A 57671-nucleotide genomic window follows, 5' to 3' on the forward strand; every position below is an offset into this window, starting at 1 on the left:
TTTTTTAAAATTTTTGATCTCGCTTTCTAACTCACCGCCTGCTTGTCGCTGACTGCGTGTCAGTGGATGCGCATTATAGGGACTTAAAAAAATCATGCAAGGGGTTATTGTATAATTTATTCCTGTTTGCTTTTTTTTTACGCAATACACACTAAAAATAGACTAAAACCATACATTTTGATTAAAATTAATCCATAAATATTTAGCGAACTCATTATATTGTTTATAAGATTGAGCCAATAATTAAGATATTTCTTTTATTTTTTTAGGTAAATCTGCCAAACTATCAATTAGCCAATCAGCCTGAGCCAATGCTTCTTCAGTTATTGTATCGCCTGTTTTTACTAACACAGTCTTTTTAACGCCTGCTTTTTTACCCGATAATAAGTCCGATACTCTATCTCCCACCATATAAGAGTTAGCAATATCAATTTTTAGTTCTTTGGCTGCGGTCTGAATCATACCTGGGTTTGGCTTACGACATTCACAAGTATTAACTAACGGATCATGGGGACAATAATATATGCCATCTAAATCAACGCCTCTATCTTGTAATGACCAATCCATCCATTCAGTTAATGTATGAAATTGTTCTTCTGTAAATATATTTCTGGCAATACCTGATTGGTTGGTAGTGATAACTAATAAAAAACCCATTTTTTTGAGTTCTTGCATCGCATCAATGACACCATCAATAAAATGGAATTTATCAATTGTATGTACATAATTATAATCTATATTAATGGTACCATCTCGATCTAAAAAAATAGCCGGTTTCATTTTTTAATTTTTCCTTTTAATTTAGATATTACTCTAATCTTACATAGAATATTATTGATTGACTTAGATGTCTAGACGTCTTAATATTCATTTATTCATCTTTTTCTTTATACATTATGATACAACTACAACACATTTCGAAAACATTTGAGCATAATAAAACTCCCATTTATGCTTTAAAAGACATTAATATCCATGTTCCTAAAGGGCAGGTTTATGGTGTTATTGGCAAATCAGGTGCAGGGAAAAGTACGCTAATTCGTTGTATTAATCTACTTGAAAAGCCAACTAGTGGAGAAATACTTTTTGATAATCAAGACATTACAAAGCTATCAAATAGAAAATTAATTGAAATACGTCGAAAAATAAGTATGATTTTTCAACACTTCAATCTGCTTTCTTCCCGCACCGTATTTGATAATATCGCTTTTCCTCTTGAGCTGAATAAAACACCTAAAGCAACCATTAAGAAGAAAGTCAATGAGCTTATCAAACTCGTTGGATTAACAGAGAAAGCAAATGTTTACCCAGCTAATTTATCGGGCGGTCAAAAACAACGTGTTGCTATTGCCCGAGCTTTAGCAAGTGATCCCAAAGTACTATTGTGTGATGAGGCAACTAGTGCACTTGATCCTGAAACAACTCGTTCAATTTTGGCATTATTAAAAGATATCAACCAAAAATTGGGACTAACCATTTTATTAATTACGCACGAAATGGATGTAGTAAAACAGATTTGTGACCAAGTTGCGGTTATCAGTGATGGGAAACTAGTTGAACAATCATCAGTAGGTGAAATGTTTTCTAATGCGAAAACAGATATTGCGAGACAATTTATTCAATCAACCTTGCATCTTAATATTCCTGATGATTATTTAATAAGGCTGTCACCTGAGCATAAAGAAGGACTCAATCCTTTATTACGTTTAGATTTTACTGGAGTCTCTGTTGATTTGCCTTTATTATCACAAATCGCTAAAGAATTCGAGATTGAAAGTAACATTATTAGTGCGCAAATGGATTATGCCGGTGGAGTTAAGTTTGGCCTAATGCTCGCTGAAATGAAAGGGAAACAAAAAAGCATGGCATCAGTAATTCAGTTTCTAGAAAAAAATAATACTAAAGTAGAGGTGCTAGGCTATGTTTGATTTTATTCCCTCTTTTAAACCTTTTGAATCACTATTTCGATACTTAACTCAATACAATTTCTGGGCTGATTTTGTTGCTTTTTGTTCATCCTTTAATGGTTTTAATGAAGCAATGCTATTCAAAATGGCGCAAGCAACAGATGAAACCCTTTTTATGGTCATCTTATCAGGTTTTTGGGGAACGATAATTGGATTACCCATTGGCATATTACTCTACACAACTCGTAAAGGACAAATATTAGATTGTTATGTTGCTAATAGCGTTATCTCATTTATTACTAATGTATTTCGTTCAATCCCTTTTATCATATTAATTGTATGGATTATTCCTTTCACCACTATTTTAATGGGCACCTTTATTGGTAAACAAGCTGCAGTCGTTCCATTAAGTATTGGCGTATCACCATTAATTGCACGTATGATTGAAAATGCATTATTAGATGTGCCCAAAGGATTAATTGAAGCGGCTCGCTCAATGGGGGCAACACCACTCCAAATTATATATAAGGTTTTATTACCTGAGTCATTACCTGTAATTGTCAATAGTATGACAATTACCTTAATTACCTTGACAGGATACATTGCAATGGCCGGAGCCGTTGGTGCTGGAGGTCTTGGTCAACTTGCGATTCAATATGGCTACAATGGCTACAAGCCTGCTATAATGAACACAGTTTTAGTTATATTAATTATTATTGTCTTTATTATTCAATTTATTGGCAATAGGATTGTTAAACGCGTTACACATCATTAATTTTGGAGAAATATATGTCTATTAAAAAGCTAGCACTGATTACCACATTAGTAAGTGCATTTTTTTTAACTGGCTGTGATAATAATAAACAACCGGCCACAGCAGATAATAAACCAGCGGAGCCAGCTAAAGTGAGCACGCTTAAAGTGGGAGTGATTTCAGGTCCTGAACAAGAAGTTGCTGAAGTAGTTAAACAACAAGCGAAAGATCTTTATAATCTAGATGTTGAACTTGTTATTTTTAACGATTACGTAACCCCAAACCAAGCATTAAATGATGGCTTAATTGAGGTAAATGCTTTCCAGCATAAGCCTTATTTAGATGAACAAATGAAAGAACGTGGTTATCAATTAGCTGTAGTAGGTAATTCATTTGTTTATCCTATTGCAAGCTATTCTCATAAATTAAAACCCATTGATGAATCTGTGGAAACTGGTGAAGGTGTAAAAGTCACATCACCACGTGGTGAAACCTTCTTCATTCCGGCTAATTCAACTATTGCTATTCCTAATGACCCAACAAACTTAGGTCGATCTTTACTTTTATTACAACATGAAGGAATGATTACAGTTGATAAATCTAAAGGTTTACTGCCAACTGTACTTGATATTACAAGTAATCCTTATAACTATAAGATTTTAGAACTTGAAGCGCCAATGTTACCTCGCTCATTAGATGATGCACAAGTTGATCTAGCAATCATTAATAACGCCTTTGCAGGACAAGCAAACTTAACGCCAAGCAAAGATGGGATTTTTGTTGAAGATAAGGAATCGCCATATGTCAACATTATCGTTTCGCGTGAAGCGGATAAAGATAACGAAAACGTGAAAAACTTTGTTAAAGCATACCAAACAGAAGCTGTTGCACAAAAAGCAGACCAAATCTTTAATGGTGGTGCAATTCGTGGTTGGTAATAATCTACCAATAACGATTGATTAATCTCAATTCCGCCGATGTTTATATCGGCGGAAAATGAATATAGAGATAATAAATTAAGTAACTAAAAAATTCGCTACCCGCTACCCATTAATAAAATCATCAACGAATAATGACATATCAAATTGAACCAATCGGCATTATCCGTTCACCTTATAGTGAAAAATTTGCCGTTCCAAGACAACCCAATTTAGTTAGTGCTGGGCAAGGTGAACTATATTTATTAACCCCTTATAATGATCCTATTAGTGTTAAAGGATTAGAACAGTTTTCACATTTATGGCTATTATTTCTATTTCACCACATCGCTCCTGAAAAATGGGGATTAACAGTTCGGCCGCCTCGTTTAGGTGGTAATAAAACGATGGGTGTATTTGCTAGCCGATCACCATTTAGACCGAATCACATTGGATTGTCAGCCGTTGAATTAAAAGATATTGTCGTTGAAAATAAACAGGTTATTTTAAAATTAGGCAGCCTTGATTTAGTTGATGGTACCCCCATTATTGATATCAAACCTTATCTTCCTTATTGTGATAGCCATTCAGAAGCACATGCAGGATACGCACAATCCATTCCAGAAAAAAAACTAGCCGTAGCATTTTCACAAAAGGCACAATTAGTTTTAGAGCTACAAAAACAAAATTATCCTCAACTCACTGAATTAATTACACAAGTCATTTCTCAAGATCCAAGGCCGGCCTATAAACAAAAGAACCCTAATGAACAAACATATGGACTTACACTCTACCATTTTAATATTAGATGGAGAATCATCACTCAATATGCACTTGTTGAAGATATCTATGTAGGTAGTAAGTAAAAAATCTTCATTAGTCTAAAAATTTTAAACTGAACAAATTTCTTAACTATTTTCAATGGCAAATAGGTTTACCAATATTTTTAACAAGATTGTTATACAAAACCGTCAAAAATAGCTTGGCATCTTTTTGGTCTTCTGTTAAATTGAATATAAGTTTAATTCCCTATATTCCACTTTACCATTAAGGTTATTAATAACCTTAATGGTATTTTTCTAAGAAAAATTAATGATAATGTATGTTACTTTTGCTTCTCATTTCAGCAATATCGATTGTATCAAATAGATAATGTTTACCACAATAATCGCAATGAATATCAATCTTACCATTATCCTCCCTTAGGATTTCATCAATTTCATTATCAGGTAAAGTCATTAAACTATCTTCACAACGTTGACGTGAACACCCACACTTAAATGTAATATCATGTGTTTCAAAAAGACGCACTTCCTCTTGGTTATATAACCGATATAAAATCTCATCAGTAGAAAGTTGAAATAACTCATCGCTCGTAATTGTCTCGGTTAATGCGCTAAGATGCTCAAATGACTCGGCAGTATTCTCATTGGCAGGCAAAACTTGCAATAAAATACCAGCAGCCATTGGCTTATTATTATGTACTCCCGTTTTAACAAATAAGCGTGTAGGAAGTTGCTCTGATTGCATAAAATAGTTTTCGATACAACCAATAAGCGTCTCTTTTTCTAGTCCAACGATACCTTGATAACGTTCACCATGCTTTGGTGTAATAGTAATAACAATATAACCATTGCCAACCATATCTTTAAGCGCAGCATCATCAGCAATATCACCATTAACCCGAGCAACACCACGTAGCTGCTGTTGATCATTGCCATTAACAACCGCTAAAGATAACGCGCCATCACCTTGCAATTGAACAGCAATATCCCCTTCAAATTTTAGTGTTGCCGTTAATAGACTAGTTACAACCAATAATTCACCAAGTAATTTTTGTACCGCTATTGGGTATGCATGATTATCTAAAATCGCTTGATATGTTTGTTCAAGACGAGTAATTTCACCCCGAATAGGATGATTATCAAATAAAAACCGATTTAGCGTATCCATCTTAATTGTTGTCACCTTGTTGCCTATCATATTTAAATTTAATCAAATTACGCCGCTCCTTTTTATCCGGTCTTCTATCAGGATGCGGCATTGTCAATGCGTTAAGCTTACGTGCTTGTGCTATTGCTTCTCGTTTAGCAATACTATCGGGTGTTTCTTGATAAAGTTGTTGAGCTTCAATGGCTGTTCTTCGTTGTTCATTAATAGCTAAAATTTGAATTGTTTTTTGATCCGAACCTTGGCGAAGTGTTAAAATTGCACCGACTTCAACAATTTTACTTGGTTTAGTACGTTGACCATTGTAATGCACTTTACCACCCTCAACCATTTCGCGAGCTAATGATCGAGTCTTATAAAATCTTGCAGCCCAAAGCCATTTATCTAATCTAACAAGAACCATTACACCCTCATATTACACTTAATTATTGAGTTAATTTATACTCAAATGCACATAATACCTTAAACATCTTAACAAGTTATATAAGGATGCTTTTGTAAAAATCAATGATCATGATTGATGATATAATCATTCTCGTTTGTAGATAATGTCCCCGAAAAACTAAATGGTAGTAACTTACCGTGTAATTTAGTGGAATAATTTAAAGCTTTTGGTGGTTGTTTTACCAGTTTCCAGTTTTCTAGCAATGCACTTGTGATACCATAAGCATTAAACTGTAAAGATAATGGTTCATTTTGCGATAGATCGATATTTGCTTTTGATTCAATCATTCCACCACTCACTAAAGAGCTAAAAGTCAGCAAAGCATGGTTTTGAGCATCAAATTTAACAACCAGATCGGGATAACGAATATTAATTCGATTAAACGATCCTTTTTCAGATTTTAAAAAGGCCGTTCCTGAAAAAATGCCTAATTGTTGATCTTTCGCTAAGGTCACATTTGTACCTGAAACTTGAAAGTTATATAGATTAAAAGGGAAATCACTGTGCTTTCCAATTATTAAACTTTGCAAAATAGCCAACTTACCAACTTGGATATTCCTAAAAATATTAGGTAACGCAGCTAATTCTATTTTTTCAGGCATTTCATAAATAATATCCGCTAAGGTTAATTGTTCTAAATGCAAAGTATTATCTTTCCATTTTCCAACAAAATTGATACTACCTTTATTCCATTTTGCTAGTGCTTTTTGAATTGCCACTTCTTGGTCATTGGATGATAATTGCACTAATACTGACGAAAATAATTCATCATGCCAAACAATATGATCAGCAGTAAAAATAAAAGCACTTTGATCAAAGTTCCACTGTTTATCATAACAAAGATTAGTCGCTACAATATTGCCTTTTTCAATTAAAAAGCTAGGTAACTGTATGCTGCTTTCAAATATTAGTAATTGTTTGATCATCAACTTTGGCAGCACATGAGAATATTTATTAAGTACATCATCTTTCGCTGATTGCCAGTTTATATTGTACAACTTTAATTGATCAATATTTAAACTATTGTCCGTAAGGATTTTTAATTTACTGACAAAAAAACCATCATTAACATTTCCACCTAAATTAGTTATGGTTGTTACACCATCTCGATGGAATCCTTGAATGAGCAGTGATTTTATTGGGATTTGCTTTACTAAAACCTCTTGCGACGTAAAATCAAATTGGTATTTATCCGCGCCTGATGAAGCAAAGGGTTTAATGCCTCCATTGATTTGGGTGAACGAAAGAGTTTCCTTTCCATTATTAACCAGAATATTCGCATTTGAATTGACAAATTTTAACGTATTGGTTGAAAAGTCATAATGACTAAATTGCGTATCATTAATATTAATATTGCCATTAATGACGATAACATAGTTAAAATGAGATAATTGCCAAAGATTACCTTTATCTAATCCTACAACTAATTTAGGAATATTAACAAGCTCTTGTCTATTGGAGCTGACAACAACATCATCAAAAACTAATTCATAGGAATTTGAAAATGAGTGATGAACTCTGCCGATTGAAATTTTATAAGAACTTAATTTGGATAATTGCTGACTGACTATCTTGGCACCTAAAGAGGTTTGCACAACAAAATAAGACAATAATACCAAAAACCAGACAATAGATAGGGAGATGATTATGTAAAACCGTAATCGTCGCATAAATAAATTTAATTGTTATAATGAACTACTAATAATTACCTTACGATAACCGATTTTAATAAAAATAGCATCCCATCTTCGGTTAAATGATTTGTTATTAAGCAAACTTGACAGTTAAGATATAAACATTCACCATAATGTTATTTTAAATAACTAACAGAACAATTCACTTTTCCTTTCTTTTAATCAAGATAAGGAAGAGTGGTTTTTTATCTAATATAAGTAAAAACGGGAGATACCTAGATGAAACAAATCCCAATGACAGTTAAGGGAGCTGAATTATTACGAGCTGAGCTTGAAGATCTAAAAAATGTCAAAAGACCACAAATCACTGCAGCAATAGCCGAAGCAAGAGCGCACGGCGATTTAAAAGAAAATGCTGAATACCATGCAGCAAGAGAGCAGCAAGGTTTTTGTGAAGGTCGTATTCAAGAAATTGAGGGCAAATTATCACAAGCACAAATTATAGATATCACCAAAGTAAAAAATACTGGACGTATTATTTTTGGTGCAACAGTCACCGTCATAAATATTGAAACGGACGAAGAAACAACCTATCGCATTGTTGGTGATGATGAAGCTGACTACAGAAAAAATCTTATTTCTGTCAACTCACCTATTGCTAGGGGGTTAATTGGCAAAGAAGACGGTGATACCGTACAAATTAAAACGCCGGGCGGTGATGTAGAATTTGATATTGTTAAGGTTGAATATATCTAATATTGAATATATATCATCAACAAAAGCAGATAAACAAACAGGGCAACTAGCCCTGTTGTTTTATTTAGGTAAAGCGATTTTCTTATCCTCACTTGGTCTAAAAATCGTGAAAATTGATCCCACTTGCTGCACAGGTAATGCTTTAGTTTCACGAATAATGGCATCACAAATGAGTTTTTTAGTTTCGCGATCCTCAGCAGATACTTTAATCTTAATTAGCTCATGGAAATTTAAGGCATTTTCAATTTCGGCAAGCACGCCTTCGGTAAATCCATTAGCACCAATCATCACAATAGGTTTTAAATGATGAGCTTCACTTTTTAAATACTGTTTTTGTTTATTCGATAAATTCATTAAATTTTTATCACATTAAGTTGCAATTTTGTTATTCTACCCTTATATATATTTGTAATCAATGAAGTGACCTCTTTACATTAAGGATTTATTCGCTGTGAGTAATAAAAAACGCTCAGCAAGCTCAACACGTTGGCTCAATGAACATTTTAATGATCGCTTTGTACAACAAGCACAAAAAAAAGGCTTACGCTCTAGAGCATGGTTCAAACTAGAAGAAATTCAAAAAAGTGACAAATTATTCAAACCAGGCATTACCGTTGTTGATTTAGGTGCAGCCCCTGGTGGTTGGTCACAATATGTTGCATCGCTTATTGGCAATAAAGGGCGCATTATTGCCTGTGATCTATTGCCAATGGACCCCATTGTTGGGGTTGACTTTCTTCAAGGCGATTTTCGCGATGAAGCAGTTTTAAAAGCTTTACTCGAACGGGTTGGTGAAGAAAAAGTCCAAGTGGTTATGTCAGATATGGCGCCAAATATGAGTGGACAACCGGCTGTTGACATACCTAGAGCAATGTATTTAGTTGAACTGGCGTTAGATATGTGTAAAGACGTGCTTGCGCCTAATGGCAATTTTATTGTAAAAGTGTTTCAAGGTGAAGGATTTGAAGAATATCTAAAACAGGTGCGCTCAATGTTTAAAACCGTCAAAATTCGCAAGCCTGAGGCTTCACGCGCAAGGTCTCGAGAAGTTTATATTGTTGCAATGGGTATGAAGTAGCCAGTTGTATAATTTTGTAGTACCATACTTTATTAAATTTGGTCGTAACTGTTAATTTTTATGAGAGGTTTTTCTTTTGAACGACATGGTAAAGAATTTACTGATCTGGGGAGTTATCGCTGTAGTATTGATTGCTGTATTTAACCAATTCAGCTCAATATCCAATAGTGGTCCCCAAGTCAATTATACCCAATTTAATTCCGATATCACGACTGGTAAAATCCAAGAAGTGCATATTAACGGACGCGAAATTGTTGCCACAACCAAAAATAATGGCAATTATGTTACTTATATCCCTTATCTTGATGAAAAATTAATGGATGATTTATTAGCTAATAAAGTGGCTGTCTATGGTAGTCCTGATGACAAACCAAGCCTAATAGGTAGTATTCTCATCTCTTGGTTTCCTATCATTTTACTCATTGGTTTTTGGCTATTTATGATGCGCCAAATGCAAGGTGGTGGTAAAGGAGGACCCATGTCAGTTGGTAAAAGTAAAGCGAAAATGCTAACGCCAGACCAAGTCAAAACAAAATTTACCGATGTTGCTGGCAGCGAAGAAGCAAAACAAGAAGTCACAGAAGTTGTTGACTTTTTACGCGATCCAGGCAAATATCAAAAATTAGGCGGGCGCATACCAAAAGGGATTTTAATGGTAGGCCCTCCTGGAACAGGTAAAACCTTACTAGCAAGAGCTATTGCGGGTGAAGCCAATGTGCCTTTTTTTAGCATTTCAGGTTCTGACTTTGTTGAAATGTTTGTAGGTGTGGGTGCATCGCGAGTGCGCGATCTCTTTGAACAAGCCCGTAAACACGCACCTTGTATTATATTTATTGACGAAATTGATGCCGTCGGTCGTAAGCGTGGCGCTGGCTCAATGGGCGGTCATGATGAGCGCGAACAAACACTTAACCAAATGCTCGTTGAAATGGATGGTTTTGAAGCTAATAGTGGCATAATTATCATTGCAGCGACTAACCGTGTTGATATTTTAGATTCGGCATTACTCCGTCCTGGTCGTTTTGACCGTCAGGTGCAGATTGGCTTACCAGACATGAAAGGCCGCGAACAAATTCTTGCTGTTCATGTACGCAAAGTTCCATTGGGTTCTGATGTCAATTTATCGGTATTAGCTCGTGGCACACCAAATTACTCTGGTGCAGAACTCGCTAATTTAGTTAACGAAGCTGCGCTATTTGCTGCACGTCGTAATAAACGAGTGGTTACCATGGAAGAATTTGAGGAAGCCAAAGACAAAATCAATATGGGAACTCAACGCCGTTCATTATCTATGACGAAAGAACAATTAACGAATACTGCTTATCACGAAGCTGGACATGCGATTGTTGGTTATCTTGTGCCAGAACATGATCCACTTCATAAAGTGACTATCATTCCACGTGGACGAGCATTAGGTGTAGCATTCTTTTTACCTGAAGGTGACCAAATTAGCCAGAGCCGAACTCAATTAGAATCAAAAATTTCTACTGCTTATGCTGGCCGAATTGCTGAAGGATTAATCTTTGGTGAAGATAAAATTACGTCGGGTGCATCAAGTGATATTCAATATGCATCTAATGTTGCTCGAGCAATGGTTACTCAATGGGGATTCTCAGAACGTTTACCGCCTGTATTATTTGAATACGAAGAGTCATCTTATGGACCATTGAAAAAAATCTCAGATAGTACTGCTCAAATTATTGATGAAGAGGTTGATGCTATTATTCAACGTAACTATCAACGTGCAAAAACTATCTTAACTGAAAATATTGATATTCTTCATGCTATGAAAGATGCACTATTAAAATATGAAACAATCAATAAACAACAAATTGATGAACTGATGAATCGTCAACCTGTCACACCACCAGATGGTTGGACAGAAAGCGATGAAAAAGCAGCGAATGATGGAAGTAACACATCGCCACAATCAGAAAGTTAATTTGCTTTAATAAAACATAACGCGCTACGGCGCGTTTTTTATCGGTAAAATAAAAATAGCTTATCAATAAATTTGCAAGAGTAAAACCACAATTATATTGAAAATTTCAATTTAATTGTGCTTAATAACTTTAAAGATCATTTAAACGACTGCATCATTAATTTTAATCAAATAAGGTTTTTAATCATGGAAATACATTTTCAAAATCAAGTGATGGATCTCTCATTTCCACAAGTCATGGGCATTGTTAATATGACACCTGATTCGTTTTCTGACGGTGGCAACTATAACAACCTTGATGATGCTATGCGTCGCGTTGACAGCATGATTCAAGCTGGTGCAACATTTATTGATGTCGGTGGTGAATCAACACGCCCTGGCGCAGCCGAAGTTTCGGTTGATGAAGAACTTAACCGCGTTGTGCCATTAGTTGAAAAAATCGCTCGTTATTTTGATGTTTGGATTTCCGTTGATACCTCAAAGCCACAAGTCATGACTGAATCAGCAAAAGTTGGAGCACACCTAATTAATGATGTTCGCGCCTTAACAGAACCTGGCGCACTTGAAGCAGCAACACAAACAGGACTACCAGTTTGTATTATGCATATGCAAGGCGCGCCTAAAACCATGCAAAATGCACCACACTACCAGCAAGATATTTATCAAGAAGTTGACCAGTTTTTTGACAAACACATTGATCGTTGCATAAATGCCGGTATTAACCGTAAAAAAATTATACTGGACCCCGGTTTTGGATTTGGCAAAACACTGGTACACAATTACCGTCTATTGGCAACACTCGAAAAGTTCCATCATTTTAACTTACCTTTATTAGTAGGCATGTCCCGAAAATCTATGATAGGACAAGTATTAAATGTGCCACCGCAAGAACGTATGCTAGGTAGCGTATCGTGTGCTGTGATTGCAGCAATGAAAGGTGCACACATTATTCGCGTACACGATGTTAAAGAAACCTTTGACGCACTGAGAATTGTGCAAGCGACATTAGCTGAACAAGGATAAATATAAAATCAGAATGAAAAAGAAAATAGATAATATTATTTATTGGTATTGCTTTTCTTATTTTCTATAAGTTTTAATGAATTAAAATTATTATCTATATATCATAATAGTTTTGATTATCAACACTGAAATCTAGCCCTTGGAGTAATAAAGAAATACTTGAACACGCATATAATAAATATTTACAGATATATAACTGACATAGAAAATTATGCTACTTTTTTTGTGTTTTAAATTCAATGGGCGTCATATTATTTAATACCTCATGCGGTCTTTCAGTATTATAGATCGTTAGCCATTCTTCGGTCATTCTCCTTGCTTGCCCTAGGTTGTTAAAAAGATATAAATCTAACACTTCAGTGCGATAAATCCGGTTAAATCGTTCAATGTAACCATTTGGGCTACCGTGCTCAATATGAAATAGTGATACCATGTGATTTTGCCTAGTTGGCAAACGTTTTTCCAGTAAATTCTGAACCATTATCGACCCGTATTTTTAACGGATAACCGTGATATTCAGCTAGCTGGTCCAGATAAAGAGTGATTTTAACCACAGGTGAACTGAACGTAATATCAATACCTAATACTTCTCGGTTAAAGTCATCAATAACGTTGAATGTTCTAAAATGGCGTTGATTTCCACTACTGCTTCTTTTAATATCGATATGATTTGGTGCTCTGTCATCTTTTTCATGTTTCAATTCTTTTTTACTTTTATCATAGACAATTTTCTACTTTTTTGCTGTACCATTTTAGGGGGTAGTTACAGGTAGCGCATTGATTTTATTGACACACAGGCCTATTAATTTTCAAACTCGAAACCGCTTTATTCATTTGTTTAATCATATCGTTCGGACTTTGGGCAATGTAAACTTTTCCACCTGTAGCGTTAGCAATACAGTCTATTTTATGTTCACCAGCAATATCAACAATATTAATTTTTAATCGTGGTTTTTGTGCAGCTATATAGTTAGCTAACGTACAAATATTCTTTTTTGTACAATTATCTTCACCATCACTAATAATAAGAATATAGTCGTCACGTTTTACCCCATCTAGCATTTTACTGGCTTTTTCTAGACCATTATATAAAGGCGTTCCCCCCCCGCCGGCTGCAGTGGGTGTTAATTGTTTAATTTTATGCTTTAATGATGCCCTATTAGAGTAATTATAAAATGGCGATACATTTGCTGCGGGGCAATTCGTCAGCGTTACCAGTGAAATACCAATGTTTGGTTGTATCTTATCAATACTTGAAGTAGCCACACTTTTACTACTTGATAAACGAGTTGGTAAACGGGTCATACGCTTTTCGTATTTGATTCTTTCTTGCTCTGACATATTACGACCATAACCATACGTCAAATATTGAAAGTATTGCTCAACCGCTGATGGTGATTCATTTAATGTTACTGTCATCGATAATGAATTATCAAACACTATTGCCATTTTAGATGGGTTGGGATCTTTATTCATCTCTTCTTTGGTGATACAGTTAGGAGGATTTTTTACCTTTGGCGTTAGCGGTGGTTCAGGTACCGGTTCTGGTTTAGGCTCAGATGTTGCAATTGGCATAGGTTCCTCTGGCACGGGATCTTTTGGTTCAATAACAGGCTCAGGTGTCGGTTTGGGTTCAGGTTTCTTTTCTATAACAGCCGGTGCAATGATAGCCATAGGATCGGGGACAACTGTTTTTTGTTTACCAAATGGGCAAAATAAATACCACAGAATACCAAGTAAACCAACAAGCAATAAAGCTAAGATTAAAAAATGCCACCAACGCCAAAATGGCTTTGGTGGAATAACAGGGGCTGCTGCAGGTAAAACCGGTTCTTCAAAGGTATTGACAATAACCGGTTCATCATTAATCACATAAATTTGATTGCCTAAACTTTTAATTCTTGGAAGCCATGCTGAAACTAAACTTCGCTCTTCATCGCTTAATGGCATTAGTTTAATAGCATTTTCAATATCATTAATACGTGTTTGTAACGTTTTGGTTATCTTAATTTTATGCGATTTGAGGGCAATACTATCAAGTGAAAGCGGTTGTCCTTCAAGACTAGTATACCAGCCTAGATATTGATTGTTATCAATTAGCTTTGGTGATGCTAAAAGCGAAAAAGTACGATCGGTTAAATGTGATTTTAATAATAATAGTAAAGAATGATATTGTTCTAATAGAGAAATCTTCTCTGGGTTATTATAATCAAAGGCTATCCGTGTTATTCGTTGCATTATTGATTTAATTCCTTACAGTTGACCATTATTCTTATACTAAAATTGCAATAAACTTGAAATATTACTTACCTATAGATATACCAAAAATGAGATATTCGACTATCTAGTATTATTTAAAAATAATTATTCGCATATCGGTTTACTAATATTCATATTCGAAACAGCATTATTCATTTGTTCAATTATCTGTGTTGGACTTTGAGCGATATAAACTTTACCCCCAGTTTTATCTGCTACACAGTCAATTTTATGTTGTCCAGCAATATCAACAATATTGATTTTGAGTCGAGGTTGCTCAGTGGCGATTTTACTGGCTAAAGCACAAATATTCGCTTTGGTACAATTATCTTCACCATCACTAATCACTAAGATGTAATCATCATGGTTTACACCATCAAGCATTTTACTCGCTTGCTTTATACCACTGTATAAAGGCGTTGCACTGTTATTTTCTAATGGATTTAATCGACTAATTTTAGTTTTTAACTTACCTCTATTTTCATAATGATAAAACGAGGTAGTTTGTGCAGCAGGGCAAGCAGAAAGGGTGACTAACGCAATATTAACATCAGGCTGTATTTTATCAATAGTCGACAATGCAACCTTTTTACTACTTGATAAACGATTAGGTAAACGTGTCATGCGTTGTTCGTATGCATCAGCTTCTTGTTCGGTCATTGAATACCAATCAGCACGCAAGTATTGATTAATGGACGCTTGAGATTCCATCAAAGTCAATGTCATCGAGGCTGAATTGTCAAATATCATAACCATTTTAGGCTTGTCAGTATTATTGGCAATCTCTTCACGAGTAACACAATTTTTAGGTGCTGGCTCAGGTATCGCTTCAGGCTCCGATTTTACAACGGGTTGTTCCTCTTTAGGTAGCTCAACAACTGGATCTGGTTTCTTTTCTTCAACAGGCTGAGTAATGGCGGGCTCAACCTCAGCAATTGCAGGCTTTTCTTTTGCATATGGGCAAAAGAAATACCAAAGAATGCCGAGTAAACCAAGGAGTAATAAGGCTAAAAGCAAAAAATGCCACCAACGCCAAAATGTTTTTGGCGGAATAACTGGGCCAGGTGCTGGTAGAATAGGATCTTCAAAGGTATTAACAATAACTGGTTCATCATTAATCACATAAATATGATTACCTAAACTTTTAATTCTAGGTAACCATGATGAAATAAATGCCTGCTGCTCAGCCGTTAATGACATTAACTTAACCACAGCTTCGATATCGTTAATACGATTTTGTAACGTGTTTTCTATCTTAGCTTTATGTGATTGATCACTAATTTCACTCAATAAGATAGGCTGACCTTCTAAAGAGGTGTACCAACCAATATATTGATTATCATCAATCAATCTTGCTATTGCTAAAATGGAAAAAGTGCGCTCAGTCAAATACGGTTTTAGCAATGCTAGCCAAGAATTATATTGATCAAATAAAGACATCTTTTCGGGATGATTATCACAGATAATTCTTGTTATGCGCTGCATTGCTAATTTATTTCCTTTTATTTAACGCCTGCTTTTATTATTTATAAGATTGATTAAGCAAGAAATATATTTATATGTTTAATGCTTTTTGCAATTGTTGAAGTTTTTTATTTAACTTATCTAACTCAACTTGTTTTTCAAGTTCAGAACTATTTGAATTGTTCACTTTATTTAGCTGCTGTTCAATATCTTTCACTTGAGCCTGTAGGTCGTCACGTCCTTTGGCTTTTTGTTTTACTTCATTGGTTAGTTTAGTTAAATCCGTTTTCAACTTTTGTTGCTGTGCCTTTTTTTGTTTAATGCTTAACGAGGTAGCTTTTTTTTGCTTCTCGATAGTGGCATAAATCTCTTTAAACTGCTGATTAGCTCTTACTTCATCTTCTAGAATTTGTTTTTTGTTATCAATTCGAGCCTGATAATTCCCTGAATAATTACAGCTGATTTTATCCATAATTCCAATGTTGGTATTAGTCGGATCGCACTGTTCAGGCGTAGTTGAACAACCGGCTAAAAAAATAAACGGACTGAGTAATAAAAGATATTTTTTTTTCATAATTAGCTAACCTTAACTGCTGAACGTTGTTTAGTAACAAGATTAATTTGATTTTCAAGTACTGCAATTTGTTTATGTAATTGGCTGATTTGTTGATCCAGTTTCGATACTCTAACACCCGATTGTCGTTCTTGAGATGAGATTGAAACCCAATCGTTTTCAACTTTTTTCATGCGTTTTAATTTGTCTCTTAAATAAGCAATATTTGCATCAATTTGTGTCAAATCATTTTGTGCTTGTTTTTTATTGAGCGTGTCATTTTTTATCTGATTATTTAATACTTTAAGTGTTGCTAAATTCTTATCCAATACCGCTTTAGCTGTTTCGGTCACCGCTTGTACTTCGTAGGTGTTCTTTTGCACGTCTTGGATATAAACATCTAGACGCATCTCATCATTCGCATATTCAGCTCGCTTACTGTCAAGATAATAGTTAGCCCCCATCAGCACACCACAACCAACCGCCGCAGACGCAAGACATACCCCTGTTTTTCCACCAGCTAACATACAGCCAATACCGCCTAAACCAGCACCGACAGCACAAGATTGCCATGCTGATTTGCTAAAAAATTTAGCAGTATTACTTTTTGTTAATGCAGGATCAACATTTCTAGAACTTACGCCTCCAGAACCTTGACACCCTGTTAAAATAAGCGATATACATAAAGTCAGCGTTACTATAATTTTATTCATCATTTTTTTCCTTTTATCTCATTACACGTTTGTAGCCAAGCTGTTCGCTCGATCTTCCCCGATTCAATATATTGATTAATATGTTTGAAATAGAGTTTTAAATAATCACTCATATTCGCTTTGCCACTATTTTCGAGAATAAATTGCGTTGATTTAGCTTGATCATTAATCGTATTTTTTTCGTAATTTGACGCCGTATTAACAATCGTATCCGAATAATATTTCAATATAAAATCACGCGCACTTTTAGACTCATCAACAACCTGTTTTAAATTATCTAGCTTCACTTTTGAGCACATATTCTCATCGGTCACAGTATCTGCTTCTTTTGGATCACAAACTTCATTGATCATTGTTTTGTATAAATGATCATTATACTCAAACTTGCCGTTCAAATCTGAAACATTAGCACACAAAAATGCACCTAATTGTAATGCTGATTGAATAGAGCGATCTCGTTGTTCATCGCGCGCTTGATTAGCACTACGTAAAAGTGCATTAAGTTGATTTAACTCTTTTTTTGTTTTTTCATCTTCAACTTGTTTGGTAATTTTTTCAAGCTCACTGACAACATTGCCATTGTTTGTGCTGTCTGTTTCTCGACCTAATTGACTCCATTCTTCGTCTAGTTTTTTGATTTTATCGTTCGAATTTATCACTTCTGTGGTATAAACTAAACGAAATCCAACATCTTTACTTTTATAAGCACCTTTATCATCATAGAAAGGCTTTTCAATACGAAAAGCACTAGTAGTTGAAGATTCGGGCGTTAAATAGCTGCCCCCACGCACAATCATTCCGCCTTGTTGACCATGGTAGCGATCAAGTTTATTCATTCTAAACGAATCAAACATCATTTCGCTCGCATTGCCTAAAATATCATACAGATCTAGGGGATTAGGATCTAACCTACCAATAAGTTGCAATTTACCATTAGCTGACTTAGCGCCGGAAAACCATGCATAGTTTTCAAGATTTTTAGTCATAGGAAACCGTGATTCACGAAATTCTGATTCTGTCACTTTTGAACCACCCCGAGCGGCATATTCCCATTCCGTATTATTGGGTAAACGGACATAGCCATTAGGTAAATTAATTGATTTTATTTTGGACTGGTTTTCAATTAACCAACGATTATATTTATCTGTAAAGGCAATAGCATCAAACCAGCTAATATCCGTGATAGGAAAGACAAGATTAACTTTAGGAGTTGGGCAAGTATCATTCATGACGGATTGATATTGCAATGCGGTGATCTCATATTTACCTATCAAATAATAGCGCTCTTTACCTGCATCAGAAAAGCTACCAGCAATATAATTAGGCGTGGCATACTCGGCAAAACCAAGCTCTTTTTGATTGCTCCCTAAAATGACTTTGACATCATCTAGCGGTTTATTGGTAGGGGTAAATACCTTTTTCATCACTAAACTACCGTCACATGGCATCGGTAAAATCACATCATCTTTTGCAGGCTTGGGATTATAAAATTTACTGTCCCAAGGTTCAGCAAAGCTTAATGCCGGCAGTAAGCTAATTGTAGCCAATCCCCAACACGCTAATCGGATATAATTATGCTTCACGTAAGCTTTCTGCTGGTTGAATTTGAATAGCACCTCGCCCTCCTATAACCACAATGCCCGCTGAAATAAATAAAGTCAGTAAAAATGCAATAATAAGATGATAAAATTGTAATTGACTCACAACCGATTGTGAAAGCAAATTTTTACCTAACACTAAATTAAAAGCACAATTTCCTACTGCAAACAGCCCACAAGAGATTATAAAAGCAAAACAGCTCAAAATCATTGCTTGGTTAATTAAATAAAGCATAATGCTCTTCGAGCGAAATCCAAGCAATCGCATAAAAGCAATATCTTTGCGTTTACGTTCAATATTCGATAAAAATGACCCAGTAAATGATAAAACACATCCCAATACAGCCGTAATTGCAATAACGCTAAAAATAAAATTAAGCACTCGATCAATTGCTTGCATGTTTTCAATTGCATTAGCCTCGGTACGCGTTTCGATATGCTTTTCTCGTAATTTAAATGCTAATGGAGCCACATTATCCAGTGAGTCTGCATAAATACGGGCTCGCGCAAACGACGTATGATGAGGTGGATTTAATTGCCCAGTAGAAGTCACAAAAACATCACTTTGATAACCATCATAATAATTTTCCATATCAATCAGTAAATCTAAAGAGACAAAAGCTGCTGCACGGCTATAACGATTTTCGGGAATAATACCAACCACTTCTAATTGTGTCATTCCTTTTTCAAGTTTTCCATCAAGCTGCCTTGTGATCACCATTTTCACACAGCTTCCCATCGTGACTTGCATTTTTTCGGCCGATAATGAACTTAATAAAATTTGCTTTTTATTATTAGGTAATGGCAAATTTTTTGTTAGTGGATCATCTTTAGCCGTGGGAATAATTTCGGCATTATTAACAAAATGGCTAGCATCTTTCATTAAATCAGCTTGCGTATTTAATGAACGTGTGAGTGGAATAACAAAAGCTGTTTCAGGTTGCTGTTTTATCCACTCAAACATTTCATCTTTAAGTTGCAAATTCCCCACAATTTTTATTTCTAAATTTTGCGGATCACTGAGTAATTGCTCTCGAAGCTGCGAAACAACACCGTATTTTAAACTAAATAACAATAATAATGGCGTAATTACTGATATTACTGAGGCAATAATACAAAATGATACTTTTTTGTCATACCATAAGTCCGCTAACGATAAACGAGTAACAAGTAACCATTTTGATATTGCTTTAGTCATTTTTTACGCCTTATCTTGTAACGGTGAAAATTCTGATGATTGTGCGGAAGTTAACTTAGCTGATAACGTCAATAACCCTTTGTTAGCTATACATTGCAAGTCATGTGTGACAATCATGGCAGTAATATTATCTTGCTGAGCTTGCTCAATAATTAAATCAAACAGTAAACTCGCATTATAGGGGTCCAATGCCGAAGTCGGCTCGTCGGCAAGTAATAACGCGGGTTTATGAATAATCGAACGAATAAAAGAAGCTCGTTGCCTTTCACCAATGGATAACTGTTTAGGGTGTTTATTGAGCAAATGTGCGATATTGAGTTTTTTTACTAGATAATCAAACCGGCTATTATCCACTTTTTTTTGTAATAACTTTAATGATAATAAAATGTTGTCACGAATCGTCAAAAATGGCAGTAATCCACCTGTTTGCAGCATAAAGCCTAAATATTGAGCGCGAATATCAGCAAGCGCTTCGATTTTATCTTGCTTGATTAGCGTTGCAATATCAATATCATAATTATCAACAACTAAGTTATAACCATCAATGTGGTCTGGTTTTAATATCATTCCCACCATTTCAAGTAGCGTGCTTTTACCTGCACCACTATCACCTTGAATAACAACAACTTCACCTGCTTTGACAGTAAGCTTTGGCAGGCAAACGCTAAAAAAGGATTTGCCTGTTGAGCGTGAAATCGATAATTGCTTAATATTTAACATATTATGGCAACATTTCTAATGGTATAGGATACACATTTTCACGCGGATCACTGCCGTCAGCTAATGAAATCCAACGATCGACATCCGCATTACATTTTTGATAATAGCGAATCTTACCGTTTAAATTACGGATAAATTTTTCTTGCTCAAGCCCACTCATACTTTTCCATGTATCTTGATCAAGTCCAGTGACATCGCTTTTATAAGGGATATTATCTAAATATTCACCCAGCAAACCTAAGTCAGCAATTTTTGTGACAGAATCGGATTTTAATTTACTCGGATCTTGCCCCATTGCCGCTGCAACAGAACGAAGCTGAGAGAACATATCATCGGCAGAAATCAATCCATCATTAGCCGCATTAGCGATTTTGCTAACCACGTCGCTCAAATCACTCAGTTGCGATTTTGTTAATAATATACGTGGCTCTGCTGTTGGAATAGTTGGTTTGACAAAATCTTTATCGGCAATCCATGCTTTAAAAACTGACGGTGCTTGAGTGCCGTTAACATCCCCCAAATAAGCCAGTTGCATTGCCTTGCTTAGTAACAATGCATCTTTTAACATGTCTGAGTTATCATCTTTTGCATTGATGGCATTACCAACAGAAGCTTCACCTTTATAAGCAAGTTTAACTTGCTCAGACAATGCTTTTGCTAGCAAATCAACTTTTTGACCAAACTCATTCACATCACCTGCATTCACTGGGTAATAAAGTGATTTATGAATAAAATCGTTATACGTTAAGTCCGAATATTGTTCTGCCGCAATTTGATGATCTTTTGCACCACTTGGCGTTTTTAAATGTAATGCATAAATTGCAACACCTTTATGCTGAGCTTCAAGTCTTAATTGCGCTGCATCCATGCCAGTACTAGAGAGCTTATCATCACCAGGAATCGCACTTGCATCAGTTATCAAAATCATATAACGCGCACCAAAACTATTCCAATTAATATCATTTAATGCTTGAGCAACACCCGCATAAGAATCTTCAGCAAAATACGAGGTAGAAACTGAAGCTTGTTTAAGCGAAGAGCTCAGTTGTTTAAAGTCATCTTTATCTTTAACTTTATTGGGATCGGCAAAAATTTTAGTGACAAATTCAAGCTTATCTGAGGCCTTTAAACTTGACCGAAATGAAACCAATCCAAACTTAACCTGATTTTGCAAATGTTCGTTTTCAATATGTTGATAAACTCGAGTTACGGCCTCTTTTGTTCTTGAAATATAAGGATCCATAGAGATAGTCGAATCAATAACAAACACTATGGCAGCTTTAAAAGGGGCTACTTGGTTAGCACTATCATCAGTCGTTTGGGTAGTTGTTGGTTTTGTGTTATTTTTTATCAATGGTGCTTGTTTACTGACTGAGGCAACTTCTAACACTCGCTCATAAAACCCTTGCCCATTCATCACTTCTTCACCTTGTAAAATAGGTAGTAAATAGAAGTTACTTTTAAAATCAACGAACTCTTTAGGTTCTTGAGCTACCACGTCTGAAGCGGGTTTATTGGCTTTTAATGCATCACGAATAGGTTTTAATAAAGCTTCAGGCTTGTCTGCATCAACAATCGCCGTTAATGAGGCCTTATCTTTAAAAAAGAGCAAAGGATCACGATCAACTGGATTTGTAAAAACCAGTGTCATTTGCATATTCCAAGCGATCGCACATGAATTATTAATCCAACCAATGGTTTTTCCATAAGAATCTGGACCAACACTAAGCCACTCTTGATTATTGTCATTTTTGCGTTCATAAACATAATAACGGGAAAATGCCGGCAAGGATTTGCCTGTAGCATCGGTAATATTGTTTTTTAATTCACACGTTGGGGTACTTAAGACTCGTTGGTATAGGGTTGTTTTTCCAGCCTGTTTAAGTGGCTCAGTTGCAAACCCTATCAAAGGTAGGCATGTTAGACCTAGTGTGCAAATGAGTTTCGAGATAGCTAGCTTATTCATTCTTGCACCTCACTATTTTTGTAATTCGGTTAAACGATCTTGAACGAACGTATTATTTGCATCGTTGGTCAAAGACGTTTCATACCAATAAATAGCCGTTTCTTTATCTGCTTTAAAGCAATTATTTGCTTCATAATATTTTTCGTCATACTCTTTTGCATATAACATCGCAATTTTAGAATTAGTTTGAGCCTGATTTGCATATAACCGCTGAGCAATATTACATTTTTCAGTTTTTTTAGCTTCAGTAATTACTTGAATAATTTCATCCGATTTAGGTTTAGTTTGTAAACATTGTTGAATAAAGGTTAAATCATCAGTAGAGGCGTTGTTCAAACTACATTGACCACTAATTTGCACTGCTGGAGTTGATTGTGATTGATTTTTAGAAAATAAAAAATACCAGGCAGCCATGCCAAGTCCAATTAGCACTATACAACCTATAATAGTAGTCATAATTAACCCTAGGCGACTTTTCGATTTAACTGGTTCCACTGGTTTTATTTCTAGTTCTGGTTCGATAGGTTCTGCTAACGTTTCACTTTCAGGGTCAAGACTAGATTCTTCAATTAATGGTGTTTGATTTTCAATAATAGAATCACTAACAGGATCTGGCTGCGCTATAGTTTGCTCGTCATTCGGTAATGTTGTTTGCAAGTTTAATGCTGTTGATGCAAGAACCGAATCAGCAATACTCACAACGCCCCTATCAACATAATGCTCATTTTGCTTATCACGAATTTGTATAAGAAATCGAACCCTGCTTTCTTGTGATAATAAAGAGTCAACCAACCATTCGCCAATTTGGCCAGTTAATTGTTGATTATCAACAGACATATTTTCAACGGCGTGCCAGTTTTTTTCAGGGCTCCATTGATTCAAACCAGATAAATAATAGCCGTCTTGATTTCGTTGTATAAGCATATCAATGTCAGAACTACCACTCCATTTTTGAGCTAAAAACTTCGCAATACCCGGTTTATAACCATCTAATTCTATTCTTAATGCCATGATATCCTCTATTTTTATACTCAAATATGTGAGTATTATTTATCTGAACTATTGAATAGGAAAGGGCTTTTCGCTCAAAAAGACTTTCCTACTATACTTTGTTATTTTTAATTAATCTGCGATTGCTTGAAAGAAGCAAGAATGGTGCCCAATTGACTATTTTGTTCTTGGCTAATTTCGCGTCCTGCATGATGCCCTACATTTTCTTGCGCAAGCATAGCAAAGGCAATAAACCAATCAAATATCGCATGCTGAGAATAATTTTTAGTATTATCATCTAGCTTTGGTAATAAATGCGATGATTGCACATTAAATTCGCTTAATGGTGAAGAAAATATTGGTTTACCCTGATTAACTTTGCTCATTGGTATATCACTTGCTTGCCCTTGAATAAAACCAAGCCAAGCAATAAAGTCGGCCAGTAACGTATGAATAGTACTGACTTGTCTAGACTCTAGATCATCACGTTTACTACCTATATTTTCATTATGTAAAATGCGTTCACTTAAACTTGCTTCAAGTTTCATTCGATTTGCAGCAGTAATCAGTTCTTCTACCATAAAAGAGAGTGATTTTTGACTGATACCAAAAAAATCTAAGATATGCTTATCTAGCACAATATTTCTTAAATGATCTAACCATGCCGAAAAAACTGTTTTTGCAAACTTTGATTCAGTAGGTAATTGGGTGCTTTGTTTGGTGGTTGATGATGAATTAACATCAGAAAATAGTTCAAAGTCAGCCGTTAAACCAAAATCATTAGATAAATTACCTAACAAATTATCATTGCCAGCTTGCTGCGTTTCATTTTCGACAGTATTGGAGTGATAAAGTGCTCTAATGGTTTGATCCGGCAGTTCAAACGCTTTAAGTAGTTCGCCTAATAATAGTGCTTTGCTCTGTAACTCTTTAACAACATCAGCAATGATTTGTTTTTTCTTAGCTAGCTCTTCAGCATTGTCTGCTTGATACCAAGTATCAAAACGCATATTAATAATATATGCAATTTTTTCATTAAGCTGTTCAACAATTCGTTGCTGTTTGACTTCAGTAATAGCCACTTGTTCTAAGTATTGGCTAATTCGCCCTATACCTCCATCATTGAGTTTTAACATGGCATCCCATGCTTCTTCTGGTTGGAACACATACTGTTTGATATCACTATTTTGCACAAATGTATTTCTTAATACATTCATTTTACCTTGATAATTTTCATTATAAGATTGCTCTTGGCAAGTGTTCGGCTCGACATTTAAAAACGGTACATCAAATCCCGGTTTGCGGACAAGAAAGACATTATTAAATTGATGTTCGTTAGACCAGTTGCTTAACCAATCGTAACTACCAAAGCGTTCTAAAATAGTTTGCTGAAGTAACCCACCTTTACCCCAGCTATTTTTAAGATTGTCTTCTGATAGCGTTAATGAGGTACCAATGCGCTTATCAAACATGGTGATTGCCCATAATAACCCCGCTTTTTTCGTTGCCCTTTTTTCAGCAGTTTCACCTTGGGTTTTATCGATCCAACGCTCAAGTACTGGACCAACATCATTAACATCAGATTGTTTATCTGACGGAGTGCAAACAACTAGCACGTTCATTTCTTGGCTATCAGTATATTTTTCAAAAAGATAAGCAACTTTACCCCGTAATAAAAGTTGAGCAATAGGGTTACCTTCTTTCACATCTGAAATCGATATCAAATTTAAACGCCCTCGATATCCAGGAAAATCAAGCAAATCCACATTTTCAAAAGTGGGCACTCTGGTTTTATTGACTAATGGGAAAATTAATTCGGCGGTTAAAAAAGCCAATTGCGCTAAAGATATTGATGTTGGTGCGCTATTTAATGGCGTTATGGTAATCGATGAATCTTTGTCGGTATTTAATCGCTCAAGAATATCGACATTCATAATACTGTCAATTTGCGACTTGGTGCCATTATTATCTTTCACTAATACAGAAAGCGGCGCATACACAGTTTCAGCATAGTCTAAACTTGATAATGTTGTCGCCAATTGAGTATAAATTATCGTCAATTCAGTAATTCCACCCCATAAGACAGAAAACAGCTTGCCACGCTCTGCTATTGATAAATAAGGAATAAGGTGCGTTACTTTTTCCCAATATCCTCCTTTCAATTCTTCAAGCGAGTTACCAAAATTTTCAGATAAATAATCGTAAAGATCAACAATATCATCCTCGCTAACACCACCAACATAATTGGTTTGTTTCTGATTTTCTAAGCGTTGAATGGTCTGATTTAACGGTGCAAACTCGATTTTATTAGATACTTTTTGTTGATCAAAATCTTTAAAATAAGCATTTATCAAGATTTTGACAATTTCGATCTCTTTAAATAATTTTAATTCTAACGGATAGTTAGGTATGCCCCCTTTGGCAATACGGCTAAAGCGAGTGACAAGCCCCGTCGCCTCTTTACCGCTACCCACGGGATTAACATGGTCAATAAAATCTAACACTTCATTATCGACAACCGTTTCAAGCTTACCATTTTCACCGGCTGCCAGTGCTGAAATAAGGTAGGATTTACCGGCCTGTGATAATCCAAAAAAACCAACTGCAACAGATTTAGTTGAGACATCTCCCAATCGTTTTGCGCTGTTACGTAACCGACGCAAATCCAAAATTAAGTTATCCGCTTCGCTATTTAAACGTTTAGATGAATGGCGTGTTTGATTCACCCACTCAATGGCCTTTGCAGATGCTTGATAGACCTGATCCCAAGATTTAGGCAGTTGTTCATTTAAGTTTTTCATCGTTTTATCATTCCACTATCAAGCCAATATTGCGTACTTATTAACCCCGAGTTAACCATGGTATTTAAACTTAGTTTAATATCCTGATTTTTATTACAGGCTCGCCCATCAGAGGCTTTTACGTCTTTAATATAAAAATTTTCGATCGCTTTTTGTTTATTTTTTATGCCTAAAGTCACTTCTAACACGACGCCTTCAGCGCTTAATCGCTTAGCCACTTCACTGCTTTCAATCGTTAAAATATAGATAGGCGATGCTGGCCAACGGTCAACATCAAGTTGCCTAAAACCAAGTCTTGTAGTGCCTCGAATTTCAAATGAGAGATTAGGAAAATCATAATCAGGATTATCCAGATCAATATCTTGGTAATAGACATTTTCTTTTTTAATCATATTAAGATTATCTAAAAGTCCAATGTACTTAACAGTTGAATATAAATCTATATTAGAGGATCTAAAATAGAAATTAGGTAATCGTAAATTCTTACTTAAAAAGCACAACATCGCCCCCACAGCGGCCGTTGTTTTAGGATCATCAATTCGTTCTTGTTTATGGAAAGGATACCAACCACCAGTATAATAACCATGCAAAGGCAAAATTCGACCAGCAGGCATGGATAAGCGTGATCGAAAATAACTTTGGATACCGGGTAAACGCGAAGGTCGACCAGTTAACAAAAGAACATCACACTGATAACAACTAATAATCTCTGATAACGCATCAAACGTTTTACAAATATTGTAATAATCACCCCGAATAAATAAATAATGAATACGTTTAAGATTAATTTCGATACTTAAGTCAAGTACTGAAAAATCAGGATTATTTAATGCGCGCTTAATCGGTTCATTAATAAAATTAAACACGTTATCGGTCATCATATTGTGTTGTAATAATTCACCGAAAGTAGAACAATAGACATGTTGCTCTGCGTGTAATGGATCATAAAGTTCGTATGCTTTTAATATTTGTAACCCAACTGGAATAAATAGCTGTAAGGTAAGTTGTTGGCGTAATACCGCATCTTGAATTGATAGCTGCTGAGAGCCAATAATGGTGGACAAAATTGGGTTAGGGTCTGCAATTCCAGCTTGTTTTAAACCATTTGTTAAAGCCGTTATAACGGTATCTTGGATAATGTCGAGTAAAATATCATCTCCAGCGACTTTGAATCCATCACGAAAACGCTGAGTTGGTACAATATAAGCATTACTACTGTTGGCTTGCCCGTTACCGCCGTAGTCTAATTGATAATCATTAATCACTAAATCGGTTGTGCCACCACCAATATCAACCGTTGCAATCGTTAGTTTTTGCTTATCGGCTTTATCCGGACGGATCATTGAGGCAATAAACTCTTCACATCGCCCATTATAATTATTTTGTGTTTCGTTAAAAAGATACACAACTTGGCCACAAGTTGCTTCATCCCATTGGATATAAACTTCAGGAATATTTGGCCAAACACTTTTTAATTGCTCAGGGTTATTGAAATCAATATTGTTATCTGAACTATCCCAACCAAGGCTTTTCCAAACCAAACCGATGGCTTGATATACGCAACTTTTAAATATTGCTTGTTCGGGTTTTGGCATGGCTGGTGGAATCGTTAAAATAATTGAACGTAAATTACGTGGTGTTTTCGCATGCTCTAATTTATTACGCTGAGCGACACTATTCATTTGCATTAATGCATGCATTAATACTTCACATAACATAAACGTCATCAAGGAGCTACGAGAGTATTTTGGGTGGAAAACCGGCATTTTGCGATCATACTCTTCTTGAATATCATTGCTAAGAATATGCAATGCTTCACCATATTCATTAATTAAACTCGAAAAAGGCTCTGCCGTTGCAAATGGTTCATGATCACTTTTTACATAATGAGAGTTAAAACGCCACCCTTGTTCATATTTATCTTGATCCCACAAATAACGTTTTGGGCTTGAAAGTCCCGTTGCGCCTTCATTGCCTTCACGCCGACTGGCAAGTCGGCTTGCTTCTTGACCAACACGGACAATACTTGGCCAACGAAACGTGTCACGTCGCCCACTTTGCAAAGAAAAATGTTCCTTGCCAAAAAAAGTTTGGGCAAATTCAACTCGACTTTCAAACGGTTCATTATAAATATGTTCAGGCTGAGTTAAATCGCGGATTTCAAGCTCATAACGATGATTTAAACTATCTTTATCTTGAGCATGATCTTCAATTAGAATCCCACAAGTACGTGAATTACCCACATCTAAAATCATATCGACAGGAATTGATTTCACCACATCATCTTTATTGTTTGACACAATTTTAATGGTCGGTAATTGCAATGAATCGGCAAGTAAATGGATGATATTTAGGTAGTGTCCATAATAAGATTTGCTTTTAATTTCTTGATTAAGATCATCTTTATGGATCTTTAACCGCTCAGATTGTGGCGCCAGCTCTTGAAAGAGATCAATTAACCAACTGGTTATCCATTTGAGCTCTAAATACCATGAAACCTGATCAGAACGATGTGCTAAACTAAAGACTGCACCAGTCATCACATCATTTTCGGTTGGAGCAAGGTAAGCCACATCTTGTAAGTTAGCAAATACTTTTGTATCAAAAGCAAACGTAATTCGATGTGTATTGCCATCAGGATCTTCACCTTCAGGAATGCTAACAATTCGAACTCGGCTCCAATTATGCGGTCCTTGATCAAAGCGCTCTGGCGGTATTGAACGCAAAACAGGCACAGGTAACCAAATACCATTGTATAATTTTAACGACTGATCAACACTAATTTCTTGTGTTGGTTTGACAGCAAATGTTGGATTATCAGGTGTAAAAAATTGACCACTTTCCACATCTTCAATCAACCTGATGAGTGCACCACTTTCTGATGGATCAATAAAGGATCCATTAACTTTACTGCGCCACTGATTATCTTTCCAATCGATTTTAAGTGCAAAATCAAGAAACTGAATACCACTATTCATAATCAGTGTCACTTCTTGACCATAATTGCGTAATTCTGGAAGCATATACAACCTTTATTGTTTTTTCATCGTTATTGGGAATGCAGTCCCATTATTATAAATTCCTTGGCAATTGGCTTTATTATCTTTGCCTGGTGTGCATTGAATTTTGGGTAATTGATATTTGGTATTATCACTACAAACAGCCTCAGTGTTACCCGCTATACCTAAATTAGCATTTTTAATATCGGTGCCAACATTACCTGTACATTTTACACCGTCACTACGTGTTATAGTGACTTCGCCATTGCCATCTTTAAAGTTATAACTTAATTGCAACGGTTTACCTGTGGCTTTGTCTTGAATACCACCATTGGCGGACCATTGACCATCTAAGAATTTTGTAGATCCTTGCTTGATTGCATCTGCTGGTAAGGCTAAATTATTGGTTTGATCAACCGCAGCATTAGAATCTGCTTTATTATCTTTATCTGATGGTGAAGAAGAAGTTTGGTCAGCGCTATCTTTGTCTTGTCCATTTTGAACATCTGTATTATCTTTTTTATCGGGATCGGTAGGCGTTGATTTTTCATCTTTATCATCTGTTTTACCCACATCAGGCGCAGTCACTTGATCATTTTTATTATCTTTATTATCTTGCGCATCTGGATTTGAAGTATTATTACCCTCATTTGCATTATCTGGTACTACAGAATGATCGACCGAATCACTTGCTACATCGGGGTTAGTCGGAGTATTGGTTGCATTGTCTAAAATCGTGCCATTTGGTATAGCACTACCTGTGACACCCAACCGATTATCAACAACCACATTTCTTGGCTCAGTTTTTAATTCTGGTTCTGTCTCTTTTTTATCCTGCTTGTCATCCTTTTCAGGTTGACTAATATTGCTATTATCTAAAGATACATTCGGATTAATCGATATCTCAGGTTTTAACCAACAACCGCGTAGCAAAAATAACGCTAATAAAAGCAACAATAATAATGGTAATAACCCTAGCAACCATATCCACCAACGTTTCCACCATGGTTTATTATCAATAGGCGTCGCAGAAGTAACGGCTGCTGCTTGTGCAACTTTTGCTACCGGTTCTAAACTATAGAATGGAGAATTACCCTGAGAGGTGTGCGGATATACAAATCCCCAGAAAGTAATCACCGGTTTACCGTTAACAATATAAACAAATTGATTACTGGGAAAACGTATTGCCATCAAATTAGGTTCAGCACTATCAACATTATTTTTTGGATCATAAATAAGTCGGCTAAAAAGCAGTTGATCACCTTCTAAATTAGGATTACTGGCTAGTTGTTTGCCAAAATTCATCACTTTATGTTCAAATTCTTTCAGTAAAGCCAGCGCCGACTGTTGCTCAGATTCGCTAGCTGAAGTCCAAGGAATAATATCATATTGCCCATCAGGCTGATTTGAATCAAAAGGAATATACCAATCAATAATATTGCCATGATCATTGCGTTGAGGAATAGCTAAATAATCGGCATATTGTTTGCCTAATTTAACTCTAAACATTTCACGGATTTGAGTAGCAACTAAGTAGGCAGCTTTACCATCATACCCCAACACTTTGAAATCTTTGATATCGCCACTTCGAAGTAATGTATTTGCCATATGTTCCTTTCTATTTTTCCTATTATTTTATTTGTTAGCATTTGTACACATCAAAAATAAGTTTAACAGAAAACACCATTATTGTAATTGATATCATTATGGATATTATTAATTTTTATTCATATTTTTGATAAGTTTCACTACAAATAAAACACTTTATATAAACCATATATAAAAATTTATAACCATTTGGTTTATAAAATTTTTCAAGTCAATTATGACTCTGCTAGCCTGTTACAAATTTATACTGAAACACATACTTTCCTGAAAGTTTTTCACAAAATTATTTTAAAAACTCTTCATCGGTTAACACGCGTAATGGCTGCATATCGCTTTCGCCTTTTATCACTAAAGTAGGATCTGAACGTAAACAAGTACCGCCATAATGGCCACCAACCGTAAAAGTACATAACTGCAAATACCTTTCATCAACTTTAGGTAAACACCATAACTCTTGATAAATATTTTCTTGTTTAGCAAATTTGCCAAGTGTTTTATCGAGTATTTGCTCTTTACTGTTGACCAGTTCAATATTACTGCCTCTTCGCCCCGCAATAGGTTTGATCGCATAACCTTTTTTTATTAAGTTATCGTTGAGTTCAAAAGTCGATTCTAATAAATAACGATGGTTAGGGAATAATGACCACAATACCGGCAAAATCGCCTTATTACTTGGAATAACGGTCCATAAAGGTTCAAAAACAGATACCTCAGGCCGTAAAAGCACATCAATTAATCTTACGGTATTATCAGGGTGCCAAGTACGAATCGGCAAACCGGCAACTTGTGCTTCACTTTCTTGTCGAAGCTGTTCTAAAACAGTTTCCCAAGCCCATGTTTTCCAAACACAAGTGACTTGGCGATCTTCATCGTCCACTAGCCGGCCTCGTTTATCCCATCTCAGTCCACTTAATCCGCGTAAAATTTTGCTATCTATTCCTGCCAAAGTCATGGCTTTTTGCATGAATAAAGCGTGATAATTTTCTTCACTATCATCATCGCGCATAATATGTACAAATGCTTGCGCATCACTATGCTTCCAGCAATTCGCTAAAGCATTAAGTAAACCCTCACTCGGGTTTGTTCCTTCACTAATTCTTGCTTGTGTCGCCCAGTTTGCTAATATTTTCCCAGCTTCTGTATGACAAGAGGCCGAATCGGCATTATATTCATAGACTTTAAAGCCACGTTCATCCATACAAAAATCTAATCGGCCGGTAATCATTTGATAACGACGCTGTTGCCACGAAAGCCTTAATCTTGGCCATAATATTTCAGGAATATTAAAATTAAGTAATAAATTGTCATCCTTTAATACCTTGTCGGTGGCATGTAAATACATTAAATGTAATTCATTGGTAGCCTTAATTAACTCTTGCTCAGCACTTTCTGAAATAGTGAAATAACGATAATGATCATCATGACTAATCGCATGACCTGTCGCTAATACATACGCATGTTCTAATGGATCTGATTCATCTAACCATTTTTTATCAAATTGCCCTTCGTTTTTAATATGAGCACTATGAATTTGAAGTAAAGGCTGAGGAATTTTAGGTTGAGGTAAACTATACTCAGTGTTATCAGTTTGAATCATCCAACCTAAAATTTTCGTGTCATCAAACGTATCATGTAAATGATAACCTTCACTAGACACCGTCATTTTAAGCTCACGCGTCCATTGCTGCCCAATAGGTAAACGTGTATGTATTACATTTTGTTCAGCAATTCGGACTTTGTCTTCAAATACTTCAGTGATAATAGCTACATGGCCTGTTCTGTCAAATACGCCACCATCATCCCATACCAACAAAGAACCTGCTTCTGGCATTTTTTTGCTACCATTAGCAAAGGCTTGCAAAGGTAAAATCGCCTCATTAACAACTTGCCTTAAAAAACGTAGTGAAAAAATTTCGTGCGCCATTCCTACATCAGTAAAAACGATACCGTAATTTAAGAATAAAAAACGCCTAGCAAATTCAACACATTGCCATTTATATCCCATATACTCATAGCCAGAATAGCTACGAAATGATCCATCATTCGGGTATTGATTTCGATCCAATGTTTCATAATCAGAAGAATAAATAGCAACCCCGCCCGGTGCATAACCTAATAATGTGCCAAAAGGTTCTTTATTTTTGGATTTAGATGACATATTGTTTTAGCCTTATTGGTAAATAGTAAAAAACGCTTATTTCACTATGTTAGAATTTTCTTATCATAGATCAAAATATATACTTTAAAAAGCAATGTTTATTATTCGTTACTTGAAGAGTGATAAACAGCCTATATATAGTAAACACTTTTGATACCAATACATTGAACCTATTAACTGAGAAAAATAAGATTATGCAACCAACAAAATTAAATGAATTATTAGAGTTCCCATGTTCTTTCACTTACAAAGTAATGGGCGAAGCTAAACCTGAACTTGTTGACAAAGTGGTATCTGTGATTCAACGTCATGCGCCAGGTGATTATACACCATCAATTAAACCGAGCAGTAAAGGCAATTATCATTCAGTATCAATTACCATTAATGCCACGCATATTGATCAAATCGAAAATCTTTATAAAGAGTTGGGTGAAATTGATATTGTAAGGATGGTTTTATAATACTTTACTTTTTTGCTAAAAGTAGAGCCTTACTGTTACCGATAAGGCTCTTCATAGAAAACAAATAGAATCAATACGCTACCTAAATATTTTTGCTGAAGAGTCTATCCTCTGCTAAAACAAGAATTACTTTAAAAAATCTAATAAAATCAGTACATTTTCTAAAGATTTTTAGGCGAGTTTATCGTGGTTCAGCTTTTAGTTTATCGCTGTATAAGTGGTGATATTAATCTATTTGAAATAAAAAAGCGCAAGATAGTTAATACTACCTTGCGCTTTTTATAGATAACCAATTATCCTAAAATTTTAGCTAATTCTTTTGTTACATCAGCAACAGGCTGGGTCCCATCTACACGGAAATAGTGTGTGCGCCCTTCTTTGGCTTCATGCTGGTAATAACTCATAAGTGGTTTAGTTAAATCGTGATATTCAACAAGGCGTTTACGTACAATATCTTCATTATCATCTTTGCGAATAGTCAGCGGTTCACCAGTGACATCATCAATATTTTCAACTTTAGGTGGATTATGACGAATATGATAAACACGACCTGAAGCCGCATGAATACGTCGTCCACTCATACGATCAATAATTACAGCATCAGGCACATCAAATTCAAGCACATAGTCTATATCAATACCTGCCGCTTTCATGGCATCTGCTTGAGGAACAGTACGAGGAAAACCATCTAACAAAAAACCATTTGCGCAATCGCTTTGTGCAATACGCTCTTTCACTAATGCAATAACAAGTTCATCGGTAACCAATTTACCCGCATCCATTAATTCTTTTGCTTGCAAACCAAGCGCTGTACCCGCTTTTACTGCTGCACGTAACATATCACCAGTTGAAATTTGGGGAATTCCATATTTTTGCATAATAAATTGTGCTTGGGTTCCCTTTCCTGCTCCTGGTGCGCCTAATAAAATAATTCGCATAAAATAACCTCATATGGCTTTAATATAGATAATATCTTCTATTCTGGTAAATAATGAAATACCACCTTACTGCTGGAGATTAAACCATCAGTTGGGCAAATATAGTTCACCGACCCGCAGCCCTTAACCATCTGCGCTTTTTGCAGACAAGTCGGGCAAATATATTGTTCTAAATAATCTTGCTTACAATGAAGACAATTAAAATGTTGAGGCGAAACAATACTCATTTTATGATGACACTTTGGGCAAATGCCTTCTTGCCCCTGCTCAACTGCCAGTGATTTTGACATAAACTATTTTCGGCCTCTAACATGTTTCATCAATCGGCGTCGTTTTCGTTGCTGTGATGCGGTTAAACTATTTTTCCGCCCTTCAAATGGATTAGCCCCTTCTTTAAACTGAATTCGAATTGGTGAGCCCATAATTTTTAGCGAGCGTCTAAAATAGTTCATCAAATAACGCTTATAGGAATCAGGCAAGTCTTCAACTTGATTACCATGAATAACGACAATAGGTGGATTATACCCCCCAGCATGCGCATATTTTAATTTAACACGACGCCCTCGCACCAAAGGAGGCTGATGATCATCTTGTGCCATTTGCATAATCTTAGTCAATAAGGCGGTGTTGACACGGCGCGTTGCACAATCATACGCTTCTTGAATGGAGTCAAATAAGTTACCAACACCACTACCATGCAAGGCAGAAATAAAATGTACACGAGCAAAATCAATAAAGTCTAGCCTATCATCTAGTGTTGTTTTCACTTGCTCTTTGATATCTTGTGATAAACCATCCCATTTATTAACAGCTATCACAAGTGAGCGCCCACTATTAATAATAAACCCTAGTAATGATAGGTCTTGATCGGATATACCTTCACGGGCATCTATAACTAAAATGACAACATTAGCATCTTCAATGGCTTGTAACGTTTTAATGACGGAAAATTTTTCAACGGTTTCGGTGACTTTTCCTCGCTTACGAACACCAGCGGTATCAATCAAGATATACTCTCGTTCATCACGTGTCATGGGGATATAGATACTGTCACGCGTTGTGCCAGGCATATCATATACAACAACGCGCTCTTCCCCTAAAATTCGATTAGTTAGTGTTGACTTACCTACATTTGGACGCCCCACGATAGCAACTTTTATAGGTTGGTTAATTAATGATTCTGTATCATCAAGATCGGAATCATCATAACATTGAGATAAGTCGTTAGATTGTTCATCGTCATCAAAATCGCTATTTTGTTCATCATCAAACTGAAAAATAGGATCTAATACCGTTTCAATTAACGAGCTTACACCTCGACCATGGCTAGCTGCAATGGGATGAATTTCGCCCAATCCTAAGCCGTAAAAATCAGAAATTGCAGTATCGGCATCAATACCATCAATTTTATTAGCCACTAAAAAAGTGGCTTTTTGACGAGAGCGTAAATGCTTAGCGATAGCATGATCGGCAGGCATCGCACCCGCTCTAGCATCAACCAAGAAAAGAACAATATCAGCTTCTTCTATTGCTTGCAGGGATTGTTCAGCCATAAAGCTTTCAACCCCATCTTCAGAGCCATCAATACCACCAGTATCAATCAAGATATATTCATGGCCCTTAATTTCTGCTCGTCCATATTTGCGATCACGTGTTAATCCAGGAAAGTCAGCCACTAAGGCATCTCGGGTTCGCGTTAACCGATTAAATAAAGTCGACTTTCCAACATTTGGACGACCAACAAGTGCTACTACAGGTACCATGTTTATTCTCTAAATTACTTTAATTTTGTGTATTAATTTTTTGTAAAAGCGTAAATATCACCATTTTTAGCTTGAACAATGACTTTATTGTCTACGACTAATGGTTTCGATATTAATCCACTACTGCTCACTTGAGTCTTAGCTGCAAGCTCCCCATTGTCAGCATTTAACCAATAGAGGTAGCCTTCAAAATCACCAAATACCACATAATTTTGATAGATAACAGGATCGGTTAACTGACGATGTGTAAGATTTGGTTGCGTCCAAAGCTCACCACCACCATTCTTGGCAATAGCTTGAACATTGTCATTTTGGTCGACAACAAATAATCGATTAGTATCAACCGCAAAGCTATGAGTAGAACCAAGTCCTTTACGCCAAACAGTTTGACCATTACTCAAATCAAGCGCAACTAAACTGCCATTATAACCAACGGAATAAACTAAATTACCTTCAACTACAGGGGTTGAATCAACATCGTTTAATTTTGCAATTTCAGTAGAGCCTGATGGCTGTGAAATACGTTGCTGCCAAATTAATTGCCCATCATTAATAAAGTAAGCATTTACTCGACCATTATCATCGCCAACAATAGCGGCACCATGAGCGATAGTCGGTGTAGAGTTGCCTCTTAGCGACAGTGCAGGAACGTCGAAAGAAACATCCCACAAATAATCACCAGTATCACGATTAAGACCTTGAAGAATGCCATTTGCAGTATGAATTATCAATTTGTCCTCAGCAGGCACTGGGCGAGCAAGCACTTCACCTTTTACTGTTTTTTCCCACACCACTTTACCACTGTTACGATCTAACGCATACACAACAGCGCGCTCACTACCTACGTAAACATATTTATCATCAGCACTTACACCACCTGAAAACAATGCTGTTTTGCTGCTAAAAAGCGTGCTTTGCGATAAGTTGACATCCCATATGGTTTTGCCACTTATTAAATCAATTGCTTTAACTTGTCCACTACGACTTGCAACATAAATAGCATTATCATAATTAATCGGACCTAATAATGAATAAATATGAGTATTGCCAGCAGTGCTATTTCGCCATACTTGTTGAATAGGAAATTGATTATTCACTGCTGGTGAAGGTGAAATTTGAACAATCTCTTCTTCCCCACCGAATAAAGAGCACCCAGCAAGTGAAAACATAAAAACACCAGTAAAAAGATATTTTGATAACTTCATTGTATAGCCCCTTATAGCAGGATAAATTAATTTTTACTTTCTTCCGTTGCAGTTTTTTTTGCCTGAGCTTCTTGTTCTGCCTGTTCTTTAACTGCTTGAGCTTCTTGTTCAGCTTGTTGTTTTGCTTTTAAATATTCAGCTTGATTCAACTTCATTTTAATGTTTTCTTCTAAATCTTTGGTTGGATTAGAAGTTAAAGCAACGTTATAAGCACTCACTGCATCAGCATAACGCGTCATTTTAACTAACACATCACCACGAAGATCATTAATTACAGCTCCCCAGCTTTCGCTAGTCACATGGCTTAGCGATGTTAAACTGTCTTGATATTGACCTTGTTGGTACTGTAAACGCGCTATACGAATATTGGTAATTGCTTTGACTGGCTCTGAATCGGTTTTCTTTAATGCATCGACTAATAATGTTTGCGCGCCAGAATAATCTTTTAATACTTCAACATAAAATTTTGCCGCGCGTAAATTAGCAAATACACTATAAATAGTATCGTTGTCTTTAGCAAAAGCGACTAACTCATTAACGGAATCTGGTTTATTATCATCTAATTGAGCTATTAACTGTTCATACTTATCTGACGATTCAATCGCCTTTTCAGCGTTATATGATTGCCAATAGCGCCAGCCAAAAAAGGCTAGTAATCCGATTACCAAAATCGCAACCATAATTTTCCATGTTTTAGCAAAAAAGCCTTTTATCTCTTCCAGTTGTTCTTCACTCGATAACTGATGACTCACATTTTTCTCCTATATCTTTTACTTAATCGACAAACAAGTTTGGACAACTTCTTTTTGTGCAACTTCAACTTGTTCGCCTGTTTGTAAATTTTTAATCATGACTGACTGATTAGCTAATTCATTTTCACCAATAATGACTGCTATTTTAGCACCTAACTTATCAGCTTTGGCAAATTGTTTCTTAAAATTACTACTACCATAATTTGTCATAATTCGCCAATCAGGTAGCCCATCGCGCAATTGCTCTGCTACACCTTGTGCTGCTGCAATTGTCTTTTCATCACCAGAAGATATCATATACACATCAATCAAATTATCACGGTTAAATGATGGATTAACGGCTTGAACTAATAACACTAAACGCTCAACGCCCATTGCAAAACCCACTGCTGGTGTTGGTTGTCCACCTAGTTGGCTTACAAGCCCATCATAACGACCACCACCACACACGGTACCTTGTGCACCTAAACTACTGGTTACCCATTCAAAAACAGTTCGATTATAGTAATCTAATCCACGAACTAATCTTTGATTAATATTGTATTTTATTCCAGCGTTATCCAATAAACGGCATAATCCTTCAAAATGTTGTTTAGAATCTTCATCTAAATAATCAAACAGTTTTGGAGCCTGATTAAGTAGTTCTTGGACAACTGGATTTTTTGAATCAAGAACACGCAATGGATTAGTATACATTCTACGTAAACAGTCTTCATCCAATTTATCTTTATGTTGTTCAAGAAAAGCAACTAGTGCATTTCGATAATTAGCTCTAGCTTCAATCGAACCTATTGAATTTAGCTCAAGAGAGGTATGCTGTTCGATACCCAAAGCTTTCCAGAAACGTGCCGTTAATAAAATAAGCTCAGCATCAATATTGGGTCCGTCAAGCCCAAAGACTTCAACACCAAATTGATGGAATTGGCGATAACGCCCTTTTTGCGGTTTTTCATAACGGAAAGCAGGACCTAAATACCAAAGGCGTTGTTCTTGATTGTAAAAAAGGCCATGTTCAATGCCTGCACGGACACAACCGGCGGTAATTTCTGGACGTAAAGTAATACTTTCATCATTACGATCATTGAACGTATACATCTCTTTTTCAACAATATCGGTAACTTCACCGACTGCTCTTTTAAATAGCGCAGTATCTTCAACAATAGGCGTTCTAATTTCGTTATAGCCATAACTGTTTAATACGCCTTTAACGATTTTTTCAATCTGTTGCCAACATGCACTATCTGTTGGGAGTAAATCATTCATTCCTCGTATAGATTGGATCTTTCTCTCTGTCATTTATTTATTCGCTATCTAATAAAATTATAATTCAGTTGCTGTAATTCTGTTTTTCAATATTAATGCTTTAGCTCGAATTTTAGCTTCTAACTCATCAATCATTTGTTCATTATCAATACGGCCAATACGCACACCATCTTCATAAAAACCACTTTTGTTATGACCGCCAGCAACTCCCATGGTTGAAGCTAACGCTTCGCCTGGACCGTTAACCACACAACCAATAATTGACACATCCATTGGTGTAATAATATCTTCTAATCGCTGCTCTAATGCATTGACGGTATTAATCACATCAAACTCTTGGCGCGAACAAGTTGGACAGGCAATAAAATTAATACCACGAGACCTTATACGCAGTGATTTTAAAATATCAAATCCAACTTTCACTTCTTCCGTAGGATCGGCCGCTAAAGATACTCGGAGTGTATCGCCAATCCCTTCTGATAGCAATAATCCCAACCCAATAGCCGATTTAATTGCACCACTCCGCACGCCACCAGCCTCAGTTATGCCCAAATGCAATGGCTGCTTAATTTGTTTAGCTAACAAACGATAAGCATCAACCGCAGTAAACACATCAGATGCTTTTACACTGACCTTAAATTGATCAAAACTAAGTCTATCAAGTATATCAACATGACGCATTGCTGACTCGACAATCGCTTTGGGAGTAGGTTCACCATATTTTTCTTGAATATCTTTTTCAAGTGAACCTGAATTAACCCCAATACGTATTGGAATATTTTTATCTTTTGCACAATCAACAACCGCACGGATCCTTGATTCATTGCCTATATTACCGGGATTAATTCTTAAACAATCAACGCCATATTCTGCCACTTTTAAAGCAATACGATAATCAAAATGAATATCAGCAATCAGTGGTACTTTGGCTTGTTGTTTAATCAATTTAAACGCTTCGGCCGCATCCATTGTTGGAATAGAAACGCGCACAATATCCACCCCAACACGTTCAAGCGCTTGAATTTGAGCTACCGTTTTTTCGACATCAGTAGTACGCGTATTTGTCATCGATTGAACAGCTATTGGGGCTCCGCCACCAATAGGAACATTGCCGACATAAATTCGGGTAGATTCTCGTCTAACAATTGGTGAATCCTGATGACTCATACACACTTAACCATATTACAAAATAACTAGCCAGCAATCTTAACAAGATTTAAGGCAAATGTCTGTATGAGAATAAGAAAATTTGCTAACTATTAACACGGGTAATAGGGGATGGAGAAATATAATGACTTACTTCAATAAGATTATCTTTATCGTCCTTATTAACATAATATAAAGTTATACCAAGCGCACAAAGAAGAATAAATATACTGATTAAGATAAATGGAGCCTTTCCTTGTTTCTTTGTTATAAACGTGTGCGGTTGAATTTTTTTTTGTTGTGACTTAGATTGTTTGGTTAATTCATCGATATGAGGTTGATACTGATCAGCTGATAAGCCGACAATTTCTGCATAAGAACGAATATAACCTTTGACAAAAACTAGAGGGGCATGAGGCAACTGATTTTTTTCGATATCGTCAATCACAGTTTTTCGCACATGAATTTTATTGGCAATATCATCTTGAGTTAATCCCATTTGTTCTCGTAAATCAGCGAGCATCACTCCTAATGAAATATAGTCCATTATCCCCTCATAAATTTAACACTAACCGTTAGCTAGTTCCATTTTTACATATTTTTATAATTAATCAATTTTTTTTGCATTAAACCATTGTGTTGGTTTTTCAATTTCACTTTGTGCTGCAACTAATTGTAATTCATATTCATCTTGTTTTAAGGTTTCAAGCATAACCGCATACACCGCCGAAGTAGTATGCTCTAAGGCTTCAACCAATGATTTTCCAAGTAAAATATTAGCTAAAAATAATCCACTTGTCATATCACCAACACCAACCGGCTGCCTTACACCAAAATCAACAAGTGGGCGATCAATATGCCATGCTTCATCTTGAGTCACAAGCAACATTTCAAACCGATCAATTTTATATCCAGCTCGGCTTAAATGTTTAACTAAGATCGCCTTAGGCCCTTTTTTACATAATTCTCGACAAGCTATAATTGCCTGTTCAACATTATTGACACGTTGTTTACCATTTAGCTCTTCAAGCTCCAAAATATTTGGTGCCATCATATCTGCCATAGGCAGCGCAGTATTGCATAAAAACTCTGATACACCTGGGGCAACAAAGCAACCTTTTTCAGGATGCCCCATTACAGGATCGCAAAAATAAATAGCATTAGGATTAACCGCTTTTACTTTTTTAACAATCTCAATAATAGCATTGCCTTGCTCAGGTGATCCCATATAGCCACTTAATACCGCATCACAACGTTTTAGTTCATCAATTTCATGAATGCCATCTGCAATCTCAGTTAAATGAGATGCTGACATTACCGTTCCAGTCCATTGGCGATATTGAGTATGATTAGAAAATTGTACGGTATTTAAAGGCCAAACATTTACCCCTAATCGACGCATAGGAAATTCAGCTGCGCTATTTCCTGCATGACCAAATACAACATGAGACTGAATCGATAAAATATTTTTCATGAAATTAGCTCCAAATTAACAAGCAATAATATTTTTTACCACGACGAAGCAAAGTATAACGATTAAAAAGCTTATCACTATCTGAAAAATGGTAATCTATTGTTGTATTACGTTCACCATTAATTGAAATGGCATTAGATTCAATCATCGTTCTTGCTTGACCTCTTGAGGGTGCAAACTGCGCATTAACGATTGCTTGCTGTAAATCAACTTCACTGTCAACAACTAACGTCGGCATACCATCTTGGGCTAACTGCTCAAAATCAGCTTCAGATAAATCCGTTAACTTACCAGAAAATAGGCTTTCTGTAATACGTTTTGCTGCAATGAGTCCATCCTCACCATGAACTAGACGCGTAACTTGTTCCGCAAGTACATATTGAGCCCTTGGTGCAACACCACTATTTTTATCTTCTTCTTCCAAAGCGTCAATTTCATTTAACGGCATAAATGTAAAGAATTTTAAGAATCGATAAACATCCGCATCTGCCGTATTAATCCAGAATTGATAAAATTTATACGGACTGGTCTTTTTAGGATCCAGCCATACTGCACCACTTTCAGTTTTACCAAATTTAGTTCCATCTGATTTAGTAATTAACGGCACAGTCAAACCATAAACCTGTTTTTGATGTAAACGACGAGTTAAATCAATACCGGCAGTAATGTTACCCCACTGATCAGAACCACCAATTTGTAAAACAACATCATGCGATTGATTCAAACAAGCAAAATCATACGACTGTAATAAACTATAAGAAAACTCAGTAAATGAGATCCCTACTTCGTCACGATCAATACGTTGCTTAACTGATTCTTTATTGATCATCGCATTAACCGAGAAATACTTACCAACATCACGTAAAAATGTCAGCACATTCATACCACTAAACCAATCGTAGTTATTGGCCACAATTGCCGCATTTTCACCACAATTAAAATCTAAAAATGGTGAAACTTGTTGTTTAATTTTTTCACTCCACTCAACAACTGTCTCTTCAGTATTGAGTTTTCGCTCAACGGCTTTAAAACTTGGATCACCAATTAATCCTGTTGCTCCACCGACTAAAGCTACAGGTTTATGTCCAGCTAATTGAAAGCGCTTTAAACAAAGCAACGGTACCAAATGTCCAAGATGCAAGCTATCGGCTGTTGGATCAAAACCACAATAAAGCGCAATAGGATTTTTTTCAATTTGTTCTACTAGTGCTTTTTCATCGGTAAGCTGCGCAATCAGTCCACGCTCTTGCAGTTGTTTGATCACATTTTTTGTCATATATTCTACCTATTAAATTTTATTACGTTTATATTCTACTTTAATGAAATTTATACTGTTTTATTATGATAACGTTTATACGCTTGTTTAAAATGATCTTCCACTATTTCATTAGGTTTTTTATCACATAAGCTAAACACAACAATCGCAATTGAAGCAAATAAAAACCCAGGAATGAGAGAGTATAGATTAAACCAATTAAAATTAATCCAAAGCAATACGGTTACTGCACCAATTATCATACCAGCTAATGCGCCATTACGAGTCATTCGTGACCAAAATACCGAAAAAACAATAATTGGGCCAAACGCTGCACCAAATCCAGCCCAAGCATGGCTGACTAAATCAAGTACGCTATTATTTGGATTAATGGCTAATAAAATCGCAATAACTGAAACTAATAACACCATTATACGCCCAACCCAAACAAGTTCTTTTTGTTTTGCTTTTGGTCTAAAAAAGGCGCGGTAAAAATCTTCCGTTATAGCACTAGAACAAACTAATAGCTGGCAACTTAATGTGCTCATTACCGCAGCTAAAATAGCTGCAAGCAATACACCTGCAATCCAAGGATTAAATAATAACTTTGAAAGCTCAATAAAAATGCGCTCATGTTTGCCGTTATTAATCAAATAGACAAATTCTGGATGATTAGAGAAAAAAGCAATACCAAAAAAGCCAACCGTAATAGCTCCAGCTAAACATAACACCATCCAAGTCATACTAATTCGGCGTGCATTTTTCATGACTTGGTGTGAATCAGCTGCCATAAATCTGGCTAAAATATGGGGTTGCCCAAAATAACCAAGCCCCCAGCCTAATAATGAAATAATAGCGATAAAATCCATGTGAGCAAATAAATTGGTGTAATTAGGATTAAGCGATTGAATATATGCCATTGCATCAGAAAAGCCCCCAGCATTCACCATAACCATAATAGGGGTTAAAATAAGTGCAAACATCATTAAACTTGCTTGAATAGTATCAGTCCAACTGACAGCTAAAAAACCACCAATAAAAGTATAAGCAATTGTTGCACCAGCGCCAGCAAGCATTGCCCAACCATAACTCATACCAAATGTACTTTCGAATAATTTTGCGCCAGCAACCACACCGGATGCACAATAAATAGTAAAAAAGATAAGAATAATCACCGCAGAAATAATGCGAAGTAAAGAACTTTTATCATCAAATCGACGAGCAAAATAATCGGGTAATGTTAAAGAGTTATGGTTGATTTCGGTAAAAACACGCAACCTTCCAGCAATCAGTAACCAATTGAGATACGCGCCAATTATCAAACCAATGGCAATCCAACTTTGTGATATACCAAACAAGAAAACCGCGCCAGGTAGCCCCATTAATAACCAACCACTCATGTCTGAAGCACCTGCTGAAAGTGCTGTCACAACACTACCAATACGGCGTCCACCTAGAATATAATCACCAAAGTTTTGCGTTGCACGAAACGCAAAAAAACCAATCGCAATCATCCCTAAAATGTACACAGCAAAGGTGACAATCATTGGTAACGACATTTTTATAACAAACCTTGTATTATGAAATTAAAAATAGTGGGCTAGCTTATCACAAAAAGCCCATGCTAAAAAGCAGACGATTTATGTATTTGAGTGAATAAAAATTAGATAAGATTGTTATTTGGTAAAATTACAATCTACATATATCGTTGATAGCCAAAACTAAAACGTCTATAAAAACTAAATTTAACTTACAGATAAACTGCAAATACAGTATATAATATCAAACAAACTATTTGGGGATATTAATTATTTAGTGAAACAATCAACTCGAATTCAAATTTTAGACAGACTAAAAGATCATATTAAAGATCCAACCACCGAGCTTGTATACCAAACGCCATTTGAATTACTTATTGCTGTTGTTCTATCGGCTCAAGCAACCGATGTAAGTGTCAACAAAGCAACAAAACCACTTTTTGCTGTAGCCAATACAGCACAGCAAATTTTAGCACTTGGCGTTGATCAATTAAAAAGTTATATTCGTACCATTGGGCTTTATAATAGTAAAGCTGAAAACATTATAAAAACATGTCAAATTTTAGTTGATAAATATCAAGGCGAAGTGCCAGAAAATTTCGATTCACTTATTGAGTTACCGGGTGTGGGTCGTAAAACAGCCAATGTTGTGTTAAATACGGCGTTTGGTTGGCCGACCATTGCCGTTGATACGCATATATTTAGAGTAAGTAACCGTACAGGTTTTGCACCTGGTAAAACTGTCGAAGCAGTTGAAGAAAAATTGCTGAAGGTGGTACCGAAAGAATATAAAATAAATTGCCACCATTGGCTAATATTACATGGTCGTTATACCTGCATTGCCAGAAAGCCTAGATGCGGTTCTTGTGTTATAGAAGATTTGTGTGAATTTAAACAAAAAGTTTACCCAGAGTGAAAATTAATGCCAAATAAATTTAATTTAGACCAAGATGACATAAACTTGTTTCAAAATAGTATTGGTAACACCAAAAAGCTAAAACAAGATACTGTTATTCATAAACCGGTGAAACGCTCCAAAAAAATAATGGAAACACAAAAACTACAGCATGAAAAAACACATGCTGAGTTTTATTTTTCCGATAATTATCAACCGCTATTGCAACAAGATCCTATCCGCTATAGTCGAGAAAATGCCGATCCTTATGAAGTAAAAAAATTACGCCGTGGATTTTATGAACCAGAATTTTTTTTGGATTTACATGGACTCACTCAGCAAGAGGCTAAAAAAGAGATTGCAGCGCTTATCGCCGCGTGTTTAAAAGAGAGAGCCCATTGCGCATGCATCATGTATGGGCATGGAAAAAATATATTAAAAACACAAACACCTATGTGGCTAGCTCAGCATCCTCATGTTATCTGCTTCCATCAAGCACCCAAAGAGTTTGGCGGCAGCGCAGCATTACTCATTTTATTTGACATCAACAATGAATTAGCAAATAGCTAGTACTTGAAAATAAAATAGTTATGAATCACCCAAAAATAAAAAAGCCAGCTTAGCGATGCTAGTCTGGCAAACATTGGAAGCAATGTGAGCAATGTCATACTTTTTCAGAAGCTGTTTAGGCTCTAACAAAGTACTCAATAATGATAATGATTCTCATTACTAAAAGCAAGCATTTTTTAGGCTTTCCTAAATTAAATGAAAATAAATACCTGACTCACTTATTTTATAAAACTGGTTTTATATTCAACTCGTTAAAAAATAAGCAGAACATTTCCTTTCTGCTTTTATTGCTTTGATAAAACGTTTTTATACAATAGCTAAATCCAGATAAAAGACCGTAATACTGATTATTTTTGATAAATAAACTCTACGCCCTCTTCATCACTTTCATCCCAATCATCGAAATCATCGTCATCATCAAAAGCTTCATCCATTGCTTGTTGATGATAATCATCCCACATAAATTCAACTTTTTCGGGTGATGATTCTTCTGGTTCAGCTTCGCGTGGATGGGCATTGATATATTCCATTAAATCCCAGCATAACGCTTTTACGCCTTCTTGATTAATGGAGGAAATAACATAATATTTATCCTGCCAGTCAAGCGCCTTAGCAATTTCAGCCGCACGTTTAGCACTCTCCTCGGGCCCTAATACATCCATTTTATTAAATACTAACCAACGTGGTTTATTCGCTAATTTTTCACTATATTGTTGAACTTCTTGAATGATTACTTTAGCGTTTTCTATCGGATCTGATTCATCTACTGGCGCCATATCAATTAAATGAACTAAAACACGACAGCGTTCAAGGTGTTTTAAAAACCGAATACCAAGCCCTGCACCATCTGATGCACCTTCAATCAAACCGGGAATATCAGCAACAACAAAACTTTGCTCATTATCCATTCGAACCACACCCAAACTAGGTACTAAAGTGGTAAATGGATAATCGGCAACTTTCGGTTTAGCCGCTGAAACAGCGCGAATGAAGGTTGATTTACCAGCATTAGGCAAGCCTAACATCCCCACATCAGCAAGCAATAATAATTCTAATAGCACATCACGCTTTTCACCCGGAGTACCATCAGTTTTTTGTCTTGGCGCACGATTAACCGATGATTTAAAACGCGCATTTCCAAGTCCATGAAAGCCACCTTTGGCAACTAACACTTTTTGTTGATGATGCGTTAAATCACCGATAATTTCGCCAGTATATTTGTCCGTAATACGTGTTCCCACCGGCACTTTAACAGTAATATCTCGACCACGTTTACCCGTACAATCAGAACCTTGTCCATTTTGACCTCGTTCTGCGCGATAATTTTTTTCAAACTGGAAATCAACAAGTGTGTTTAAATTTTCATCAGCAACAAAAAAGACATCACCACCATCACCACCGTCGCCACCATCAGGGCCACCTTTTGGTATATACTTTTCTCTGCGAAAACCGACACAACCGTTTCCACCATCTCCTGCTTCAACTCGAATTGATGCTTCATCAACAAATTTCATTATTCTTCCCCTTTATTGCGGTTAATTAGCCAGCCTTTTCTTGGATGCCAAAGGTAATGCCCAATGGTGGCAAACATTGCGCCCGCAACAACAGACACTGCGCCAATATAACCTAAAATATTTAAATATTGCATAGCAAACTTTTCAGGCCAAATTAATGCAAACAAATCTGAAAAGATCAGTGCAAATAATGGTGTTAAGGTTGTTATAGCACTCACTTGTGCAGCTTGCCACCTTTCCATTGCCATCACTAACGCCCCGTAAGCAATAATGGTATTCAAACCACAAAATATGATAGCAAACAGTTGCGTTGCATCAGCATTGGCTATTTTACTTGGTGAAGTAAAAGGCAACAAAAATACAGTACAAATAAGATAGATTAACCAAAGTAGTTGTTCTGCACGTAATTTTCGTAATAGCACTTTTTGGGCAAGCGCATAGCAAGCCCACGATACAGATGCAAGTAAACCAAGCCAAATACCGATGCTATACGCAGACATATTAGAAAAAAGATCGACAATATTTTTATTAAAAAATAGTACAAGCCCAGTGAGTAAAACTAAAATACCAATAATCTGAGTCGGTCTTAGTCGCTCTTTAAAAATAAAAGCACTTGAAATCATAAATATCACAATGCCAGTTTGCCCAACCACCTGCGCTGTTGTGGCAGAAAGATACTGAACAGCACTTGCAAATAATGCAAAATTACCCAACAATCCAAATCCAGCAATCATCAATAAAATAAAACGACGACGTTTTTTAAACATCATTAAATTAGGGAATTGCTTTTTGTAAGCCAGCCAGATAGTAATACCAAGCGCTGAAATAGCCAATCGTGACCAAGCTAATGTTAATGGATCAACAACGACTAGTGCATATTTCATTGCAACTGGCACAATGCCCCACATCACTGCAGTTAACATGGCAAGTGCAAAACCTAATTGAACATTTTGCTGTTTTATCATATCGCCATCAATTTTATATAAATTTCAAGAAATGAAAAAAGCCCCACAATAACTGTGAGGCTTCTATAACTTTTGAACCGCTTTTAAATTAGCTATTAGCAACTACACTAACATAACGACGGTTTTTAGGTCCTTTAACTTCAAACTTTACTTGTCCATCAATTAAGGCAAATAGAGTATGGTCACGACCACAACCTACATTAGTACCTGGGTGGAATTGAGTTCCACGTTGACGAACTAAAATGTTACCAGCAAGAACTTCTTGACTACCATAACGTTTAACACCTAAACGTTTACTTTGGGAATCACGACCATTACGTGATGAACCACCAGCCTTCTTATGTGCCATTGTTCGATACTCCTATTAAGCGATTGCAGTGATCTTCACATCAGTGAACCACTGACGGTGACCTTGTTGTTTACGATAGTGTTTACGACGACGGAATTTAACAATTTTCACTTTATCGCCACGACCGTGCTCAACAATTTCTGCTTTAACTGTTGCACCTTCAACAAACGGAGCACCAACTTTGATGTCTTCACCATTTGCTACCATTAAAACTTTATCGAAAACAACTTCTGCACCTGTTTCGACTTCAATTTTTTCCAAGCGAACGACTTGTCCTTCGCTAACTCGGTGTTGTTTACCACCACTTTGGAAAACTGCGTACATACTTAACTCCGCAATAAAAAGCAGACGATTACTTGATTAAACATATATGTCTGCGCGATTAATCTTATAGGGCGTGAATTTTACGCAAAATTTATCCTTGTTGCAAGCGCTGTTTACCAAAAGATCGCAAAAAGTGACAAAAAAAATCAGAGGTATACTCTTTTCAGGCTACAATAATCATAAATTGCTATTTATCTGAAATAAAATTATAAAATAATGTTGAGTTTTTTATGTCGAAAAGAAAAATTGGCTACAGTGCATCAATTATTAATCGTTTAACACTATTAATGTTTTTTTTAGGTACTATTGCATTAATCGCCTTATCGTTTTCAATTCAGGTAGCTAATGATGCAAAAGGTGGGGCATATCTGGTTAATCAATTAGGTTTACTAAGAATGAAGAACTACCAACTGCTTACCATGATTCCTCTTAACAAAAAAGAGTATGACCACTTGAACATTTTTATGGATATTTCTTCATCTAAGCAGCATCTTATGCTCTTAAAACGCTACGGCTTAATGAATGAATTTAATCGGTTAGAAACTGATTGGCAAACTCGACTTACAACTAAAATAAAGCAAGCACAAAAAATGGATGATATAAAAAGTGACATTGAAAATTATGTTATTCGTATTAATGATTTAGTACATAAAATTGATCAAAATACCGAGAAAAAGATTCAACATATTTCTCAAATACAACAATTATTTATTGTTATCATTGCTCTATTTCTTATCGCTCAGATCTACTATTTACGTTACTGTCTTCTTGCTCCATGGAAAAAACTAATTGATATGGCCGAAGCTATTTCGAACCACAATTTTAAAGCGCGTTTTGCTATTAGAGCCAAAAAGAATGAATTTGATCTATTAGGGCAGGCTTTCAATAAAATGTCAACTCAGATCGAGTCACAATATTTATTACTAGAACAACAAGTTGCTGAAAAAACTGCTAAATTACAACAAACCAATAAGATCGTTTCCTTTCAATATCAATCAACCAAGCAACTACATACTTCAGAACCATTATGTGAACGTTTTTTAAAAATATTACACGATCTGGAGGAATTAGTCCCACTAACTCAATTTCAAATTCGCTTTTATGAATCAGATGATCCTAAGCATTATCAACAAATCAGTTATGATAATGAGCAAAAATTACCCTATTGCCAAAATCCCACTTGCAGTGCATGTTTGATCTCATCAAAACCTGATCAGAAAAATGGTTTTCAACGTCATTGGTATCTTCAAGAGAACGACGAAAAATATGGGATATTATTCGCTTTACAGTCAGAAGAGGTCATCTTAACCGATGAGCAAGAAAACTTAATTATGGGATTGATTGAGCAAATGACCACTGCAATGAAGCTAGAAAGAAAAATAGAACAACAAAAGCAATATTTATTAATGAAAGAACGCTCAGCTATGGCTAGAGAGCTACATGACTCCATCGCTCAATCGTTATCTTGTTTAAAAATACACCTTAGCTGCTTACAAATGCAGTCAGATTTAACATCTCAAAACAGTATTGATTTATTAGCAACCATGCGCAAAGAGATCAATATTACCTACTCCCAATTACGAGAACTAATTACCTCTTTCCACTTACGCCTTAATCAAACCGGCTTTTATGCAAGCTTAGTAGAATTAATTGAAGAATTTAATCAAAAATTACAATTCAATATTCAGTTTGAATACCATTTACCATTAAATATTATCAATAGTAAATATGCATTTCATTTATTGCAGATTATTCGAGAAGGACTTAATAATATATACAAACATGCTAAAGCCACACATGTAATTGTAAGTTTAAATATTGATGACAATCAAATTATCTCTGTTTGCATAAAAGACAATGGCATTGGCTTACAAAATGATATTAAACAAGAAAATCATTATGGTTTGATCATTATGCGTGATAGAGTTGAAACACTAAATGGTAATTTAACAATAGATAGCCCCCCCAACAAAGGGACACAAATTATGGTAACATTTAAAGCAAATAAAACCATTCCATTTCAGGCAATAAAAGAGTAAAAAATGGAACAAATAAATAGCTCAATACTGCTTATTGATGATCACCCAATGTTAAGAAATGGCGTAAAACAGTTAATCAATACTGTCAACTATTTTGAAATTGTGGGTGAGACAGGCTCAGGAATAGAAGGCGTTAAACTAGCAGAAGAGCTTGATCCTGATATTATTCTGCTTGATATCAATATGCAAGATGTGAATGGACTAGAAATATTACGCTATTTACGAGAAATAAACATCTCTAGCCGTATTATTATATTTACAGTATCAGATGCGAAAGAAGATATTATCACAGCACTAAAAAACGGCGCAGATGGTTATTTATTAAAGGATATGGAGCCTGAAGATTTTCTAAAATCGCTACAGGATATTTCGATAGGCAAGCTCATTATGGATAATGCTATTTCGCATATTATCCTCAATTATATGCGTCATAACAAAGAGCCAATCACAAAGCAAATACGTGATGTCAGCTTGTTAACACCAAGAGAAAATGAAATCTTTAATTTATTAGTCCAAGGATTATCAAACAAACTGATCGCCAAAGAGCTTGGTATCGTAGAAAGCACAGTCAAAGTACATATCAAAAGTATATTCAAAAAGCTCAATTTTAAATCCCGAATGGAAATGACCGTATGGTATCTACAAAGTAAGGAATAATCTTATCCACTGAAAAATAAAAATAGATAAATCTTTATGCCTAATCCTTAATAAGATAATTACAAAATACAAAAATGGAGCATATTCATTCAAAACCACAAAGATACAATAGTTTATAATAGAATTGGATGAACAAATAGCCGCTATTTATAGCCATAAAAAACACAAAATCTAAATAGGAATGTTTGAAATGCCAATATTGATCAATGCTTATTCGACAGTAATGCATCCACCAGCCATTGATTTCCCTTGTGAACGTTTATATCACCGCGGATTAGGTAATATTAAAACCTGTTAGTGAATTGTTAGATGCCTTAGATTTGCATTACCGCTTACATTGGATAACCACAGATTTGCGAATAAAAAACAAGCAACCACCTGCATCGATTATAAGTGATGTTATTCAAGAACACCATTATGCATTAAATTGGTTAACTTGCTTTGAAAATGCGGATTGAGATGATGTCGATACACCGACCTGATATTAGGCATTTGCATAAAGTTGACATCGTATTTGTATTAAATTAATAAATACGATGTCAATATTTTACATATTAACAATTGCAAAACCACTAAATCGCATAAAACGGTTTCGAGTAAAGTGCGTAATGAGTTTTGAGCGGTTTCTTAAAATCATGAAGTGTAAAAACTCGACGTTTTTAGGAACATGATAAAAAAACAAGAAAAAATAGCATTTAAAAAAATCGCATAGATGATAAAATAACCTCATTTTAAATAAACAAATACATTAATTTTTCAATTTCTTAATACTTTCTAAAGGAATTTAGGTCGATATGGTGGGGCTCGTTGTTAGTCGTATTGTTTTAGTAATTAATCATTATTTCCTTTTATTTGATGGGTCACGTGATTGTTCTGCATTACCAGTTTTATCATTTGATGGCAGGTGCAAATTATGATGGATTTCCCACTGTCTAACTGGCGCACCATCACCGCCACTTCTTCCATGCCTTTATATGCGGTGCTCTCTAACGTCAGTGACGCGCAAGCTGTTAAAAACTACTATATTACCGATGGTTCACAAACGCCTTATGGCCTTTATACTGGCACCCCTTACGAACACTGGTTTTCAGTGATGCCCATGCTAGTTAGACTTGATGAGCACAGCCCCTTTTTAGATTGGATAAACAACACCGAGTACAAAGACTGGGGCTGGCTGGCACGCTCTCATTTACCCTTCGAGACCATCTGTGCCCATTTACGTAGCCTAACCCAAGCCATAATGCCGGGTGGCGAAGCAGTGTTTTTTCGCTACTGGGATGGCGAATACCTGTCAATTATGCTTGATCACTTTACCGATAGCTGGCAAGACGTGCTGCCTGCCTTTGCTTTTTATTGGATCAATCACCAATCGCATGTGGTGCATGTGCCACTTGAACAAGCGGTACAAACATCACCTTGGTGGCAAGTGCCAGAATCATTAATACAAAAATTGCTAACAAATAAAGAAAATCTTTTATTAAATAATATATTACAAACATTACAAGAAAGTTACCCGAATATATATTGGACATATCGGCATGATGTTTTAGAGAAAAAAGTCAAACGTTTATTACAACATAATAATAAGAACAAAAGTGATGTTTGGAATTTAATTTTACAACAACTTCAATCATAGGATAACAAAATGACAGAGGAAATCATTGATCCCCCATTATCTGAGTCTGTTATCACATCAGATGTACAAGCCGAAGCCAATAAAGTCATAAATGAGGTTATTACTGATTTTAAAAATTGCCTTAATGACTACAAATCATTAACCGATACAATGCTGATCGGACGCTTTTTTGATATGGATCAGCAAATTAAGGTGGGTGATATGGAAATTGTTCAAAATGTCCAAAGTCGTGCACGAATGGATGGGGTTACCACCTGCCCATTAAGCGGAGAGCTGGTTATCATACATACGTTTCAAACCGCAGGTAAAACCATTCCAATTCCGAAAACCAAATACCGCGTATATGAGGTAAAATCAGGTTATAGATGGGGTGGTGATAATTACGTCAGCGAAGGTACATTAGATGATAATGGTAAAGCCGTCTTAAAATTAAAGCCAAATCAAAAATATAAAATTATGTTTTATCCCAATATTACAAAAAAAGATTTAGACAAGCTGTATGCTTCTTATGATGATTTAATCAATAAATGTGCAGCTTGGTTAGAAAAAAACTGGAATAATCGACAAAAGCAGGAATGGGAAACTTATATTGCTAATGGTGCATCAATAGATTGGGCCGAGGCATGTAAAGAGTTTGCTGATGGTATCTGGAGTACGTTAAAAGACATTTGGAATTTAGTTTGTAAATTATTTGATATATTTTGTCATCCTTTAGAAAATTTAAAAAAACTTAAACAACTTATAGGTGATGGTGCTGAAAAGTTAATCCAAATGTATGATGAATATAAAGATGAAATAGGCGATATGCTAATGATGCTTAAAGATGAAGCAATGCTATTTATCTTTTTTAATGCAACTTGGTGTCTTTTCAAATTATTAACCCCACAACAATTAATTAACTTTAGTGCCAAAATTGTAGGGCAAGTATTAACCGAAGTGATTATTGCTATTATTTTACCGGGCACAGTTCTAAAAAAAGGATTTGATATAGCAATGAACTTTGCTTAATCATAAGGATTATAATAATGGTAAAAAAGAAGAGATCAACTAAATCAACTAAATCAACTAAAGAACTTATCAATTCTCTAGACGAGTTAACCGAAATAGCTAAGCAAGCATGTAAAAAGCATGTCAAAGATAACCATGCAATAATTCACAGTGGTGACGCGAATCTTAGCGTAAACAAAAAGGCAACAACCCATAGCAATGCAACGGGTGTAACTGAACATGGCAGCGTTGCTTCATCGGGTGGTAAGCCACAGACAAAAATAGAAGATCCATCGCCACATATCACCGACACCCCAGAGGCAGGTAAAAATGCCAAAGGTCAGGCGGTTTCGTCAGATAAACATACGCCTCATGATGGTGACCCCATATCGTTATTAACTGGTGAAGAGCTATTATCGGTTGAAGATGGTTACTTAACTGGCATCGTGCCTTTTATTTGGCAACGTTTTTATCGTACTAGTGCTGTTGAATTGCAGCAAGGATTGGGCTATGGCTGGTCGCACTTTTTAAGTCAACATTTGGTATTTAACAACGATAGCATCACATGGTCAGACCATGAAAATCGTCAAGTTAGCTTTCCCTATCCAACCGAAAAATACACACATAGATTAAATAGCTTATCAGAAGCCATGCTGTGTCAAGGCGAACAAGATAATGAGTTTATCATTGTTCAATCAAATCAACCGTCTTTAGTGTTTAAACGTTCAAAAGACGGTAAAACCGCTTATCTGAAACGCATTATAGACCAGCATAACAATGCCATTAAGGTTATTTATAACACCAATCGGCTGCCTTCTGCCATTTTATCACCAGCAGAGCAACCGACACGCAAATTAGTATTTATTTATGAAAATGAAATAGACGTAGCCCCTAATGAAAATAACCCCAACCCGCCTAATAATATAAATTTAATCAAACAAGTTGAATTACAAACCCGCGTCGCACAACAATGGCAACGTGTTTCGGTGCTAGCAACGTATACTTATAACTCGCTTCACCAACTTGTTGCGGTGACAAATGCAGCAAATGAGACCGAGCACTATTCTTATGATGATAAGCACGTTATTCAATCACGAGTCATGGCTGGTGGGGCAACATTTTATTGGGCATGGCAAAATGAAGGTAAGCACGTACGCTGTTTACGTCAATGGGCGAACTTTCCTCAACTTGATAGTCGCTATCAATGGAATGATGAAGAAAACAGTGTCACTATAATTCACCAAGATGGCAGTAAAAGTTATTATAAGCATAATACCCATGGTAAATTAGTCCAAAAAACATCCGCTGCGGGTAATGTACAAACCTACGAATATAATGATAAAGGGCAACTGACCGCTGAAATTGATGGCGAAGGTCATATCACCTATTATGATTACTCCCCCATCACTGGCGCTTTAGATACCATCACTTATCCAGATGGGCATTGTGTTAATTATGACTACTTGCATGGGGAAATTTATACCATCACCCATGGCGATAAAGAGACCTATCAGCAATGGCGTTTTCGGCGTGATAGCCAAGGGAACTTACTGGAACTCATCGACCCTCAAGAGCGTAGCACAGTATATCAATATAATGCTCAAGGTAAGCCCATTTTTATTCAATATCCTGACCACAGTCACCAACGTTTAGTTTGGTCAGAGCAAGGTGAATTATTAGAAGATAACTCTTCAATTCAAGGGTTACGCCAATTTGGCTATGATGCTATAGGTCGCCTAGTATGGGAAAAACAACAAGACGGCAGTACCACACACTACCGTTATGATGCGTTAAATCGGATTACCAAAATTATCTTACCCGATAACACAACCCGTGAGTATCGTTACAATGCTTATGGTAAAGTGATTTGGTTTAAAGATGAAATGGGTAAAATCACCCAATATGATTACGCCGCGCCGTTACACCTACTCACCCAGTTACACCAACCTAATGGTGAAAAACTGACTTATCAATACGATAATGGGCATTTACAGATTAGCCAAATCACCAATCAAAAAGGCGAGCACTATCAGTTTCGGTACACAGCCGATGGGTTATTAAGTGAAGAAATTGGTTTTGATAATATAAAAACCACTTACCATTATAATAAAAACAACCAACTTATTGCCCGTTGTGAATACGGTGATGAACATCAATCTGAACCATTCATTACCCGTTATGAGCGTGACAGTGTTGGGCGATTAGTTCAAAAAATATTACCGGATGGAAATATTGAACACTATGAATATGACACTATCGGTCGCTTGATTGCGGTAAAAGATAACGATAATGTGTTATGTTGGGAATATAATAAAAGTAATCAACTCATAGCCGAACATCAAAATTGGGCGACTATCCGCCATCGCTATGATGATAATACAGGCTTACTCAGTGGCACTAAACTGCCCGATGGACAATGGTTAGAATATCATTACAATCACGGTCAGCTACTGGGGATGACGCTTGACCACCAGCCATTAGCAGCTTTCCGTTGGGATAAACAAGGG

51 protein-coding genes and 1 pseudogene (1 of these 52 running past the window's edge) are annotated in these 57671 nt (G+C 36.0%); 17 read left to right on the plus strand and 35 right to left on the minus strand.

Going from position 1 to position 57671, the window contains the following annotated elements; genetic code table 11:
- Window positions 1-243 precede the first annotated feature (243 nt).
- Complete coding sequence (gmhB, locus tag GQ593_RS08190; RefSeq protein ID WP_160431603.1) at window positions 244-780, minus strand: D-glycero-beta-D-manno-heptose 1,7-bisphosphate 7-phosphatase; 537 nt, start codon at window positions 778-780, stop codon at window positions 244-246.
- Window positions 781-896: 116 nt separating this feature from the next.
- Here gmhB and metN point away from each other — a divergent pair, with 116 nt between their 5' ends.
- The 4 genes from metN (at window position 897) to tsaA (ending at window position 4444) form a co-directional block, all read left to right on the plus strand.
- Window positions 897-1928: a methionine ABC transporter ATP-binding protein MetN gene (metN, locus tag GQ593_RS08195; protein WP_160431604.1), complete on the plus strand. Its 1032-nt coding sequence runs from the start codon at window positions 897-899 to the stop codon at window positions 1926-1928.
- A gap of 112 nt (window positions 1929-2040) precedes the next feature.
- Complete coding sequence (locus GQ593_RS08200) at window positions 2041-2682, plus strand: methionine ABC transporter permease MetI (protein WP_160431658.1); 642 nt, start codon at window positions 2041-2043, stop codon at window positions 2680-2682.
- A gap of 14 nt (window positions 2683-2696) precedes the next feature.
- The gene (gene metQ / locus GQ593_RS08205; protein ID WP_160431605.1) at window positions 2697-3599 is read left to right on the plus strand and encodes a methionine ABC transporter substrate-binding lipoprotein MetQ; all 903 of its coding nucleotides are present in this window, start codon (window positions 2697-2699) and stop codon (window positions 3597-3599) included.
- A gap of 131 nt (window positions 3600-3730) precedes the next feature.
- Window positions 3731-4444 (plus strand): tRNA (N6-threonylcarbamoyladenosine(37)-N6)-methyltransferase TrmO, encoded by a 714-nt coding sequence (tsaA, locus tag GQ593_RS08210; protein WP_160431659.1) that lies wholly within the window; start codon window positions 3731-3733, stop codon window positions 4442-4444.
- Between the two features lie 223 nt (window positions 4445-4667).
- On the opposite strand, the gene hslO is transcribed toward tsaA, so the two are convergent.
- The 3 genes from hslO to GQ593_RS08225 form a co-directional block, all read right to left on the minus strand.
- Window positions 4668-5531: an Hsp33 family molecular chaperone HslO gene (gene hslO / locus GQ593_RS08215; protein ID WP_237397720.1), complete on the minus strand. Its 864-nt coding sequence runs from the start codon at window positions 5529-5531 to the stop codon at window positions 4668-4670.
- A gap of 1 nt (window position 5532) precedes the next feature.
- The gene (gene hslR / locus GQ593_RS08220; RefSeq protein ID WP_160431607.1) at window positions 5533-5931 is read right to left on the minus strand and encodes a ribosome-associated heat shock protein Hsp15; all 399 of its coding nucleotides are present in this window, start codon (window positions 5929-5931) and stop codon (window positions 5533-5535) included.
- 101 nt (window positions 5932-6032) lie between these two features.
- Entirely contained in the window at window positions 6033-7583 is a 1551-nt protein-coding gene (locus tag GQ593_RS08225) for a hypothetical protein (RefSeq protein ID WP_160431608.1), read from the minus strand.
- Window positions 7584-7886: 303 nt separating this feature from the next.
- On the opposite strand from GQ593_RS08225, the gene greA reads away from it, so the two are divergent.
- A complete protein-coding gene (greA, locus tag GQ593_RS08230; RefSeq protein ID WP_160431609.1) occupies window positions 7887-8363 on the plus strand; it encodes a transcription elongation factor GreA in 477 nt (158 codons plus the stop codon).
- 60 nt (window positions 8364-8423) lie between these two features.
- On the opposite strand, the gene yhbY is transcribed toward greA, so the two are convergent.
- A complete protein-coding gene (gene yhbY / locus GQ593_RS08235) occupies window positions 8424-8717 on the minus strand; it encodes a ribosome assembly RNA-binding protein YhbY (protein ID WP_160431610.1) in 294 nt (97 codons plus the stop codon).
- Window positions 8718-8814: 97 nt separating this feature from the next.
- On the opposite strand from yhbY, the gene rlmE reads away from it, so the two are divergent.
- The 3 genes and pseudogenes from rlmE to folP all read left to right on the plus strand — a co-directional run bounded on the left by rlmE (window position 8815) and on the right by folP (window position 12406).
- The gene (rlmE, locus tag GQ593_RS08240; RefSeq protein WP_065560115.1) at window positions 8815-9441 is read left to right on the plus strand and encodes a 23S rRNA (uridine(2552)-2'-O)-methyltransferase RlmE; all 627 of its coding nucleotides are present in this window, start codon (window positions 8815-8817) and stop codon (window positions 9439-9441) included.
- Between the two features lie 76 nt (window positions 9442-9517).
- Window positions 9518-11374, plus strand: a pseudogene (gene ftsH / locus GQ593_RS08245) (ATP-dependent zinc metalloprotease FtsH); the annotation flags it as partial.
- Between the two features lie 195 nt (window positions 11375-11569).
- Window positions 11570-12406, plus strand: coding sequence for a dihydropteroate synthase (gene folP / locus GQ593_RS08250; protein WP_160431612.1), 837 nt, complete (start codon window positions 11570-11572; stop codon window positions 12404-12406).
- 214 nt (window positions 12407-12620) lie between these two features.
- Here folP and GQ593_RS08255 read toward each other — a convergent pair whose 3' ends face one another.
- From GQ593_RS08255 to gss, 15 genes are all read right to left on the minus strand, one after another.
- Complete coding sequence (locus GQ593_RS08255) at window positions 12621-12839, minus strand: integrase core domain-containing protein (protein WP_160431613.1); 219 nt, start codon at window positions 12837-12839, stop codon at window positions 12621-12623.
- A gap of 10 nt (window positions 12840-12849) precedes the next feature.
- Window positions 12850-13107, minus strand: coding sequence for a DDE-type integrase/transposase/recombinase (locus tag GQ593_RS08260; protein WP_160431614.1), 258 nt, complete (start codon window positions 13105-13107; stop codon window positions 12850-12852).
- Window positions 13108-13189: 82 nt separating this feature from the next.
- Complete coding sequence (locus tag GQ593_RS08265; RefSeq protein ID WP_160431615.1) at window positions 13190-14644, minus strand: VWA domain-containing protein; 1455 nt, start codon at window positions 14642-14644, stop codon at window positions 13190-13192.
- Window positions 14645-14770: 126 nt separating this feature from the next.
- On the minus strand, window positions 14771-16150 hold the full coding sequence (locus tag GQ593_RS08270; RefSeq protein WP_160431616.1) for a VWA domain-containing protein: 1380 nt from the start codon (window positions 16148-16150) through the stop codon (window positions 14771-14773).
- A gap of 70 nt (window positions 16151-16220) precedes the next feature.
- Window positions 16221-16703 carry a hypothetical protein gene (locus tag GQ593_RS08275; RefSeq protein ID WP_160431617.1) on the minus strand — a complete coding sequence of 161 codons (483 nt, stop codon included), beginning with the start codon at window positions 16701-16703 and terminating at the stop codon, window positions 16221-16223.
- 2 nt (window positions 16704-16705) lie between these two features.
- Window positions 16706-17395 carry a hypothetical protein gene (locus GQ593_RS08280; RefSeq protein WP_160431618.1) on the minus strand — a complete coding sequence of 230 codons (690 nt, stop codon included), beginning with the start codon at window positions 17393-17395 and terminating at the stop codon, window positions 16706-16708.
- A complete protein-coding gene (locus GQ593_RS08285; protein ID WP_160431619.1) occupies window positions 17395-18978 on the minus strand; it encodes an SUMF1/EgtB/PvdO family nonheme iron enzyme in 1584 nt (527 codons plus the stop codon). The genes GQ593_RS08280 and GQ593_RS08285 overlap by 1 nt, the downstream gene beginning before the upstream one ends.
- Complete coding sequence (locus tag GQ593_RS08290; protein WP_160431620.1) at window positions 18968-20191, minus strand: ABC transporter permease; 1224 nt, start codon at window positions 20189-20191, stop codon at window positions 18968-18970. Before GQ593_RS08290 ends, GQ593_RS08285 begins: the two co-directional genes overlap by 11 nt.
- A gap of 3 nt (window positions 20192-20194) precedes the next feature.
- Complete coding sequence (locus GQ593_RS08295; protein ID WP_160431621.1) at window positions 20195-20911, minus strand: ABC transporter ATP-binding protein; 717 nt, start codon at window positions 20909-20911, stop codon at window positions 20195-20197.
- 1 nt (window position 20912) lies between these two features.
- A complete protein-coding gene (locus GQ593_RS08300) occupies window positions 20913-22877 on the minus strand; it encodes a vWA domain-containing protein (RefSeq protein ID WP_160431622.1) in 1965 nt (654 codons plus the stop codon).
- Between the two features lie 12 nt (window positions 22878-22889).
- The gene (locus tag GQ593_RS08305) at window positions 22890-23888 is read right to left on the minus strand and encodes a hypothetical protein (RefSeq protein ID WP_160431623.1); all 999 of its coding nucleotides are present in this window, start codon (window positions 23886-23888) and stop codon (window positions 22890-22892) included.
- A gap of 107 nt (window positions 23889-23995) precedes the next feature.
- Complete coding sequence (locus tag GQ593_RS08310; protein WP_160431624.1) at window positions 23996-26668, minus strand: putative virulence factor; 2673 nt, start codon at window positions 26666-26668, stop codon at window positions 23996-23998.
- A complete protein-coding gene (locus tag GQ593_RS08315; RefSeq protein ID WP_160431625.1) occupies window positions 26665-29691 on the minus strand; it encodes a virulence factor SrfB in 3027 nt (1008 codons plus the stop codon). Before GQ593_RS08315 ends, GQ593_RS08310 begins: the two co-directional genes overlap by 4 nt.
- A 9-nt stretch (window positions 29692-29700) precedes the next feature.
- A complete protein-coding gene (locus GQ593_RS08320; RefSeq protein WP_160431626.1) occupies window positions 29701-31275 on the minus strand; it encodes an SrfA family protein in 1575 nt (524 codons plus the stop codon).
- A 283-nt stretch (window positions 31276-31558) separates the two neighbouring features.
- Window positions 31559-33433 carry a bifunctional glutathionylspermidine amidase/synthase gene (gss, locus tag GQ593_RS08325; RefSeq protein ID WP_160431627.1) on the minus strand — a complete coding sequence of 625 codons (1875 nt, stop codon included), beginning with the start codon at window positions 33431-33433 and terminating at the stop codon, window positions 31559-31561.
- Between the two features lie 194 nt (window positions 33434-33627).
- On the opposite strand from gss, the gene ybeD reads away from it, so the two are divergent.
- The gene (ybeD, locus tag GQ593_RS08330) at window positions 33628-33894 is read left to right on the plus strand and encodes a DUF493 family protein YbeD (RefSeq protein WP_085247195.1); all 267 of its coding nucleotides are present in this window, start codon (window positions 33628-33630) and stop codon (window positions 33892-33894) included.
- A gap of 293 nt (window positions 33895-34187) precedes the next feature.
- Here the strand turns inward: ybeD and adk are convergent, their stop codons facing one another.
- From adk to putP, 11 genes are all read right to left on the minus strand, one after another.
- The gene (adk, locus tag GQ593_RS08335) at window positions 34188-34832 is read right to left on the minus strand and encodes an adenylate kinase (RefSeq protein WP_160431628.1); all 645 of its coding nucleotides are present in this window, start codon (window positions 34830-34832) and stop codon (window positions 34188-34190) included.
- 38 nt (window positions 34833-34870) lie between these two features.
- Window positions 34871-35122 carry a YfgJ family double zinc ribbon protein gene (locus GQ593_RS08340; RefSeq protein WP_160431629.1) on the minus strand — a complete coding sequence of 84 codons (252 nt, stop codon included), beginning with the start codon at window positions 35120-35122 and terminating at the stop codon, window positions 34871-34873.
- A 3-nt stretch (window positions 35123-35125) separates the two neighbouring features.
- The gene (der, locus tag GQ593_RS08345) at window positions 35126-36595 is read right to left on the minus strand and encodes a ribosome biogenesis GTPase Der (protein WP_160431630.1); all 1470 of its coding nucleotides are present in this window, start codon (window positions 36593-36595) and stop codon (window positions 35126-35128) included.
- Between the two features lie 32 nt (window positions 36596-36627).
- Window positions 36628-37800 (minus strand): outer membrane protein assembly factor BamB, encoded by a 1173-nt coding sequence (gene bamB / locus GQ593_RS08350; RefSeq protein ID WP_160431631.1) that lies wholly within the window; start codon window positions 37798-37800, stop codon window positions 36628-36630.
- 26 nt (window positions 37801-37826) lie between these two features.
- The gene (locus GQ593_RS08355; RefSeq protein ID WP_160431632.1) at window positions 37827-38552 is read right to left on the minus strand and encodes a tetratricopeptide repeat protein; all 726 of its coding nucleotides are present in this window, start codon (window positions 38550-38552) and stop codon (window positions 37827-37829) included.
- An 18-nt stretch (window positions 38553-38570) separates the two neighbouring features.
- Complete coding sequence (gene hisS, locus GQ593_RS08360) at window positions 38571-39848, minus strand: histidine--tRNA ligase (protein ID WP_160431633.1); 1278 nt, start codon at window positions 39846-39848, stop codon at window positions 38571-38573.
- A gap of 24 nt (window positions 39849-39872) precedes the next feature.
- Window positions 39873-40982 carry a flavodoxin-dependent (E)-4-hydroxy-3-methylbut-2-enyl-diphosphate synthase gene (ispG, locus tag GQ593_RS08365; protein ID WP_160431634.1) on the minus strand — a complete coding sequence of 370 codons (1110 nt, stop codon included), beginning with the start codon at window positions 40980-40982 and terminating at the stop codon, window positions 39873-39875.
- Between the two features lie 85 nt (window positions 40983-41067).
- Window positions 41068-41508 carry a helix-turn-helix domain-containing protein gene (locus GQ593_RS08370; RefSeq protein WP_160431635.1) on the minus strand — a complete coding sequence of 147 codons (441 nt, stop codon included), beginning with the start codon at window positions 41506-41508 and terminating at the stop codon, window positions 41068-41070.
- 60 nt (window positions 41509-41568) lie between these two features.
- On the minus strand, window positions 41569-42435 hold the full coding sequence (gene pdxY, locus GQ593_RS08375) for a pyridoxal kinase PdxY (protein ID WP_160431636.1): 867 nt from the start codon (window positions 42433-42435) through the stop codon (window positions 41569-41571).
- A gap of 4 nt (window positions 42436-42439) precedes the next feature.
- The gene (gene tyrS, locus GQ593_RS08380) at window positions 42440-43711 is read right to left on the minus strand and encodes a tyrosine--tRNA ligase (protein ID WP_160431637.1); all 1272 of its coding nucleotides are present in this window, start codon (window positions 43709-43711) and stop codon (window positions 42440-42442) included.
- Between the two features lie 50 nt (window positions 43712-43761).
- Window positions 43762-45255: a sodium/proline symporter PutP gene (gene putP / locus GQ593_RS08385; RefSeq protein WP_160431660.1), complete on the minus strand. Its 1494-nt coding sequence runs from the start codon at window positions 45253-45255 to the stop codon at window positions 43762-43764.
- 250 nt (window positions 45256-45505) lie between these two features.
- Here putP and nth point away from each other — a divergent pair, with 250 nt between their 5' ends.
- Window positions 45506-46144 carry an endonuclease III gene (gene nth, locus GQ593_RS08390; protein WP_160431638.1) on the plus strand — a complete coding sequence of 213 codons (639 nt, stop codon included), beginning with the start codon at window positions 45506-45508 and terminating at the stop codon, window positions 46142-46144.
- 6 nt (window positions 46145-46150) lie between these two features.
- A complete protein-coding gene (smrB, locus tag GQ593_RS08395; protein ID WP_160431639.1) occupies window positions 46151-46693 on the plus strand; it encodes an endonuclease SmrB in 543 nt (180 codons plus the stop codon).
- Between the two features lie 347 nt (window positions 46694-47040).
- On the opposite strand, the gene cgtA is transcribed toward smrB, so the two are convergent.
- From cgtA to rplU, 4 genes are all read right to left on the minus strand, one after another.
- Window positions 47041-48207, minus strand: a complete 1167-nt coding sequence (gene cgtA, locus GQ593_RS08400) for an Obg family GTPase CgtA (RefSeq protein WP_160431640.1) — start codon at window positions 48205-48207, stop codon at window positions 47041-47043.
- On the minus strand, window positions 48207-49172 hold the full coding sequence (locus GQ593_RS08405) for a DMT family transporter (protein WP_160431641.1): 966 nt from the start codon (window positions 49170-49172) through the stop codon (window positions 48207-48209). Before GQ593_RS08405 ends, cgtA begins: the two co-directional genes overlap by 1 nt.
- An 88-nt stretch (window positions 49173-49260) precedes the next feature.
- Window positions 49261-49521 carry a 50S ribosomal protein L27 gene (rpmA, locus tag GQ593_RS08410; protein WP_034915250.1) on the minus strand — a complete coding sequence of 87 codons (261 nt, stop codon included), beginning with the start codon at window positions 49519-49521 and terminating at the stop codon, window positions 49261-49263.
- Between the two features lie 15 nt (window positions 49522-49536).
- Window positions 49537-49845, minus strand: coding sequence for a 50S ribosomal protein L21 (gene rplU / locus GQ593_RS08415; RefSeq protein ID WP_160431642.1), 309 nt, complete (start codon window positions 49843-49845; stop codon window positions 49537-49539).
- Between the two features lie 230 nt (window positions 49846-50075).
- Between rplU and narX the strand changes: the two genes are divergently transcribed.
- The 6 genes from narX to GQ593_RS08445 all read left to right on the plus strand — a co-directional run.
- Window positions 50076-51884 (plus strand): nitrate/nitrite two-component system sensor histidine kinase NarX, encoded by a 1809-nt coding sequence (gene narX, locus GQ593_RS08420; protein ID WP_160431643.1) that lies wholly within the window; start codon window positions 50076-50078, stop codon window positions 51882-51884.
- Window positions 51885-51887: 3 nt separating this feature from the next.
- The gene (gene narL, locus GQ593_RS08425) at window positions 51888-52541 is read left to right on the plus strand and encodes a two-component system response regulator NarL (RefSeq protein WP_160431644.1); all 654 of its coding nucleotides are present in this window, start codon (window positions 51888-51890) and stop codon (window positions 52539-52541) included.
- A 320-nt stretch (window positions 52542-52861) separates the two neighbouring features.
- The gene (locus tag GQ593_RS14225; RefSeq protein ID WP_442903600.1) at window positions 52862-52999 is read left to right on the plus strand and encodes a DUF4272 domain-containing protein; all 138 of its coding nucleotides are present in this window, start codon (window positions 52862-52864) and stop codon (window positions 52997-52999) included.
- Window positions 53000-53454: 455 nt separating this feature from the next.
- On the plus strand, window positions 53455-54177 hold the full coding sequence (locus GQ593_RS08435; protein ID WP_160431646.1) for a DUF4123 domain-containing protein: 723 nt from the start codon (window positions 53455-53457) through the stop codon (window positions 54175-54177).
- A 9-nt stretch (window positions 54178-54186) separates the two neighbouring features.
- Window positions 54187-55185: a hypothetical protein gene (locus GQ593_RS08440; protein WP_160431647.1), complete on the plus strand. Its 999-nt coding sequence runs from the start codon at window positions 54187-54189 to the stop codon at window positions 55183-55185.
- A gap of 17 nt (window positions 55186-55202) precedes the next feature.
- Window positions 55203-57671: the 5' portion of an RHS repeat-associated core domain-containing protein gene (locus GQ593_RS08445; protein ID WP_160431648.1), read on the plus strand. It continues 1428 nt past the right edge of the window; the window shows 2469 of its 3897 coding nt (coding positions 1-2469); its start codon is at window positions 55203-55205; the stop codon falls past the right edge of the window.

Origin of the sequence: Gilliamella sp. Pas-s25, from assembly GCF_009795885.1 — a bacterium.
Lineage (GTDB): Bacteria > Pseudomonadota > Gammaproteobacteria > Enterobacterales > Orbaceae > Gilliamella.

What these genes read in the sequence shown, in the direction of transcription:
- folP (WP_160431612.1), top strand. Translation starts at nt 11,570, where the DNA reads ATGGAAATACATTTTCAAAATCAAGTGATGGATCTCTCATTTCCACAA.
- metQ (WP_160431605.1), top strand. Translation starts at nt 2,697, where the DNA reads ATGTCTATTAAAAAGCTAGCACTGATTACCACATTAGTAAGTGCATTT.
- GQ593_RS08340 (WP_160431629.1), bottom strand. Translation starts at nt 35,122, where the DNA reads ATGTCAAAATCACTGGCAGTTGAGCAGGGGCAAGAAGGCATTTGCCCA.
- narL (WP_160431644.1), top strand. Translation starts at nt 51,888, where the DNA reads ATGGAACAAATAAATAGCTCAATACTGCTTATTGATGATCACCCAATG.
- tyrS (WP_160431637.1), bottom strand. Translation starts at nt 43,711, where the DNA reads ATGACAAAAAATGTGATCAAACAACTGCAAGAGCGTGGACTGATTGCG.
- GQ593_RS08315 (WP_160431625.1), bottom strand. Translation starts at nt 29,691, where the DNA reads ATGCTTCCAGAATTACGCAATTATGGTCAAGAAGTGACACTGATTATG.
- der (WP_160431630.1), bottom strand. Translation starts at nt 36,595, where the DNA reads ATGGTACCTGTAGTAGCACTTGTTGGTCGTCCAAATGTTGGAAAGTCG.
- metN (WP_160431604.1), top strand. Translation starts at nt 897, where the DNA reads ATGATACAACTACAACACATTTCGAAAACATTTGAGCATAATAAAACT.
- hslO (WP_237397720.1), bottom strand. Translation starts at nt 5,531, where the DNA reads ATGGATACGCTAAATCGGTTTTTATTTGATAATCATCCTATTCGGGGT.
- hslR (WP_160431607.1), bottom strand. Translation starts at nt 5,931, where the DNA reads ATGGTTCTTGTTAGATTAGATAAATGGCTTTGGGCTGCAAGATTTTAT.
- GQ593_RS08405 (WP_160431641.1), bottom strand. Translation starts at nt 49,172, where the DNA reads ATGATAAAACAGCAAAATGTTCAATTAGGTTTTGCACTTGCCATGTTA.
- bamB (WP_160431631.1), bottom strand. Translation starts at nt 37,800, where the DNA reads ATGAAGTTATCAAAATATCTTTTTACTGGTGTTTTTATGTTTTCACTT.
- ispG (WP_160431634.1), bottom strand. Translation starts at nt 40,982, where the DNA reads ATGAGTCATCAGGATTCACCAATTGTTAGACGAGAATCTACCCGAATT.
- yhbY (WP_160431610.1), bottom strand. Translation starts at nt 8,717, where the DNA reads ATGAATTTATCGAATAAACAAAAACAGTATTTAAAAAGTGAAGCTCAT.
- GQ593_RS08295 (WP_160431621.1), bottom strand. Translation starts at nt 20,911, where the DNA reads ATGTTAAATATTAAGCAATTATCGATTTCACGCTCAACAGGCAAATCC.
- ybeD (WP_085247195.1), top strand. Translation starts at nt 33,628, where the DNA reads ATGCAACCAACAAAATTAAATGAATTATTAGAGTTCCCATGTTCTTTC.
- narX (WP_160431643.1), top strand. Translation starts at nt 50,076, where the DNA reads ATGTCGAAAAGAAAAATTGGCTACAGTGCATCAATTATTAATCGTTTA.
- GQ593_RS08370 (WP_160431635.1), bottom strand. Translation starts at nt 41,508, where the DNA reads ATGGACTATATTTCATTAGGAGTGATGCTCGCTGATTTACGAGAACAA.
- GQ593_RS08265 (WP_160431615.1), bottom strand. Translation starts at nt 14,644, where the DNA reads ATGCAACGAATAACACGGATAGCCTTTGATTATAATAACCCAGAGAAG.
- GQ593_RS08275 (WP_160431617.1), bottom strand. Translation starts at nt 16,703, where the DNA reads ATGAAAAAAAAATATCTTTTATTACTCAGTCCGTTTATTTTTTTAGCC.
- GQ593_RS08280 (WP_160431618.1), bottom strand. Translation starts at nt 17,395, where the DNA reads ATGAATAAAATTATAGTAACGCTGACTTTATGTATATCGCTTATTTTA.
- hisS (WP_160431633.1), bottom strand. Translation starts at nt 39,848, where the DNA reads ATGACAGAGAGAAAGATCCAATCTATACGAGGAATGAATGATTTACTC.
- gmhB (WP_160431603.1), bottom strand. Translation starts at nt 780, where the DNA reads ATGAAACCGGCTATTTTTTTAGATCGAGATGGTACCATTAATATAGAT.
- cgtA (WP_160431640.1), bottom strand. Translation starts at nt 48,207, where the DNA reads ATGAAATTTGTTGATGAAGCATCAATTCGAGTTGAAGCAGGAGATGGT.
- GQ593_RS08305 (WP_160431623.1), bottom strand. Translation starts at nt 23,888, where the DNA reads ATGGCATTAAGAATAGAATTAGATGGTTATAAACCGGGTATTGCGAAG.
- GQ593_RS08255 (WP_160431613.1), bottom strand. Translation starts at nt 12,839, where the DNA reads ATGGTATCACTATTTCATATTGAGCACGGTAGCCCAAATGGTTACATT.
- GQ593_RS08320 (WP_160431626.1), bottom strand. Translation starts at nt 31,275, where the DNA reads ATGGCAAATACATTACTTCGAAGTGGCGATATCAAAGATTTCAAAGTG.
- gss (WP_160431627.1), bottom strand. Translation starts at nt 33,433, where the DNA reads ATGTCATCTAAATCCAAAAATAAAGAACCTTTTGGCACATTATTAGGT.
- rpmA (WP_034915250.1), bottom strand. Translation starts at nt 49,521, where the DNA reads ATGGCACATAAGAAGGCTGGTGGTTCATCACGTAATGGTCGTGATTCC.
- GQ593_RS08440 (WP_160431647.1), top strand. Translation starts at nt 54,187, where the DNA reads ATGACAGAGGAAATCATTGATCCCCCATTATCTGAGTCTGTTATCACA.
- GQ593_RS08290 (WP_160431620.1), bottom strand. Translation starts at nt 20,191, where the DNA reads ATGACTAAAGCAATATCAAAATGGTTACTTGTTACTCGTTTATCGTTA.
- GQ593_RS08270 (WP_160431616.1), bottom strand. Translation starts at nt 16,150, where the DNA reads ATGCAGCGCATAACAAGAATTATCTGTGATAATCATCCCGAAAAGATG.
- GQ593_RS08310 (WP_160431624.1), bottom strand. Translation starts at nt 26,668, where the DNA reads ATGAAAAACTTAAATGAACAACTGCCTAAATCTTGGGATCAGGTCTAT.
- GQ593_RS08200 (WP_160431658.1), top strand. Translation starts at nt 2,041, where the DNA reads ATGCTATTCAAAATGGCGCAAGCAACAGATGAAACCCTTTTTATGGTC.
- pdxY (WP_160431636.1), bottom strand. Translation starts at nt 42,435, where the DNA reads ATGAAAAATATTTTATCGATTCAGTCTCATGTTGTATTTGGTCATGCA.
- GQ593_RS08435 (WP_160431646.1), top strand. Translation starts at nt 53,455, where the DNA reads ATGATGGATTTCCCACTGTCTAACTGGCGCACCATCACCGCCACTTCT.
- rplU (WP_160431642.1), bottom strand. Translation starts at nt 49,845, where the DNA reads ATGTACGCAGTTTTCCAAAGTGGTGGTAAACAACACCGAGTTAGCGAA.
- adk (WP_160431628.1), bottom strand. Translation starts at nt 34,832, where the DNA reads ATGCGAATTATTTTATTAGGCGCACCAGGAGCAGGAAAGGGAACCCAA.
- smrB (WP_160431639.1), top strand. Translation starts at nt 46,151, where the DNA reads ATGCCAAATAAATTTAATTTAGACCAAGATGACATAAACTTGTTTCAA.
- GQ593_RS08300 (WP_160431622.1), bottom strand. Translation starts at nt 22,877, where the DNA reads ATGAATAAGCTAGCTATCTCGAAACTCATTTGCACACTAGGTCTAACA.
- greA (WP_160431609.1), top strand. Translation starts at nt 7,887, where the DNA reads ATGAAACAAATCCCAATGACAGTTAAGGGAGCTGAATTATTACGAGCT.